General features: G+C 64.8%; 52 protein-coding genes, 1 tRNA gene and 1 pseudogene (2 of these 54 only partly in view). 21 read left to right on the top strand and 33 right to left on the bottom strand.

What is annotated here, in order from left to right; genetic code table 11:
- A protein-coding gene (locus FJ430_RS03435) for an IS110 family transposase (RefSeq protein ID WP_226892214.1) crosses the window boundary here: on the top strand, nt 1–683 show its 3' portion. Its footprint begins 244 nt before the window's first position; 683 of the gene's 927 nt are visible here — the last part of the coding sequence; its start codon lies beyond the left edge, outside the window; it ends in the stop codon at nt 681–683.
- 191 nt (nt 684–874) lie between these two features.
- Here FJ430_RS03435 and FJ430_RS03430 read toward each other — a convergent pair whose 3' ends face one another.
- Nucleotides 875–1582 carry a pyrimidine 5'-nucleotidase gene (locus FJ430_RS03430; RefSeq protein ID WP_140641931.1) on the bottom strand — a complete coding sequence of 236 codons (708 nt, stop codon included), beginning with the start codon at nt 1580–1582 and terminating at the stop codon, nt 875–877.
- Between the two features lie 150 nt (nt 1583–1732).
- Here FJ430_RS03430 and FJ430_RS03425 point away from each other — a divergent pair, with 150 nt between their 5' ends.
- The 3 genes from FJ430_RS03425 (at nt 1733) to FJ430_RS03415 (ending at nt 4257) form a co-directional block, all read left to right on the top strand.
- Entirely contained in the window at nt 1733–2494 is a 762-nt protein-coding gene (locus FJ430_RS03425; RefSeq protein WP_140641929.1) for a GGDEF domain-containing protein, read from the top strand.
- A gap of 168 nt (nt 2495–2662) precedes the next feature.
- Nucleotides 2663–2821 (top strand): hypothetical protein, encoded by a 159-nt coding sequence (locus FJ430_RS03420; RefSeq protein ID WP_181166880.1) that lies wholly within the window; start codon nt 2663–2665, stop codon nt 2819–2821.
- Complete coding sequence (locus tag FJ430_RS03415; RefSeq protein ID WP_140708608.1) at nt 2818–4257, top strand: GMC oxidoreductase; 1440 nt, start codon at nt 2818–2820, stop codon at nt 4255–4257. Before FJ430_RS03420 ends, FJ430_RS03415 begins: the two co-directional genes overlap by 4 nt.
- 93 nt (nt 4258–4350) lie before the next feature.
- Here FJ430_RS03415 and phhA read toward each other — a convergent pair whose 3' ends face one another.
- Nucleotides 4351–5187, bottom strand: coding sequence for a phenylalanine 4-monooxygenase (gene phhA / locus FJ430_RS03410; RefSeq protein WP_140708606.1), 837 nt, complete (start codon nt 5185–5187; stop codon nt 4351–4353).
- Between the two features lie 135 nt (nt 5188–5322).
- Here phhA and FJ430_RS03405 point away from each other — a divergent pair, with 135 nt between their 5' ends.
- Both FJ430_RS03405 and bchE read left to right on the top strand, forming a co-directional pair.
- Nucleotides 5323–5799 (top strand): Lrp/AsnC family transcriptional regulator, encoded by a 477-nt coding sequence (locus tag FJ430_RS03405; RefSeq protein ID WP_140708604.1) that lies wholly within the window; start codon nt 5323–5325, stop codon nt 5797–5799.
- A gap of 233 nt (nt 5800–6032) precedes the next feature.
- Nucleotides 6033–7592, top strand: coding sequence for a magnesium-protoporphyrin IX monomethyl ester anaerobic oxidative cyclase (gene bchE, locus FJ430_RS03400; protein WP_140708599.1), 1560 nt, complete (start codon nt 6033–6035; stop codon nt 7590–7592).
- Between the two features lie 52 nt (nt 7593–7644).
- On the opposite strand, the gene argB is transcribed toward bchE, so the two are convergent.
- Together argB and FJ430_RS03390 are read right to left on the bottom strand one after the other, a co-directional pair.
- Entirely contained in the window at nt 7645–8538 is an 894-nt protein-coding gene (argB, locus tag FJ430_RS03395) for an acetylglutamate kinase (protein ID WP_140708597.1), read from the bottom strand.
- Nucleotides 8539–8989: 451 nt separating this feature from the next.
- Nucleotides 8990–10504, bottom strand: a complete 1515-nt coding sequence (locus FJ430_RS03390; protein WP_140708595.1) for an amidase — start codon at nt 10502–10504, stop codon at nt 8990–8992.
- Nucleotides 10505–10647: 143 nt separating this feature from the next.
- Here FJ430_RS03390 and FJ430_RS03385 point away from each other — a divergent pair, with 143 nt between their 5' ends.
- The 4 genes from FJ430_RS03385 (at nt 10648) to msrB (ending at nt 13407) form a co-directional block, all read left to right on the top strand.
- Nucleotides 10648–11187, top strand: coding sequence for a sigma-70 family RNA polymerase sigma factor (locus FJ430_RS03385; RefSeq protein WP_140708593.1), 540 nt, complete (start codon nt 10648–10650; stop codon nt 11185–11187).
- Nucleotides 11184–11906, top strand: a complete 723-nt coding sequence (locus FJ430_RS03380) for an anti-sigma factor domain-containing protein (RefSeq protein WP_140708591.1) — start codon at nt 11184–11186, stop codon at nt 11904–11906. The genes FJ430_RS03385 and FJ430_RS03380 overlap by 4 nt, the downstream gene beginning before the upstream one ends.
- A gap of 205 nt (nt 11907–12111) precedes the next feature.
- Entirely contained in the window at nt 12112–12669 is a 558-nt protein-coding gene (locus tag FJ430_RS03375; RefSeq protein WP_140708589.1) for a fasciclin domain-containing protein, read from the top strand.
- Between the two features lie 234 nt (nt 12670–12903).
- A complete protein-coding gene (msrB, locus tag FJ430_RS03370) occupies nt 12904–13407 on the top strand; it encodes a peptide-methionine (R)-S-oxide reductase MsrB (RefSeq protein ID WP_140654515.1) in 504 nt (167 codons plus the stop codon).
- Between the two features lie 93 nt (nt 13408–13500).
- Here msrB and FJ430_RS03365 read toward each other — a convergent pair whose 3' ends face one another.
- Together FJ430_RS03365 and FJ430_RS03360 are read right to left on the bottom strand one after the other, a co-directional pair.
- Nucleotides 13501–15114 carry a DHA2 family efflux MFS transporter permease subunit gene (locus FJ430_RS03365; protein WP_140708587.1) on the bottom strand — a complete coding sequence of 538 codons (1614 nt, stop codon included), beginning with the start codon at nt 15112–15114 and terminating at the stop codon, nt 13501–13503.
- 118 nt (nt 15115–15232) lie between these two features.
- Entirely contained in the window at nt 15233–16426 is a 1194-nt protein-coding gene (locus tag FJ430_RS03360) for an HlyD family secretion protein (protein ID WP_140708585.1), read from the bottom strand.
- Nucleotides 16427–16558: 132 nt separating this feature from the next.
- Here FJ430_RS03360 and FJ430_RS03355 point away from each other — a divergent pair, with 132 nt between their 5' ends.
- Nucleotides 16559–17257, top strand: a complete 699-nt coding sequence (locus FJ430_RS03355) for a TetR/AcrR family transcriptional regulator (RefSeq protein ID WP_140641901.1) — start codon at nt 16559–16561, stop codon at nt 17255–17257.
- Between the two features lie 221 nt (nt 17258–17478).
- Complete coding sequence (locus FJ430_RS03350; RefSeq protein ID WP_140708583.1) at nt 17479–19953, top strand: DNA translocase FtsK; 2475 nt, start codon at nt 17479–17481, stop codon at nt 19951–19953.
- Between the two features lie 12 nt (nt 19954–19965).
- On the opposite strand, the gene yihA is transcribed toward FJ430_RS03350, so the two are convergent.
- From yihA to FJ430_RS03335, 3 genes are all read right to left on the bottom strand, one after another.
- Complete coding sequence (gene yihA, locus FJ430_RS03345; protein WP_413467858.1) at nt 19966–20547, bottom strand: ribosome biogenesis GTP-binding protein YihA/YsxC; 582 nt, start codon at nt 20545–20547, stop codon at nt 19966–19968.
- An 86-nt stretch (nt 20548–20633) separates the two neighbouring features.
- Nucleotides 20634–21272 carry a CatB-related O-acetyltransferase gene (locus FJ430_RS03340; protein ID WP_140708578.1) on the bottom strand — a complete coding sequence of 213 codons (639 nt, stop codon included), beginning with the start codon at nt 21270–21272 and terminating at the stop codon, nt 20634–20636.
- Nucleotides 21273–21357: 85 nt separating this feature from the next.
- Nucleotides 21358–21672 (bottom strand): hypothetical protein, encoded by a 315-nt coding sequence (locus FJ430_RS03335; protein WP_140708575.1) that lies wholly within the window; start codon nt 21670–21672, stop codon nt 21358–21360.
- Between the two features lie 166 nt (nt 21673–21838).
- Between FJ430_RS03335 and FJ430_RS03330 the strand changes: the two genes are divergently transcribed.
- Genes FJ430_RS03330 through FJ430_RS03320 form a run of 3 tightly spaced genes read left to right on the top strand, consistent with a single transcriptional unit; the run spans nt 21839 to nt 25126 of the window.
- Nucleotides 21839–22303, top strand: a complete 465-nt coding sequence (locus tag FJ430_RS03330; RefSeq protein ID WP_140708573.1) for a MarR family winged helix-turn-helix transcriptional regulator — start codon at nt 21839–21841, stop codon at nt 22301–22303.
- Entirely contained in the window at nt 22296–23585 is a 1290-nt protein-coding gene (locus FJ430_RS03325; protein ID WP_140708571.1) for an HlyD family secretion protein, read from the top strand. The genes FJ430_RS03330 and FJ430_RS03325 overlap by 8 nt, the downstream gene beginning before the upstream one ends.
- Complete coding sequence (locus tag FJ430_RS03320; RefSeq protein ID WP_140641887.1) at nt 23582–25126, top strand: DHA2 family efflux MFS transporter permease subunit; 1545 nt, start codon at nt 23582–23584, stop codon at nt 25124–25126. The genes FJ430_RS03325 and FJ430_RS03320 overlap by 4 nt, the downstream gene beginning before the upstream one ends.
- A gap of 353 nt (nt 25127–25479) precedes the next feature.
- Here the strand turns inward: FJ430_RS03320 and yidC are convergent, their stop codons facing one another.
- From yidC to rpmH, 3 genes are read right to left on the bottom strand one after another with little or no spacing between them, the layout of a single operon-like run.
- The gene (gene yidC / locus FJ430_RS03315; protein WP_140641885.1) at nt 25480–27300 is read right to left on the bottom strand and encodes a membrane protein insertase YidC; all 1821 of its coding nucleotides are present in this window, start codon (nt 27298–27300) and stop codon (nt 25480–25482) included.
- Between the two features lie 14 nt (nt 27301–27314).
- Nucleotides 27315–27668 (bottom strand): ribonuclease P protein component, encoded by a 354-nt coding sequence (rnpA, locus tag FJ430_RS03310; RefSeq protein WP_140708569.1) that lies wholly within the window; start codon nt 27666–27668, stop codon nt 27315–27317.
- A gap of 16 nt (nt 27669–27684) precedes the next feature.
- Nucleotides 27685–27819 carry a 50S ribosomal protein L34 gene (gene rpmH, locus FJ430_RS03305; RefSeq protein ID WP_008833937.1) on the bottom strand — a complete coding sequence of 45 codons (135 nt, stop codon included), beginning with the start codon at nt 27817–27819 and terminating at the stop codon, nt 27685–27687.
- A gap of 254 nt (nt 27820–28073) precedes the next feature.
- Between rpmH and FJ430_RS03300 the strand changes: the two genes are divergently transcribed.
- A complete protein-coding gene (locus FJ430_RS03300; RefSeq protein WP_140654506.1) occupies nt 28074–29564 on the top strand; it encodes a sensor histidine kinase in 1491 nt (496 codons plus the stop codon).
- 188 nt (nt 29565–29752) lie between these two features.
- Nucleotides 29753–29829: transfer RNA gene (locus FJ430_RS03295), tRNA-Arg, on the top strand.
- Nucleotides 29830–30076: 247 nt separating this feature from the next.
- Here FJ430_RS03295 and FJ430_RS03290 read toward each other — a convergent pair.
- Both FJ430_RS03290 and FJ430_RS03285 read right to left on the bottom strand, forming a co-directional pair.
- The gene (locus tag FJ430_RS03290; RefSeq protein WP_140708567.1) at nt 30077–30274 is read right to left on the bottom strand and encodes a hypothetical protein; all 198 of its coding nucleotides are present in this window, start codon (nt 30272–30274) and stop codon (nt 30077–30079) included.
- 164 nt (nt 30275–30438) lie between these two features.
- The gene (locus FJ430_RS03285; protein ID WP_140708564.1) at nt 30439–31332 is read right to left on the bottom strand and encodes a LysR family transcriptional regulator; all 894 of its coding nucleotides are present in this window, start codon (nt 31330–31332) and stop codon (nt 30439–30441) included.
- Between the two features lie 153 nt (nt 31333–31485).
- Here FJ430_RS03285 and FJ430_RS03280 point away from each other — a divergent pair, with 153 nt between their 5' ends.
- Nucleotides 31486–32130, top strand: coding sequence for a hydrolase (locus FJ430_RS03280; RefSeq protein ID WP_140708561.1), 645 nt, complete (start codon nt 31486–31488; stop codon nt 32128–32130).
- Nucleotides 32131–32676: 546 nt separating this feature from the next.
- On the opposite strand, the gene FJ430_RS03275 is transcribed toward FJ430_RS03280, so the two are convergent.
- Entirely contained in the window at nt 32677–33630 is a 954-nt protein-coding gene (locus FJ430_RS03275; RefSeq protein ID WP_140708559.1) for an aldo/keto reductase, read from the bottom strand.
- 172 nt (nt 33631–33802) lie between these two features.
- Here FJ430_RS03275 and FJ430_RS03270 point away from each other — a divergent pair, with 172 nt between their 5' ends.
- A complete protein-coding gene (locus FJ430_RS03270) occupies nt 33803–34702 on the top strand; it encodes an AraC family transcriptional regulator (RefSeq protein WP_140708556.1) in 900 nt (299 codons plus the stop codon).
- Nucleotides 34703–34840: 138 nt separating this feature from the next.
- Nucleotides 34841–35371 (top strand): dihydrofolate reductase family protein, encoded by a 531-nt coding sequence (locus tag FJ430_RS03265; protein WP_140654498.1) that lies wholly within the window; start codon nt 34841–34843, stop codon nt 35369–35371.
- A 47-nt stretch (nt 35372–35418) separates the two neighbouring features.
- Here FJ430_RS03265 and FJ430_RS03260 read toward each other — a convergent pair whose 3' ends face one another.
- The 15 genes and pseudogenes from FJ430_RS03260 to FJ430_RS03190 form a co-directional block, all read right to left on the bottom strand.
- Nucleotides 35419–36729, bottom strand: a complete 1311-nt coding sequence (locus FJ430_RS03260; RefSeq protein ID WP_226892057.1) for a CynX/NimT family MFS transporter — start codon at nt 36727–36729, stop codon at nt 35419–35421.
- Nucleotides 36730–36904: 175 nt separating this feature from the next.
- On the bottom strand, nt 36905–37441 hold the full coding sequence (locus tag FJ430_RS03255) for an NADH-quinone oxidoreductase subunit B family protein (protein ID WP_140708554.1): 537 nt from the start codon (nt 37439–37441) through the stop codon (nt 36905–36907).
- Nucleotides 37442–37462: 21 nt separating this feature from the next.
- Entirely contained in the window at nt 37463–38992 is a 1530-nt protein-coding gene (locus FJ430_RS03250) for an NADH-quinone oxidoreductase subunit C (protein WP_140708552.1), read from the bottom strand.
- A gap of 5 nt (nt 38993–38997) precedes the next feature.
- Nucleotides 38998–40449, bottom strand: coding sequence for a hydrogenase 4 subunit F (locus FJ430_RS03245; protein WP_140708550.1), 1452 nt, complete (start codon nt 40447–40449; stop codon nt 38998–39000).
- Complete coding sequence (locus FJ430_RS03240; RefSeq protein WP_112098328.1) at nt 40446–41108, bottom strand: hydrogenase-4 component E; 663 nt, start codon at nt 41106–41108, stop codon at nt 40446–40448. The genes FJ430_RS03245 and FJ430_RS03240 overlap by 4 nt, the downstream gene beginning before the upstream one ends.
- Nucleotides 41108–42064 carry a respiratory chain complex I subunit 1 family protein gene (locus FJ430_RS03235; protein WP_140708549.1) on the bottom strand — a complete coding sequence of 319 codons (957 nt, stop codon included), beginning with the start codon at nt 42062–42064 and terminating at the stop codon, nt 41108–41110. Before FJ430_RS03235 ends, FJ430_RS03240 begins: the two co-directional genes overlap by 1 nt.
- Entirely contained in the window at nt 42055–44070 is a 2016-nt protein-coding gene (gene hyfB, locus FJ430_RS03230; RefSeq protein ID WP_140708547.1) for a hydrogenase 4 subunit B, read from the bottom strand. Before hyfB ends, FJ430_RS03235 begins: the two co-directional genes overlap by 10 nt.
- A complete protein-coding gene (locus FJ430_RS03225; RefSeq protein ID WP_140708545.1) occupies nt 44067–44372 on the bottom strand; it encodes a helix-turn-helix domain-containing protein in 306 nt (101 codons plus the stop codon). Before FJ430_RS03225 ends, hyfB begins: the two co-directional genes overlap by 4 nt.
- A 182-nt stretch (nt 44373–44554) precedes the next feature.
- On the bottom strand, nt 44555–45451 hold the full coding sequence (locus FJ430_RS03220; protein ID WP_140708543.1) for an RNA polymerase sigma factor: 897 nt from the start codon (nt 45449–45451) through the stop codon (nt 44555–44557).
- Between the two features lie 40 nt (nt 45452–45491).
- A complete protein-coding gene (locus FJ430_RS03215) occupies nt 45492–45812 on the bottom strand; it encodes a hypothetical protein (protein ID WP_226892055.1) in 321 nt (106 codons plus the stop codon).
- A gap of 96 nt (nt 45813–45908) precedes the next feature.
- Nucleotides 45909–46874 carry a ketopantoate reductase family protein gene (locus tag FJ430_RS03210; protein ID WP_140708541.1) on the bottom strand — a complete coding sequence of 322 codons (966 nt, stop codon included), beginning with the start codon at nt 46872–46874 and terminating at the stop codon, nt 45909–45911.
- Nucleotides 46875–46970: 96 nt separating this feature from the next.
- The gene (locus FJ430_RS03205) at nt 46971–48626 is read right to left on the bottom strand and encodes an FAD-binding dehydrogenase (protein WP_140708539.1); all 1656 of its coding nucleotides are present in this window, start codon (nt 48624–48626) and stop codon (nt 46971–46973) included.
- Nucleotides 48627–48698: 72 nt separating this feature from the next.
- Complete coding sequence (locus FJ430_RS03200) at nt 48699–49685, bottom strand: Gfo/Idh/MocA family protein (RefSeq protein WP_140708538.1); 987 nt, start codon at nt 49683–49685, stop codon at nt 48699–48701.
- 269 nt (nt 49686–49954) lie between these two features.
- Nucleotides 49955–50245, bottom strand: a pseudogene (locus FJ430_RS03195) (YceI family protein); the annotation flags it as partial.
- Between the two features lie 169 nt (nt 50246–50414).
- The gene (locus tag FJ430_RS03190) at nt 50415–51305 is read right to left on the bottom strand and encodes a LysR family transcriptional regulator (protein WP_140708536.1); all 891 of its coding nucleotides are present in this window, start codon (nt 51303–51305) and stop codon (nt 50415–50417) included.
- Between the two features lie 96 nt (nt 51306–51401).
- On the opposite strand from FJ430_RS03190, the gene FJ430_RS03185 reads away from it, so the two are divergent.
- Nucleotides 51402–52397, top strand: a complete 996-nt coding sequence (locus FJ430_RS03185; RefSeq protein ID WP_140708533.1) for an aldo/keto reductase — start codon at nt 51402–51404, stop codon at nt 52395–52397.
- A gap of 239 nt (nt 52398–52636) precedes the next feature.
- Here FJ430_RS03185 and FJ430_RS03180 read toward each other — a convergent pair whose 3' ends face one another.
- The 3 genes in view from FJ430_RS03180 to FJ430_RS03170 are tightly spaced (at most 46 nt apart) and all read right to left on the bottom strand, a layout consistent with a single transcriptional unit that may run on beyond the window.
- Nucleotides 52637–53239, bottom strand: coding sequence for a nucleotidyltransferase family protein (locus FJ430_RS03180; RefSeq protein ID WP_140708531.1), 603 nt, complete (start codon nt 53237–53239; stop codon nt 52637–52639).
- Between the two features lie 46 nt (nt 53240–53285).
- Complete coding sequence (gene pheT / locus FJ430_RS03175) at nt 53286–55694, bottom strand: phenylalanine--tRNA ligase subunit beta (protein ID WP_140708529.1); 2409 nt, start codon at nt 55692–55694, stop codon at nt 53286–53288.
- A protein-coding gene (locus FJ430_RS03170; protein WP_140708527.1) for a GFA family protein crosses the window boundary here: on the bottom strand, nt 55691–55993 show its 3' portion. Its footprint extends 150 nt past the window's final position; the window shows 303 of its 453 coding nt (coding positions 151–453); its start codon lies off the right edge, out of view; the stop codon is at nt 55691–55693. Before FJ430_RS03170 ends, pheT begins: the two co-directional genes overlap by 4 nt.

Genomic DNA, 55993 nt, shown 5'->3' with positions numbered 1-55993 from the left:
ACCACTATGCGAAGTCGACGAGACGGCGGGCCAAGACCGATCCTCTCGACGCCAGGATGCTGAGCGACTACGGCCGTCGCTATAATCCTGAGGCCGAGCCGGCGCCGCGCGAAGAAGTCGAGCGGCTTCAATCGCTTGCCCGCTACCGCGATCAACTGGTCGAGATGCGGGCAACGGCGAAGAAGCACCTCGCCGAGGCCTTCAATGAGATCGTCATTGCCGATCTGGAAGAAACGATCGCCTACCTCGACACGCGCATCAAGGCGATCGAGAGCCAGATTGCCGAAGTCATTCGTCAAGCCGAGGACACCGCCCGCGATTACACGCTCATGGTCTCCGTGCCCGGTGTCTCCAAGGTCGGCGCATTCTCGCTGCTGGCGCTTCTGCCCGAGCTCGGCCAGCGCTCACCCAAGGCGATCGCGGCACTGGTCGGCCTGGCCCCGTTCGACAACAAAAGCGGCAAGCTCAACCGCAGGAGCCAGATCCAGGGCGGGCGATCACGCGTGCGCCGCGCTCTCTACATGGCAGCCCTCACCGCCATTCGAACCTGTGAGCGCTTCAAGACCTTCTACAGCGCACTTGCTGCCCGCTCCGGCTCCAAGAAGCTCGCCATCATCGCCGTCGCAAGGAAGCTCCTGGTCGTCCTCAACGCCATCATGCGCGACAAAACCGCATTCGCATGAACACAGTTGCCATTCCGTGACCCGGGCCGTGGAATGCAGCAGAGCAGAATTCTGCACCGCGGCAACGCTCGAAAGCCACGGAATGGATCCTCGGGTCTACGCGCGTCGCTTCGCTCCTTGCTCCGCCCGTGGATGACGATCGCGATGGGCGTTTCGGCCAACCTCCCAGGCTTGCCCTATGCAAACATCGTTCAGGCCACGACCTCGACGATCGCGGTCAGGAAGCTGGCGAGATCGTCGGTGACGAAATCGACGTCGTCCTCGTTTGCAGGGTCGCGTTCCCAGATCTCCGAAAAGGTCGGCTCGAAATTGCGCGGCACCACCAGCACGGTCGTCATGCCGAGCGTTTTCGGCACGGCCAGATTGCGCGCCAGATCCTCGAACATCACCGCATTATGTCCGGTCACCGAGTGCAATTCGGCAAAACGCTCATAGGTCTGGCGCTCCGGCTTGGGATTGAGCCCCGCCGCGACGATGTCGAAGATGGCGTCGAAATGTTCCAGTATGCCGAGCTGGCGCGCGGTGCGCTCGGCATGCCTGCGGTCGCCATTGGTGAAGATGAATTTGCGCCCGGGAAGCTGGCGGATCGCCGCGCCCAGCACCGGATCCGGCACCAGCCGCGAATAGTCGATGTCGTGCACCTTCTCGAGGAAATCGTCGGGATCGATGCCGTGCCGCTTCATCAGCCCGTTCAGCGTCGTGCCGTATTCCAGGTAGAGCTCCTTCTGCAGCTTGCGCGCCTCGTCGCGCGAAAGCGTCAGCAACTCGCCGACATAGGCGGTCATCTTGACGTCGATCTGCGCGAACAGGTTCGAGTGATGCGGATAGAGCGTGTTGTCGAGGTCGAACACCCAGTCCGTGACATGGGCAAAGCGGGCAGGATCGGGTGTCATCGTCATACGCTTCTTATGGCACGCCGGCGCGGAGGTTATCCACAACTTATGCGCGTCACGAAGTGTGAAAATGGCGTCTCACTTCAAATTTTAAAAGTCTCGGAAAGGTCGCCTTCAGCGCTTGCTGGCACAGAGGCTATCCGTTGGGAGCAAGTGATGAGTCGCATATTTTTGAGGGCCGCTGCCGTGGCGTTCGCTTCGGTCGCTGCCTCGCTGTTGTTGACGCTGATTGTGGTTCCGGCAATGGGCTTTCCGATGAGCCGCACCGTCTGGCTGGCGTCGACGGTTTGCCCGCTCGTGCTCGCCTGGGCCGCCAGCGCCAGCAGCTTCTGGCAGAGCGACCGGTTGCAGAACGCCCATCGCGAGCTTGCCCGCGCCCATGCGCAGCTTGCGGCGGCGCACAGGCGCCTGTCGGAAAAGGCAAGCCGCGACGACATGACCGGCATGCTCAACCGCGAAACCTTCTTTGCCGCGCTCGACGGGTCGCGGCGCAAGAGCGATCGCGGCGCGCTGCTCATCATCGACGCCGATCACTTCAAGAGGATCAATGACAGCTACGGTCATCTGACGGGAGACGAAGCGCTGCTTCTGATTGCCGGCGCCATCGAACGCGGCATTCGCAGCGGCGACATGCTCGGCCGCATCGGCGGCGAGGAATTCGCGGCTTTCCTGGTCGGCGCCAGCGAACCGGAAGCCAAGCATATCGCCGAGCGTATCCGCCGCGAGGTCGAGCTGATCCGCTTCCGCCCCGTCGACGAGCGGACCGTGCCGCTCACAGTCTCGATCGGCGGCATAAGCTGCGGCGAGAGCGCTACCGTTTCCGATCTGATGCGCGCCGCCGATCGCAGGCTTTACGAGGCGAAGAACCGCGGCCGCAATCTTTCGATCCTCGACCGCGAACTCCCCGAGGCGGCATGAAGCCGCGGGCGTTAGGAAAACCCTAACCATGTCCATATTCAACCGCGCTGAACGTCCGGATGTAACCCCGATTTCACCTAGGTTTGGCACGGAATTGGCCTCCTCTGCGGCATGCGTGCCGTTCAGGAACGGCATGCGTGGATCGACGCCCCTATCGAGAGACGTGTCATGAGCAGGTTCATAAGAAAAATGTCGCGCCGCGCGATCGTGCAGGCGCTGATCGCGCTGCCCGCGCTGTCGCTGTTCCGCAACCAGCCGGCCGTGGCCGACCCTGATGAAATCGTCGAGATCAATGGCTGGATCCTGCGGCGGAGCGATCTCGCATGATCTTCGACAGCTACGAAGCCTACAAGCAGGCCGGCTTCAAACCCAAGGCCTGCATCCTCGGCTCCGGTCCGGCCGGTACGACGATCGCCAGGAAGCTCGGCGCAGCCGGCATCCCGGTCGTCGTCCTGGAGGCGGGTTCGCGCGAATTCAGCGAAGAGTCGCAGGATTTCTATCGCGGCAGGACGGTCGGCGATTTCTATTTCGACCTCGACATCACCAGGCTGCGCTTCATGGGCGGCTCATCCAACCATTGGGCCGGCTGGTGCCGCGTGCTCGACAGCCAAGATTTCGAGCCCAAGGCCTGGGCGCCGGACACCGGCTGGCCGATCAGTCGCGCCGACATCGAACCCTATCTGCCGGAAGTCCACGACATCCTCGAGCTTCCCGACTTCCGCCCCGATGTGCCGGTTTCGGACGACATCCGCTGGGTGCAGTTGATCAAGAGCCCGGCAGTGCGCTTCGGTGAGAAGTTCGCCGACGAACTCGACAAGAGCAAGAACATCGCCGTCGTGCTCAACACCTACGCGACCGAGCTTACCGGCGACGGCAAGCGCGTCACCGGCGCGAAGCTCTGGTCGAACGGGCAGGACGCCGGCACCTTTGGCGCGGACTATTTCGTCACCTGCACCGGCGGGCTGGAAAACTCGCGGCTGCTGTTATGGTCGAATGAGCGCTCGAATGGCGGCGTGGTGCCGAACGCGACGGCGCTCGGCCGCTACTGGATGGAGCATCCGACCTTCGAGGGCGGCAATGCCATCCTCGCCAATTACTCAGAGTTCGAGGTCGACGCCTCGAACGAAGCCTTCTTCTCGCCGACGCTTGCCGCGATGGAGCGGCTGCAGATCATGAATTTCGGCATCCGGCTGATCGAGTCGCCTTATCCCAATGTCAAGAAGCTGATCGCCGATCTCGCCTGCACCGCGCCCAACATGGCGGAGTGGATGTCGTCCCAGCTGGACCAAAGGCTGCACTGCGCGGCCCAGCTTTACGTCGCCTGGGAACAGGCGCCGCTTGCCTCCAACCAGATCGAGCTGTCGAAGGTCGATGTCGACCACGCCGGCGTGCCGCGCATCGAATTGCATTGGAAGAAGTCGCCGCTCGAGCGCCGCACGCTGCTCGAAGGCCTGAAGCTTTTCGGCACGACCATGGCGCAGAAGAATCTCGGCCGCGTCCGCATCGACGACTGGATCAGCAATGGCGACGATTACCCGACCAATGAGGAAACGGCCGGCCACCACCACATGGGCGGCACCCGCATGGGCACCGATGTCTTGAAAAGCGTCGTCGACGCCAATTGCAAGGTGCACGGCATGGACAATCTCTATGTCGGCGGCTCCTCGGTGTTCTGCACCTCCGGCCAGTGCAACCCGACGACGACCATCACCGCGCTCGCTTGCCGCCTGGGCGAGCACCTCGGCAAGGTGATCGTCGTCTGATCTACCGAAAAGACCGGCTTGGCCGATGCAAAGCGGCCCAGCCGCCTGTCAGCGGCTGAACCGCCCTGAATGTCGGTTGGGCGAAAACCGACCTCAGACCGTGGCCGGGTCGAGCGCCGGCTGACCCTTGAACCGCGCCACGATGCCGGCGAGGTCGCCATGGGCGAAAGCATCGCGCAGCGCATCGAAGGACGGCAGCACGAAATAGGCGCGCTGGAACTTGTCGATCTCATAGCCGGTGCGCATCACCGTCGCGAGGTCGAACGGCACGTGGTGGGCATCCTTGCTCTCGACCGCGAATTGCAGCTCGGTGAAGGACGACATCAGCCCGGCGCCGAAGGCCTTCAGCGGCTGCCCGGCTTCCTGGATGAGGCCGTATTCGGCGCTGTACCAGTAGAGCCTTGTGATCATCTCGTCGCCGCCCAGCGCAATGACGTCCTCGGCCTTCTCGCCATACATCTGCATGAAATCGGCGAACACCGGCTGGGTCAGGATCGGCACATGGCCGAAGAAGTCGTGGAACATGTCCGGCTCGACGATATAGTCGAGCTCTTTCTTCGTCCGCAGCCAGTTGGTGACAGGGAAGCGGCGATTGGCGAGGTGATCGAAGAAAGGGCCGGCTGGGATCAGGCCGGGCACGGTGACGATTTCCCAGCCCGTCAGCCTGGTGAGCTTTTCGCTGACCTCGTCGAAATCCGGAATCCTGTCGAGCAGGCCGAGCGCGGCGACACCATCCAGATAGGAGTGGTGCGCGAGCTTCTGGGTCAGCTTCGTCTGGCGGTCGCACAGCGTGCGCCACACCGCCTGTTCCTCGGCTGAATAGTCGTAGCCCTGCGCCACGGTGAAATCGCTGCGGCAGACCGAATAGTCGCCGCGAAGGCCCTGTGCCGCGCATTCGGCGGCGTAATCGGCAACGCTGATCGTCATCATATCCTCCTCGAGGTCGTTATCCGCGGATCGTGGAGAGGAGTTTAGGAGCGAACGCTGAGGTAAATCCGCCTTGTTTGTGGCTCGTCAGCTGATTTCGAGGTAAAAGAACTCAGATAAACGTGAGATCGACAAAACATGCCTCAATTCGATGATTTCGAGATAAGGATGCTCGATATCCTGCAGCGCGACGGCCGCAAGCCCGTCTCGGAGCTGGCGCAGGAAATCGGGCTATCGACCACGCCCTGCGCTCGCCGCTTCGAGGCGCTGCAGGAAACCGGCATCATCAAGGGTTTTGCCGCCGTGCTCAGCCGCCGCGCCGTCGGGCTCACGGTCGAGGTGTTCATCCAGGTGCGGCTGGTCAGCCACAGCGACGGCTCGCCTGAAAGCTTCATCGCCGCCGTGCAGCGCATGGACGAAGTCTCGTCCTGCTGGACGATGACCGGCGACCACGATTTCCTGCTGCATGTCATGGTGCCGTCGGTGGACGAGCTCAATGCCTTCGTCATGCACCGGCTGATGCGCCTGCCCGGCGTGCGCGACGTGCACACGCAACTGGTGCTGCAGAACATCAAGGGCCCCGGCCACGTGCCGCTCAGTCACCTGCGGCGCTGACGCAATTCCAAGAAAAGTGCGACGTGGTTTTCCGTCCGGAATTGCGTCCACGCAAAAAGCAATTCCAGGAAAAGTGTGAGGCGTTTAGGCTCGGCAACTTCGCCGTAGCCCTCCGTCCGGAATTGCTTCAGAACAAAACTTCTCCCGAAAAGCTGCGTGGAAACTGCTGAACCGCGCCAAAGCGGCTTCGACATCGCCGACTAGCACAAGCGGACCAACGCAAGAGGTCCGCCATGAATATCGTGCTGATCAATCCGCCGCACACGGCCATCGGCAGCCGCGTGCCCGACGATCATTTGCCGCCGCTCGGGCTGCTGGCGATCGGCGGCCCGCTGATCGATTCCGGCCATCAGGTCCGGCTGGTCGATGCCGAGTTCGGTCCGATGCCGCTTGCCGTGCTGGTCGACGAGGCCCTGCGCGACGATCCGGATTTCGTCCTGATCGGCCATTCCGGCTCGACCTCGGCGCACCCGACCGCCTTGAAGATCGCCGAAACGATCAAGGGCCGCGCACCGGGCGTCATCGTCATCTATGGCGGCGTCTTCCCGACCTATCATTGGCGCGACATCCTGGCGGCGACGGACGTCTTCGATTTCATCGTGCGCGGCGAGGGCGAGGCGACCGCGACGGCGCTGGTCGAGGCGATCGAGATGCGCCAGCCGGTGGCGAGCGTCGCCGGCATCGCCTATCGCGACGACCTCGGCCTTCCCGTCGCGACCCAGGCGGCCATGACGATCGCCGATCTCGACGCCTGGCGCGTCGGCTGGGAGCTGATCGATCATCGCCGCTACTCCTATTGGGGCGGCAAGCGGGCCGTGGTCATGCAGTTCTCGCGCGGCTGCCCCCATCTGTGCAACTATTGCGGCCAACGCGGCTTCTGGACCCGCTGGCGCCACCGCGACTCCATCAAATTCGCCAGGGAGATCGCCTGGCTCCATCGTGAGCACGGCGTCGAACTGATCAACCTGGCGGACGAGAACCCGACCTCCTCGAAGAAGGCCTGGCGCGCCTTTCTCGACGCCATGATCGCCGAGAACGTCCCGGTGCTGATCGTCGGCTCGACCCGCGCCGACGACATCGTGCGCGATGCCGATATCCTGCACCTTTATCGCAGGGCTGGCGTCATCCGTTGGCTGCTGGGCATGGAGAACACCGACGAGGAGACGCTGTCGCTGATCCGCAAGGGTGGCAGCACCAAATCCGACCGCGAGGCGATCCGGCTGCTCAGGCGACACGGCATCCTGTCGATGGCGACCTGGGTCGCCGGCTTCGAGGACGAGACCTTGCGCGATCTCTGGCGCGGCTTCCGCCAGCTCATCGCTTACGATCCGGACCAGATCCAGGCGCTCTATGTCACGCCGCATCGCTGGACGCCGTTCTTCCGCATCGCCAGCGACCGCAAGGTGATCCAGAAGGACGTGCGCCTCTGGGACTACAAGCACCAGGTGTTGCACATGACCCGGCTGAAACCCTGGATGCTGTTCTTCGCGGTCAAGCTGATCGAAGTCGCGGTGCAGTCGCGGCCGAAGGCACTGGCGCGCATCCTCTTCCACCCCGATCCCGAGCAGCGCCATTCGATGCGCTGGTACACGAAGATGGGGCGTCGCGTCTGGTTCCGTGAGGTCTGGGGTTTTCTCGCCCGCGATGGCCGCGTCACGGACGGCCCAACGCTTGCTGAGTTCTGGGGCGCGCCACAGGACGCCGAGGAAGAATCGATGATCGTCAGGCGGCCGGTCCGCAGGCCGGCCTTGCCTGCTATCGAAGTCCGAGCCGAGGCGGTGAAAAAAGATTAGCCGGCTGATTATGCAAGTTCACCGTTTCATGAAAACGGTGAACTTGCCCTTGTTACGGAACAATCAGCGTGCCGGCGCCGTGCTCGGTGAAGAGCTCCAGCAGCACCGAATGCGGCGTCTTGCCGTTGAGGATGACGACGCCTTCGACCCCGCGCTCGATCGCCTCGATGCAGGTCTCGACCTTCGGGATCATACCGCCGGAAACCGTGCCGTCCTTGATCAGCGCCCTGGCTTCGGCGACCGTCAGCTCGTCGATCAGCTTCTTGTTCTTGTCGAGCACGCCGGGCACGTCGGTGAGGAAGAGCAGGCGCGAGGCGCGGCATGCGCCCGCGATGGCGCCCGCAAACGTGTCGGCATTGATGTTGTAGGTGTGGCCGTCGCGGCCCGGCGCGACCGGCGCCAGCACCGGGATCATTTCGGAGCGCGCCAGAAGATCGAGCAGCGTGCGGTCGACCTCGACCGGCTCGCCGACGAAGCCCAAATCCAGCACACGTTCGATGTTGGAATCCGGATCGATCATGGTCTTGCGCGCCTTTTCGGCGAACACCATGTTGCCGTCCTTGCCGCAGAGCCCGATCGCCCACTCGCCCTCGGCGTTGATCAGCGCCACGATCTCCTTGTTGATCGAGCCGGCCAGCACCATCTCGACGATCTCGACCGTCTTCTGGTCGGTAACGCGCAGGCCGCCCTCGAACTTGGATTCGATGCCCATCTTGCTGAGCATCGCGCCGATCTGCGGCCCGCCGCCATGCACGACGATCGGGTTGACGCCGGACTGTTTCAACAGCGCGATATCGCGGGCGAACGCCTTGCCGAGCTCGGTATCGCCCATGGCATGCCCGCCATATTTCACCACCACCGTCTTGTTCTCGTAGCGTTGCATATAGGGCAGCGCGCGCGAAAGCAGCGCGGCCTGCATTTCGGCGGTGGCGGCGATGTCCGTCATCGATTGGTTCCCGGCTTCTAGGAAAGGACGGCGGCGTCTTAGCGGGTATTGCGGCGTGTCGCAAACAGCTTTGCGGTCACAATGACGAAATCTGCTAGTTCCCCAGCACAGTGATTTTGACGCGCAGGCCGTATCTGTGTTGGTAGGTGGCATGCCTTGGAGATTGGCCGAAACGGCCCAACCTCGTCATCCACGGGCGGAGCAAGGAGCGAAGCGACGCGCGCAGACCCGAGGATCCATTCCGTGACGCATGAGCGCCGCAACGGTGCAGAATTCTGCTCTGCTGCAGTCTACGATCAAGGTCACGGCATGGTTCCAGGGTCTCCGCGATGCCGCATCGCGGCTGCTCCGCCCTGGAATGACGAGGTCGGAAGGCTTCGGCCAATTCGCAGCGTTTGCGCTGATCCCACCGAAATGACGATGACAATCTTACCGTGATAAGTGGCAGTTTTCAAAATCCCTGCGCAGAACCACCAGGCACTTTCAGCGGCGCCCGCCGCTTCAGCCAACCCGAAAGCTTCTCCATCTGCGCAGCGAAGGACAAAAGCGTCTCCTCGTCGCCGGGCCGGCCGGCTGCCTGGATGCCGAGCGGCAGGCCGTCCGCGGTGACATGCACCGGCAGCGCGATCGACGGCTGCCCGCTGACATTCTGGATCGCCGGCCAGTGGGTGAACCAAAGGCTCTTGTCCATCAGCTGGCCGAACAGCGCCTTGACCTTGAGCAGGCGGGTGAGATGCAATTTGTCGAGCAGGTTCTCGACGAATTCGTCGGCGCCTTTGGGGTCCATCGAACCGCAGGCCAAAGGCGGATGCGCGATGATCGGCATCAGCACGGCGTCGAAGCGCGCGGTCTCTTCGATCAGCCGCCGCGCCGTGGCGTTGAGCCGCTGCACGCCCTCATAGATTTCGCCGGCGGACAGCATTTCGCCGAGACGTGCGAGAACGCGGGTCGCACGCTCGACCTCGCCGGTCACCGGGCGGCCGACGCGCTGCGCCTCGCCCCGGATCGTGCCGGCAACGGCAGAAGCGACCGTCTTGCAGAAATCGGAAATGAAATCGCGGCCGATGAAAGGCAGGTCGATCTCTTCCACGGTGTGGCCGCCTTCGCGCGCCAGCGCCACCGCGGTGTCGAGCGCCTGGAGCGTTTCGGCCGAGATCGGCAGGCCGAGCGGCGACTTGCGGTAGACGGCGAGGGTGAGCTTGCCCGGGTCGCGCGCCGCGGCGACCGCGAAGAAACCCTGCGGCGCGCGCGCCGCGTAAGGCGAGAGCGGATCGGCGCCGTGGGTGAGGTCGAGCAGAAGCGCCGTATCGCGCACCGAGCGGCTGACGGCATGGTCGACCACCATGCCGTACCAGCTTTCGCTGACGAGCGGCGTCAGCGGCACGCGCCCGCGCGAGGTCTTCAAGCCGACCAGCCCGCTGCAGGCGGAGGGCACGCGGATCGAGCCGCCGCCGTCGGAAGCGTGCGCCGCCGGCACCACGCCCGCGGCGACGAGCGCCGCCGATCCGCCCGATGAGCCGCCGGTCGTGTGGCCGGTGTTCCAGGGATTGCGGGTGATGCCGAAGCGGACCGACTCCGTCATCAGCCTCAGCCCATGCTCGGGCGAGGTGCTGGTGGCGATCGGGATCAGGCCGGCTGCAAGATAACGCTCGACCATCACCGAACTGAAATCGGCCGTGAAGGGCGGGATGCGGCTGCCGCCGTGGATCGGTACGCCCTTGAGGCCGATGCCGAGGTCCTTGAGTGCGAACGGCACGCCGGCCAGTGGCAGCGTGCGGTCGATGGTCTTCGCCCGTGCCCGCGCTGCCTCGTAAAGCGGCGTGGCGATGGCGTTGATGTCGGGCCGTGTCGCCTCGGCGCGCGCGATCGCCGCGTCGACCAGGTCGGGCGGCGAGATTTCATTCCTGTGCACGAGGTCGGCGAGACCGGTCGCATCCCGCTCCCAAAGCACGTGTTCAATCGACATCGCCGCCCCTCTTTTGGCGAAGACTATCTCATGAGCCTGCAAATCGGTATCGGGATTCGACAAGCCAATGGCACGACAAACCTTGGGGTGACCAAGCTCTCGGCGCCCGTTGCAAATAAATCGCAACCTTCTAATTTGCCTGCATGGCGCCGCAGGACATCAGCAAGCTGATCGTCCGGACTTCGATGAAGGACCGGGCAGCGTTCGATCTGCTCTACAAGCAGACCAGCGCGAAACTTTTCGGTGTCTGCCTTCGTGTATTGCGGGACAGGGGAGATGCGGAAGAAGCGCTGCAGGAGGTCTTCGTCAAAATCTGGATGAAGGCGGATCGTTTCGCGGTTTCCGATCTGAGCCCGATTTCCTGGCTGGTGGCTGTTGCGCGCAACCATGCGATTGATCGCATCCGGGCGCGGCGCAGCCCTTCTGCCAACATCGATACGGCCTTCGAAGTCGCCGATCCGACGCCGGGACCTGAGGCCATGGCAGTGGCGGCCGGCGAGGCCGAACGCATCTACCATTGCCTTGACGAGCTGGAACAAGACCGGGCGGCGGCCGTCCGGGGCGCCTATTTGAGCGGCGAAAGCTATGCCGAGCTGGCGGAGCGCTTCAAGGTTCCGCTGAACACGATGCGGACTTGGCTGCGGCGAAGCCTGCTCAAACTTAGAGAATGCCTGGAAAGATGACGCTGGCGGAAGACAACGGACCGGAACATGGAGGCGACGAGCTGCTCGCCGCCGAATACGTTCTCGGCGTTTTGGCGGCCGACGAACGCCAGATCGCGTCCCGCCGCATCGACGCCGAGACGGCGTTCGCCCGCCTGGTCGATGCCTGGGAAGCCCACTTCACGCCGATGGCTGCCGCCTATGCCGCGGTCGAGCCGCCGGCTTCGATCAAGGCGGCGATCGACCGCCGCCTGTTCGCGTCGTCCGCATCCACGCCCACGGCGCCCAGCGCCGGCCTGTGGGCGAGCCTGGCCTTCTGGCGCGGCCTCGCCGCGGCGGCCATCGCCGCCTTGGCCGTCTATGTCGCCCTGCCTTATGTCAGCCCGCCGGTCCAGCCGCCCGAGACCAGGTTGGTCGCGTCACTCGCCGCCGACAACAGCAACGTCAAATACCTTGCCGTCTATGACGCCGCCCGCCACGAGGTCGGCCTGTCGCTGATCTCCGGCGATCGCGGCGCCGGCAAGGATTTCGAATTGTGGATGATCGAAGGCAAGAACGCGCCGGTCTCGATGGGCGTCATCCCCGCCGGCCCGACCGCACGCATGGCGGTCACGGCGGCCGTCCAGCAGAAGCTGGCGCAAGGCGCCGTGCTCGCCGTCAGTCTCGAGCCTTCGGGCGGTTCGCCGACCGGTCAGCCGACCGGTCCGGTCGTCGCCGCGGGTGACCTGAAGGGCATCTGATCTCAGGCGACATGGTCTCAAAGACTGATTAAAGTCTATCGCTTGCCTTCGGCAATCGGCGGAAGTTCGCTGTCGCCACAGGCGGTGTTAGAGAAACTAATCGAAAGAAAAAATCTCTCGACGCTCGTGAAACTAATTTTTTTCACATCCGTATCTCCTTTCGTTCCCACTGGCGGGAAGAAAACAACCCGAGGAGACTTATACCATGCGTAAATTCGCCATCCTTTTGCTTGCCTCCACGATCGGCCTTTCCGCGCTCGGCGCCGTTGCCTATGCCGCCAATCCGATGGTCGGCGGTGCGGCCATGTACGCCAAGAAGAACATCATCGAGAACGCCGTCAATTCGAAGGACCACACCACGCTGGTCGCTGCCGTCAAGGCTGCCGGCCTGGTCGATACGCTGCAGACCCCCGGTCCGTTCACCGTCTTCGCGCCGACCAACGAAGCCTTTGCGGCGCTTCCCGCGGGCACCGTCGAAACGCTGCTCAAGCCCGAAAACAAGGACAAGCTGACCAAGATACTCACCTGCCATGTCATCGCCGCCAAGGCGCTGGCCGCCGATGTCGCCAAGATGGCCAAGGCCGATGGCGGCGCGCACCAGGTCAAGACGGTCGGCGGCTGCGAGCTGACGCTGAAGTCGCAAAAGGGCAAGGTCACCGTCACCGACGAGAACGGCAATGTCGCCAACGTCACCATCGCCGATGTCCGCCAGTCGAACGGCGTCATCCACGTCATCGACAAGGTTCTCTTGCCGAAGATGTAACAAAGCGGACCTGGCCGGCGAAGACATGGCTGAGCGCCGGCCGCGACATCCAAGATCCGCGTCGCCGGCAAGGGTGTGCTCCGCGCTGTCCCGAAAGGGGGCGCGGAGCGGCAATTCCAGCAAGGCGCCACGCGGTTTCCGTCTGGAATTGCTCAACATGACGGATAGGGCGTCACCGGCTTTTGATTTCCGGGCGGCGCTCTATCTTGGCAAAATGCGTCAGGAGGAACGGCCATGAACCGTCGCGATTTTCTCTGGAGCGGGGCTGCCGCCACCGCTCTCATCGTCGGATCCGGGGCGATGCTGCGCGCCGGCGGACCGAAACCCGCTCTTGCCGCCGAAACCTTCGAGGTCACAAAGACCGATGCCGAGTGGCACGCCATCCTTTCGGACGAGGCCTTCGACGTGCTGCGCAAAGAGGGCACCGAATATCCCGGCACCAGCCCGCTGCTCAACGAGCATCGCAAGGGCATCTTCGCCTGCGCCGGCTGCGACCTGCCGGTCTATTCGTCGGAGACCAAATTCGATTCCGGCACCGGCTGGCCGAGCTTCTACCAGGAAATCGCCAACTCCATCGGCAAGACCGTGGACAATTCTCTCGGCATGACCCGCACCGAGGTCCACTGCCGCCGCTGCGGCGGCCATCTCGGCCATGTCTTCGACGATGGGCCGCCGCCCACAGGCCTGCGCCATTGCATCAACGGCGTGGCGCTGAGCTTCAAGCCGGCCGCCGCCTGAGCAAATCCAGTCCTGCCGAAAAGAATGACCCCGGAAATCGTCGCCGATTTCCGGGGTCACGCGTTGAGGAAGCCAGGCGGGGGTTCCGGCTCCTCAATGACCTCCACCGCCACCGCCGCCCTGCTGGGCCGGCTTGTTGATGAACAGCACGAAGAATCCGAGCGAGGCGAACAGCACCGTCAGCATCATGAACACGTCCATGAAGGACAAAAGCGCGGCCTGCTGCTGCACCATGCCGGACAGTTTCGAGATCGCGGCACTTGTGGCGTCGAGGCCGGCGGTCTGCTCGAAAGTCTGCGTCATGTTCTGCAGCTTGGCCTGCGCCGCCTGACTGCCCCACTGCACATGCTCGGAGAGCCGCGCATAGTGGAAGGCGTTGCGGTCGATCAGCACCGTGTTGATCACCGCGAGGCCGACGGCGCCGCCGAGGTTGCGGGTCAGGTTGAACAGGCCCGACGCATTCTTCAACCGTTCCGGCGGCAGCGTGCCGAGCGCGATGTTGTTGATCGGCACCATGCACAGCATCATCGAGCAGCCGCGCAGGATCTGCGGGATCAACAGCTCATAGAAATCCCAGTCGGCGGTGAGGTTCGTCATCCACCAGGTGCCGGTGGCGAAGCCGAGGAAGCCGATCATCATCATCAGCCTGAGATCGATCTTGTTCGACAGGATGCCGGCAACGGGCGCGGTGAAGAACATCGCCAGGCCGCTGACGAACAGCGCCTCGCCGATCATCATCGAATCGTAACCGCGGATACGGCCGAGGAACACCGGATAGAGATAGGTGAGCCCGTAAAGGCCGATACCGACGACGAAGGAGAACAGCGAGCCGAAGGCGAAGTTGACGTTGCTGAAGGCCCTGAGGTCGACAATCGGCTCCTCGGCGGTGAAGACGCGCCAGAAGAAGATGATGCCGCCGATGGTCATGATGATGGCGCAGGCAAACACCGCCGGCTCCTGCAGCCAATCATGGTTCGGGCCTTCCTCCAGCACATATTCCATGCAGCCGAGGAAGGCGGCCATGCCGGCGAGGCCCCACCAGTCGAACTTGGAGAACAGTTTCAGGTTGGGCTTGTCGAAATCGATCAGCGCCCAGGCCGCCGTCGCCACCAGGATGCCGGGCACGACATTGATCAGGAACAGCCAGTGCCAGGACATGGCATGGCTGATATAGCCGCCCACCGTCGGGCCGATCGTCGGCGCCAGCGTCGCCACCAGGCCGATCATCGGCGAGACGACGGCGCGCCTGGAGGGCGGGAAGATGGTGAAGGCGGCCGCGAACACGCTGGGGATCATGCCGCCGCCGATAAAACCCTGGATGGCGCGGTAGACGATCATCTGGTCGATATTGGTGGCGGTGGCGGCCAGCGCGCTGGCCGCGGTGAAACCGGCCGCCGCGGTGGTGAACAGCACCCGCGTCGACAGCATGCGGCTGAGGAAGCCCGACAGCGGGATCATCACCACCTCGGCGATCAGGTAGGCGGTCTGCACCCACGGGATCTCGTCGGAGCTGGCGCTCAGGCCCGCCTGGATTTCCGACAGCGAGGCCGAGACGATCTGGATGTCGAGGATTGCCATGAACATGCCGAACACCATCGCCAGGAAGGCGACGACGCGGCGCACAGGCATATGGTCCGCGGGCAGGGCCGGCGCGGCAGCGACCGGGCGTCCCGGTGCCGATCCTGCGGTGATGGTTGCGGTTGCCATGTCATGGCCTCCCTAGGCAATTCTCGAGGACAAGCGCGTGGCGGTCCCGAATTGCGTCGAAACGGATAAAGCAGGCTGGGCGGCTCGGCGCTCGAATGGCCGCCGAACCGCCCCCCAATTAGTTGGTCGTCGAGGCCGGCGCGGTGCGGCTGTCGACCGCGACGACGACGCTCAGGCCGGCGCGCAGCTTGCCGGTTTTCAAGACGTCGGCCGGGACGTCGATGCGGACGGGCACGCGCTGCACCACCTTGGTGAAGTTGCCGGTGGCGTTTTCCGGCGGCAGCAGCGAGAACACCGCGCCCGAAGCCGGGGCCAGTGAGGACACGGTGCCCTCGAAGGTCTGGCCGTCGATCGCGTCGACGGTGATGCGGACCTTCTCGCCGGGCACCATGCGGCCGAGCTGCGTCTCCTTGAAGTTGCCGACGATGTAGAGCTTGTCCATCGGCACGACGACGGCGAGCTTCTGGCCGGGGCTGACGAGGTCGCCCTGCTCGACCGAGCGGTTGCCGACGACGCCGTCATAAGGCGCCTTCAGCACGGTGAAGGACAGGTCGCGCTGCGCCTTGTCGCGGGTGAGCTGCAGCGAGGCGAGCGTCGAGGCCGATTCCGCGCGCTGCGCTTCCAGAACGCCGACATTGGCCTGCGCCGCGGCGATCTGCGCGTCGGCGCCGACAAGCGCCGCCTTGGCCTGGTCGAGCGCGGTCTGGGCGTCGTCGAGCTGGGCCTGCGTGCCGACATGGGTCTTGAGCAGCTGCGCGGCGCGCACCTGGGCGCGCGCCGCATTGTCGGCGGCGGCCTGGTCCGCGACCTTCTGCGCCTCGGCCTGCGACAGCGAGGCCTGGGCCGCCTTGGTCTGGGCGTCGATGCGGTCGAGCGTCTTGCTCAATGTGGCGATCTGCGCCTCGGCCTGGGCGACCGCGATCTTGTAGTCGCCATTGTCGATGACGAACAGCGGATCGCCGGCCTTGACCTGCTGGTTCTCGCTCACCAGCACCTTGTCGATGTAACCGGATATTTTCGGCGACACGAACGACATATCGGCCTGGACATAGGCGTCGTCGGTGGCGATCATGAACCGGCCGTCGGTCCAATAGTTGTATCCGTACCAGGATCCGGCGCCGAGGAGGGCAAGGCCGATGATAGGCAGAAGGAAAGAGCGCACCGAACGCTTCTTCTTGGCCGGCGCGTCGGCCGCGGGAGGCGCAATCGGGGTGACGGGCTGGACAGGCGCTTCCGGGGCTTCGGTCGAGGGCTGGACCTTGGCGTTGGGAAACGTGCGGACTTCGGCGGTGGCGGGCGCGTTCGAGGACATGGGATCTCTCTGGAATGTCAGTCAGACTGAACCGTTCGGTTCGAATTCCCCGTTGACATAGCGCGGAAAGAGGACCATATCAAGAGGAAATCGAACCGAGCGGTTCGAAATATTTTCTAGGGAATGACTTCCATGGTCGAAACGACAGCCGATAGCGATCTGCTCGACTTGCGCAAGGGCCGTCCGGCGGCCGGGCAGGATCCTGTAAAACGGGCCCAGATCATCGAGGGCGCCCGCCGCGTCTTCATAGACAAGGGATTCGAGGCCGCCTCGATGAACGACATCACGCGCGAGGCAGGCGTCTCCAAAGGCACGATCTACGTCTATTTCGAGAACAAGGAAGAGCTGTTCGAGGCTCTCATCGAGGAAGAGCGCGGCACCATCTTCAAGAATATGTATGAGGTGCTCGACCACTTCGACGACCTGCGCAAGACGCTGGTGAAGTTTGGCACCGTGCTTTCCGTCAAGATCACCTCGGCCAAGGTCATCCAGGCCCAGCGCACGGTGGTCGGCGCGTCCGACAGGATCCCGGAGCTCGGCGCGCGCTTCTACGAGCGCGGCCCGAAGCGCGGCCACGACAAGGTCATGGCTTTCCTTATTGAAGCCGTCGAACGCGGCCTGCTCAAGATCGACGATGTCGACCTTGCCGCCTATCAGTTCACCGAGCTCTGTCTCGCCGGCCTGTTCCGCCAGTGCATCTTCTCCTACCGCACCAAGGCGCCGAGCCAGGCGGAGATCGAACACATCGTGACCTCCGGTGTCGACGTCTTCCTCAAGGCCTACGCCACGGAAAAATTCTTCGCCGAGGAAAAGGCGTTGCAATCGGCCTGACTGCCCCGGGGCAGGTGGATCCCAAAGCGTGCGAAGCAAGGCTGAAGGGCCTCGCCGCGTCTTTGAGGGCGCGGGCAATGACGGCTGAAAGCGACGTCATCGAGATCGTCCGCCGACCCTCTCAAAATTTCGATCGGCATCGTCCGGCAGGCACTTTCGGAAGGACCTGTTAACCATCGCTTCCTATGTCTCGGGAGACGTTCAATCGGCGAGTCTCGAGAATGACATCCACGCGCTTTTCCCGTGCCAATCTTTCCGGCGCTTCCGCTTATAACGGCGAAGACGATCACGGCACGGACGGGCGCGGTGGCGGGGCCTCGCAGCCGCAGCCGCAATCGGGGCAGGTGGTCGCGTTGCGCGTTGCGCCGGCAGGCGAATCGGACGCGGCTCGCGCCGCATCCTCCGAATCGGCCGATGGCGGGGAGTTCAGCCGCCCGGCATGGCAGGACTATTTCTTCCTTGCGCCCAATGTACGGTTCACCCGCACGCCGGACACCGATCTCTCCAGGCGCGCCGCCCCGCAGGTGGAAGATGCCGCGCATGGCAAGGTATCCGAGCCCGTCCGGCCCGCGCCGCCGGCACCTGCCGCTCCGGCCCGCAAAAGCCCTACCGTCACAGCCGCTCCCGCCGCAGCGCCGATGCAAACCAGACCGGTCCGCGCGCCTTCCGCGATTGCCCCTGCCGCAATCCCTCCGGCTGCGGCGCTCTCCCAGGCGGCCGCCGCTCCGACGTCAAAACCGCGCCCAAGCGGACTGCGCTGGTCCTATCTTTCCGATCATGCCTTTTTCGAATTCGGCATGCCCTTCCTCGCCGAGCGCCTGGCACGGGCGCGTTTGAACGAAGCCGGTCAGGCGCCGGCCGTTCCGGCGCAACCGCCGGTCAAGCCGATGCCGGCGCATCGTCCGGCGGCCCAGTCGAGCCAAGCCCATGCCCCCTTCATGAGCGAGGCGACGTCGTTTTACCGGGTCATAGAATGGCGCTCCAACGTGTCGAATGCTGGCTCTGCCTCGATGTCCACGCCGGCCTTCGCGGCCGTCCAGCCGACGCCTGTCGAGCCCGTGCCGGTTTCCGCCCCGTCGAGTGCAAGGACGGCCAGGCGGACGCCTTCGCTACCCATGGCCGGCGAGGTTGTGCCGCTATCCGCGATGGCCGGTTACGAGCTTCCCTCCGAGGACCTTCTGCAGATGCCGCCGGAAGGTCAGGGCTTCTACATGTCGCAGGAGCGCATGGAGCAGAACGCCGACCTGCTCGAAAGCGTGCTGGAGGATTTCGGCGTCAAGGGCGAGATCATCCATGTCCGCCCCGGCCCGGTCGTCGCGCTCTACGAGTTCGAGCCGGCACCGGGCGTGAAATCCAGCCGCGTCATCGGCCTGGCCGACGATATTGCCCGCTCCATGTCGGCCGTCTCGGCCCGTGTCGCCGTGGTGCCGGGCCGCAATGTCATCGGCGTCGAGCTGCCCAACGAAACGCGCGAGACGGTCTATTTCCGCGAGCTGGTCGGATCGGCCGGTTTCCGCAACACCTCATGCAAGCTGGCGCTCGGACTCGGCAAGACGATCGGCGGCGAACCGGTCATCGCCGAACTCGCCAAGATGCCGCATCTGCTGGTGGCCGGCACCACCGGCTCCGGCAAGTCGGTCGCCATCAACACCATGATCCTGTCGCTGCTCTACAGGCTGACGCCGCAGGAATGCCGCCTCATCATGGTCGACCCCAAGATGCTCGAACTCTCGGTCTATGACGGCATCCCGCATCTGCTTACGCCGGTCGTCACCGATCCCAAGAAGGCGGTTACAGCGCTCAAATGGGCGGTGCGCGAGATGGAGGACCGCTACCGCAAGATGGCGCGCCTCGGCGTGCGCAACATCGACGGCTACAACCAGCGCGCCGCAAGCGCCCGCGACAAGGGCGAGGTCGTGACCATGCAGGTGCAGGCAGGCTTCGAGAAAGGCACCGGCGCGCCGCTGTTCGAGGAGCGCGCGATCGACCTCGCGCCCATGCCCTACATCGTCATCATCGTCGACGAGATGGCCGACCTGATGATGGTCGCCGGCAAGGAGATCGAAGGCGCCATCCAGCGGCTGGCGCAAATGGCGCGCGCCGCCGGCATCCATCTGATCATGGCCACGCAGCGCCCGTCCGTCGACGTCATCACCGGCACCATCAAGGCCAATTTCCCGACCCGCATCTCCTTCCAGGTGACGTCGAAGATCGACAGCCGCACGATCCTCGGCGAGCAGGGCGCCGAGCAGCTCCTCGGCCAGGGCGACATGCTGCACATGGCCGGCGGCGGGCGCATTTCGCGCGTGCACGGTCCCTTCGTGTCCGACCTGGAGGTCGAGCAGGTCGTGGCGCATCTGAAAGCGCAGGGACGTCCCGAATATCTCGACACCGTCACCGCCGACGAGGAGGAAGCCGAGGAAGCAGCCGACGCCGGTCCGGTCTTCGACAAAAGCGCGATCGCCGAGGAGGATGGCGACGCGCTCTATGAGGAAGCGGTCAAGGTGGTCAAGCGCGACAAGAAATGCTCGACCTCCTACATCCAGCGCCGCCTCGGCGTCGGCTACAACCGCGCCGCCTCGCTGGTCGAGCGCATGGAGAAGGAAGGGCTGGTCGGCGCCCCCAACCATGTCGGCAAGCGCGAGATACTCACCGGCCGGCGCGACCGCGAGCCTGAACGCGACGAGATGGATTGAGGTCCAACGAAATCAGCCGCCGTTCGCCACCAGGGCGATGGCGGCGCGCAGCTCGTCCAGCCCGGCGGCTTTTTCCGATGAGGTGGCCAGCACCACCGGGAACGCCGCCGGCCGCTTCTTGATCTTGGCCAGCGTCTCCTCGATCAGCCTCGGCACGCCGGCGGCCTTGATCTTGTCGGTCTTGGTCAGCACCACCTGGTAGGACACGGCCGCCTTGTCGAGCAGGGTCAGCACGTCCTCGTCCTTGGCCTTGATGCCGTGGCGTGCGTCGATCAGCACATAGACGCGCTTCAGCGTCACGCGGCCCTGCAGATACTCGTAGATGAGTTTCGTCCACTCATCGACCTTGTCCTTAGGCGCGCTGGCATAGCCGTAGCCCGGCATGTCGACCAGCGCCATCGGCGGCAGGTCGGCGCCTTCGCCGGAAAAGCCGTCGGGCACGAAATAGTTAAGCTCCTGCGTGCGCCCCGGCGTGTTCGACGTCCGCGCCAGGCCCTTGTGCCCGACCAGCGCGTTGATCAGCGACGATTTGCCGACATTGGAGCGGCCGGCGAAGGCGATCTCCGGTGGGCCTTCCGGCGGCAGGAACTTCATCGACGGCACGCCGCGGATGAAGACCCAGCCGCGGGTGAACAGCTCCGGGCTGATCGCCGTTTCGTTCGGGGTCTTATCGGGCGCGTTCAAACCGCTGCCTCCAGCTTGGAAATATCGGCGCCGCGGATGGCATCGAGGTTGCGGCTGATCTTGTCGACCGGCCAGTCCCACCATGCAGCCGTCAAAAGCCGCCGCACCGTGAATTCATCGAAGCGCATCTTCACCACCTTGGCCGCATTGCCGGCGACGATCGCATAAGGCGGCACGTCGTGCGTGACAACCGATTTCGCGGCGACGATGGCGCCGTGGCCGATCTTGACGCCCGGCATGACCACCGCATCCATGCCGATCCACACGTCATTGCCGATGACGGTGTCGCCGCGGATCTCGTTCGACCATGTCCGCGGGTCGAAACCCTCCTCCCAGCCATGGCCGAAGATGTTGAACGGATAGGTCGAGAAGCCAGACATGGCGTGGTTGGCTCCGTTCATGATGAAGCGCGCGCCCTCGGCGATGGCGCAGAACTTGCCGATCACCAGCCGGTCGCCGATGAAGTCGTAGTGATGCAGCACGCATTTCCCGGCGAATTTGTCGGGACCATCGGGGTCGTCGTAATAGGTGAAGTCGCCGATCTCGATATTCGGCGCGCTCACCAGCCCCTTCAGGAAGCCGACGCGCGGATGCATCGCAATCGGATGCTTGATGTTGGGGTTGGGTCCGGTCATCGCGGTCCCTCCATGGTCGCAGGCATGTTCCGGCGCGGTTCGCGCGCGATCAAACTAACGTGATCCGTTCCACAGCGCCAACCGTTCAATGGTTGCCGCGGCAGATCACGATCGGGTTGGAAAGGGCGCTGTCGAAACCGCTGCCCTGATAGACCTGGACGTTCGAGGCTCCGGGCGGCAGCGAGAAGCTGCCTTCGACGATTTTCTGCTCGCCGGTCGTCGTGTGCAGCGCCCAGCTGAAGGTGCAGAATTGCGGCGGCGCCTTGGGTTGCACGTGGCTGCAATTGAGCTGCGCGCCACCCAGCATCGCCGCTCCGCCGCAGCTCACCGCGTCCTTCGCGGCGGCCGGAAAAGCATATCCCGCCAGCAGCGCCAGCATGATGATCTTGAGCCGGTTCATCGTCTTGTCCTTGCCGCAAACCAGGCCGGCCCGGCCGGGTTTTGGCCTATGCGATATTTTTACCAAGCGCCTTAGTCGGTCTTGCGCTCCGCGTCCAGCAGGATTATGTGCATGATGATAATAAGCATGCTCACGAAAGTTTGTCCGCAGCCTCCGAAGTCCTCCCATGTCCACCTCGCCAAATATCAGCTTTGTGCTGCACGATGTCGCGCGCCTGCTCAGGAAGCGGTTCGAGCAGCGGTCGCGCGCCTTTGGCCTGACCCGCGCGCAGTGGCAGGTGCTGGCCTATCTTTCGCTGCGTGAGGGCATCCATCAGAACAAGCTGGCCGACCTCATCGAGATCATGCCGATCACGCTCGCAAGGCTGCTCGACAAGATGCAGGCGCGCGGCTTCATCGAGCGTCGGCCCAATCCGGCCGACCGCCGGGCGTGGCTTCTCTATCTGACCCCGAAGGCCCATCCGCTCATCGAAGTGATGCGCAGCAACGGCCAGAAGACGCGCGAGGAGGCCTTCACCGGCCTGTCCGCAGACGCGCAGCGGCAACTGCTGCAAACCCTTTGCCTGATCAAATCCAATCTGCTCGAGGCCTGCACCCAGCCGGCCCTCGACCGGGAGAAAGTCCATGTCTGAAGGAACCTCACCCAGAAAGCCCACCGACGAGGAAAATGTCGGCGAAAGAGCAAGCGACCAGGTCATCAGCCTGGACAGCCAGCGCGAACAGAGGCGCGCCAACCCGCCTGTCGTCGAAGACGATGAGCTGGAAGCGCCCGTGGCGCCGGAGCCGGTCGCCGAGGCTCCCTCGGCACAGCCGAAGCCGGCAGCAGTCACGGTGGCTCCGCCCGCTCCCGTAAAGCCGCGCCGCAGCCTGACGCGGCCGATCCTGTTTGCGCTGCTGCCCGTCGCGCTGGTGGCCGGCGGCTACTACTACGTCATCGGCGGCCAGATCATGACCACCGACAACGCCTATATCCAGGCGCAATCGCTCGGCGTCTCGACCGACGTCTCCGGCACCGTGCAGGAGATCGACGTGCACGACAACCAGGCGGTGAAGAAGGGCGATGTGCTGTTCCGGCTGCGGCCTGCCTCCTTCGAAACCGCGCTGGCGGGCGCCAAGGCGCAGCTCGGCACCGTGCGCAACCAGGTGCTGACGCTGCAGGCGAGCTACCAGCAGTCGCTCGCGTCGATCGACCAGGCGCAAGCGGACATTCCCTATTACGAGTCCGCCTTCCAGCGTCAGCAGGACCTGCTCAAGACCTCGACCGCCTCCAAGGCGACCTTCGACAGCGCCCAGCACGATCTCGTTGCGGCCCGCCAGAAGGTGACCGTCGCCAAGGCGCAGGCGCAGGCGATGCTTGCCCAGCTCGGCGGCGACGCCGGCCAGCCGGTCGAGCAGAACCCGTTCTATCTGCAGGCCCAGTCGGCGGTGGACGACGCGCAGCGCAACCTGAACGATTCCGTTGTCAAGGCGCCGTTCGACGGCATCGTCACCAATGTCGACGCGCTGCAGGTCGGCAAGTACCTGCCGGCCTCGCAGCCGGCCTTCAGCTTGGTGTCGTCGACCGACATCTGGATCGCGGCCGAGCCCAAGGAAACCGAGCTCACCTATGTACGCCCCGGCCAGACCGCGACGATCAGCATCGATGGCTATCCGGGCGATGTCTGGCACGGCACCGTCGGCTCGATCAGCCCTGCTTCCTCGTCCAGCTTCTCGCTGCTGCCGGCGCAGAACACCAGCGGCAACTGGGTCAAGGTCGTGCAGCGCATCCCGATGCGGGTGACGATCGACGATCCGGACGGCAAGCCGCCGCTGCGCGGCGGCATGAGCGCCGTCGTCAGCATCGACACCGGCCACGCCCGCGGCCTGCCTGACTTCATCACCAACCTCTTCAAGCAATCCGGACCAAAGTCATGACAACGGCTTCCGCGACAGGCGCGTCGGTGGTCGCCAATCGCGGCGCCATCACCGCTTGTGTGATCCTTGCGGTCATCATGCAGGCGCTGGACACCACCATCGCCAACGTCGCGCTGCCCTATATCCAGGGCAGCGTCTCGGCGAGCGCCGACCAGATCAACTGGGTGCTCACCTCGTATATCGTCGCCGCGGCCGTGATGACGCCGCCGTCCGGCTATCTCGCCAACCGCTTCGGCCGCAAGCGCATCCTTCTGGTGGCGATCACCGGCTTCGTGGTCGCCTCGGTGCTGTGCGGTTTCGCCCAGTCGCTGCCGCAGATCGTCGGCTTTCGCCTGCTGCAGGGCCTGTTCGGCGCGGCGCTCGTGCCGCTGTCGCAGTCGATCCTGCTCGACATCTACAGCGTTGAGGAGCGCGGCTCGGCCATGGCGCTGTTCGGCGTCTCGGTCATGGTCGGTCCGGTGCTTGGCCCGGTCATCGGCGGCTGGCTGACCGAGAACGTCTCCTGGCGCTGGGTCTTCTACATCAACGTGCCGATCGGCGCGCTGGCTTTTATCGGCGTCTCGATGTTCGTCCAGGAAACCAAGCTCGACTTGAAGGCCAGGCTCGACTGGCTGGGCTTCGGCATGCTCTCGATCGCCATCGCCTCGCTGCAGATGTTCCTCGACCGCGGCGAGCAGCTCAACTGGTTCTCCTCGGCCGAGATCATCGTCGAAGCCCTGGTTTGCGCCTCGGCCTTCTACATCTTCATCGTCCACACTTTCACCGCGCGCGACACCTTCGTGAACCCGCGGCTGTTCCTCGACCGCAACTTCGCCGTCGGCATGGTGTTCATCTTCATCATCGGCATCACCTATCTCGCCTCGCTGGCGCTGATGACGCCTTACCTGCAGACGCTGATGGGCTATCCGGTGGTGACGGCCGGCATCGTCATGGGGCCGCGCGGCCTCGGCACAATGGCCTGCATGTTCATCGTCGGCAGGCTGGTCGGCAAGGTCGACACACGCTGGCTGCTGTTCATCGGCCTCGCGATCACCGCCTGGGCGATGTACGACATGACCGGATGGACGCCGGACGTCTCGCAATGGACGATCATCAGCACCGGCTTCATCCAGGGCGCCGGCCTGGGCTTCCTGTTCGTGCCGCTCACCACCATCACCTTCGCCACGCTGGCGCCGGAGCGGCGCTCTGAGGGCACCGGCCTCTACAATCTGTCGCGCAACATCGGCTCCAGCGTCGGCATCTCGGTGGTCACGGCGTTGCTGACGCAGAACCAGCAGATCAACCACGCCAACATCGCCACCTATGTGACGCCGTACAACCCGGCCTTCAGCGATCCGGCGGTCTCGCAGGCGCTGAGCCCCTACACCGCCGCCGGCCGCGCCGCGCTCGACGGCCTGGTGACGCTGCAGGCGACGATTATCAGCTATGTTGACGACTTCAAGCTGATGATGATCCTGTCTTTGGCCGCCATCCCGCTGGTGCTTCTGCTGCGCAAGCCGGGCACGCCGGCCAAGGTCGACCACAGCGCGGTCATGGAGTGAGGCGTCCGCCCAGCTCGGCCATCCGGCCTCCGCGACGTCGTCATACTCGGGCTTGACCCGAGGATCCATTCCGTGACCTTTGCCGCAGAGTGTGACGGTGCAGAATTCTGTAACCGTTGCAACGCCTTAGCGTAACGGCATGGATTCCAGGGCCTGCGCGCGTCGCTCCGCTCCTTGCTCCGCCCTGGAATGACGACCGGGAAGAGGGACACGGCCAATCGCGAAGGTTGGCGCTGTCCCGTCGGCATCTCCAACAAAAAACCCCGACCAAGTGAACTGACCCCCGAAAGTTGGACACAACCTTCGGGGGTCAGTTCAAGGCCGGGGTTTTGATCTGTAACCCGTGGCGCCTTCTATTCCGCTGGCGATGGTTTCTTGCGGAACAGCGCCGCCAGATTGTCCCACAATTCGATCTTGGCGCCCTGGCGCTTCATGATCACGCCCTGCTGCAGGATCGACAGCGTGTTGTTCCAGGCCCAGTAGATGACGAGGCCGGCCGGGAACGAACCCATCATGAAGGTGAAGATCACCGGCATCCAGGTGAAGATCGCCGCCTGCGTCGGGTCCGGCGGCGCCGGGTTCATGCGCATCTGCAGGAACATGGTGATGCCCATGACCACCGCCCAGGCGCCCATATGCGGCAGGAAGGCGGGCGCCGCGAAGGGCAGCAGGCCGAACAGGTTGAAGATCGACGTCGGATCGGGCGCCGCAAGGTCGTGGATCCAGCCGAAGAACGGCGCGTGCCGCATCTCGATGGTGATGTAGAGCACCTTGTAGAGCGAGAAGAAGACCGGGATCTGCAGCGCCACCGGCCAGCAGCCGGCGAGCGGATTGATCTTCTCGGTCTTGTAGAGCTCCATCATCGCCTGCTGCTGCTTCATCTTGTCGTCCGCGTATTTCTCGCGGATCTCGACCATCTTCGGCTGCACCTTCTTCATGTTCGCCATCGAGGCGTAGGATTTGTTCGCCAGCGGGAAGAAGATGGCCTTGACGACGACGGTGGTGGCGAGGATCGCCAGGCCGAAATTGCCGAAGAATTTGTAGAGCGTGTCGATCAGCCAGAACATCGGCTTGGTGATGAAGTAGAACCAGCCCCAGTCGATCAACAAGTTGAACTGGCGAATATGACGGTCAGCCTCATAAGCATTGATCTTGGCGACTTCCTTGGCGCCGGCGAAAATCTCCGTCTCGACAGTTGCGGACTGGCCGGCACCGACATTGATCGCATCGGTGAGGAAGTCGGATTGATAGCGGTGGCGCCCGTCCTCGAAGTAGCCATAGCGCGGCTGGAAGGGCTGCTTTTCGGTGGGCACCAGGGTGACGGCCCAGTATTTGTCGGTGATGCCGAGCCAGCCGTCTGTCGACTTGCCCGGCTTGACTTCCTTGTCCTTTTCGATGGCCGCGTATTTGTATTCCGTCAGCCCTTCGGTGCCGGTGACGCCGATCAGGCCTTCATGCAGCACATAGGTGCTGGCCACGGCCGGCTTGTCGTAGCGCGTGACGCGGCCGTAGTTGAACAGGCTGACGGCTGCGCTTCCCGAATTCTGCACCGTGTCGGAAACGGTGAACATGTAGTTGTCGTCGACCGAGATGGTGCGCTTGAAGGTCAGGCCCTTGTCGTTGGTGTAGGTGAGCGTCACCGGCGTCGACGGGGTCAGCGTCGGATTGCCTTCGACGCTCCACACCGTGTCCGAGCTAGGCACCGCGCCTGTCTTGTCGGTGCCGACGAAACCGATCTCGGCGAAATAGCCGGTGGGCAGCGCCTGCGGGTTGAGAAGCTGGATCTCGGGCGAGTTTTTGTCGACCGTCTCGGTGTAGTGCTTGAGCTTCAGGTCGTCGAGGCGCGCGCCTGTCAGGTTGATCGAACCCTCGAGGCTGGGCGTGTCGATCTTGACGCGCTTGGTCGCGGCAACAGCCTGGTCGCGGCTGGCCGCCGTCACCGTATCGCCGCCGGGCGCGTTGGGGATCGCGCCAGCGGTGGGAGCCGGCGTTCCGGCCGCGCCGGAGTTGGCGCCGCCGCCCGCTTCCTTCTTCTGCGCCTCGACGCGCTGTTGCTCGACGCGGGTCTGCTCGCGCTGCTGCTCCATGCGAGGGTTCATGTAGAACACCTGCCAGAGGGTCAGGATCAGCACCGACAGCGCGATGGTGATGAAGAAATTGCGGTTGTTTTCCATCGAAAGCCTTTGGCCTATCGTGTTCCGCGCAGCCGGCGGGAAAGCTCGGCCTTCAACTGGCCGAACGGGATGGCAAGCACGTCTTCACGCCCGACGATGACATAATCATTGCCGGGCGCCATGTCATCGGCGGCATGGACGCGCACGGCTTCCCTCAGTCGCCGCCGGACGCGGTTGCGCACCACGGCGTTGCCGACCTTCTTGGTGACGGTGTAGCCGACGCGCGGCGCAAGGTCATCGCCGCGGTCGAGAACTTCAACGAGAAAAAGCCGCCCGCGGCGTTTCTCGCCGCCGCGCACAGCCAGGAATTCCGCGCGTTTCAGAAGCCGCCCGGGGGTTTTCCCCTTTGGCTTGCCGGTTGCGGGCAACGATCTCGTCTTTCGTTCAGGCGCTGAGCCGCTTGCGGCCGCGATTGCGGCGGGCGGCAACGACGCCACGGCCACCCTTGGTGGCCATGCGGGCACGGAAACCATGCCGGCGCTTACGGACGAGCTTGGACGGTTGGTAGGTACGCTTCATTTGTTTTAATACCGCGGGGTGCGGCCCTTCTTGATTCTGTCACTCTGTAACAGGAGCTTTGCCGGGCCGGCTTAGGCGCGATCGAAACCGCGCCGGGACGAATGGCCCGAGCGTGAGCGGGCTTATAGGAAGAAGGTTTTGGGAAGTCAATCCGGGGTGCCTCCGAGGCATTTTTGCTGGACCAAGGTTGAAATTGGCAAAAAAGCCGCAAATCGCATAATCTTGGCCGATCAAGCCTTTGTGAATGCGCGTCAATGACGAGTGAAACTCTGCCCACGAACGAGAAGGCAAGGCCGGCGGCGAATTCGACGCGCCGGGTGCCGCTGTCGCGCGGCCTGTCGACCAAGCTCCTCTTCCTCACCATCGCCTTCGTGCTTTTGGCTGAAATCCTGATCTTCCTGCCCTGGATCGCCAGCTATCGGGTCAATTGGCTGAAGGAGCGGTTGAGCACCGCCGCCGCCGTGTCGATCGTGCTCTTGCAGGGCGAGCCCAACGCGCTGTCGCATAACGCTCAGAACGACGTGCTGATGGCGATCGGCGCCAAGGCGATCGCCGTGCGCGACGGCGGCGTCTCGCGGCTGCTCGTCGTTTCCGACATGCCGCCCCAGGTCGACGAGCATATCGACATCGCCGATGTCGGCCTGGTCAACGGCATGACCGGCGCGCTCGACACGCTGTTCTTCGGCGGCAAGCGCATGCTGCGGGTCTTCGGCCCGGTCGGCGACAGCGATAAGGAATTCGAGCTGATCATGCCGGACTACAGGCTGCGCGATGCCATGCTTCGATATTCGCGCAACGTCGCCGTCGTCTCGCTGCTGATTTCGCTGTTCACCGCCATGCTGGTCTATGCGGCGATCGACCTGATCATGATCGGGCCGATCCGCACCATGACGCGCTCGATCCTGGCCTTCTCCGAGGCGCCCGACGATCCCGGCCGCGTCATCCGCCCCGCCGACCGCGCCGACGAGATCGGCGTGGCCGAGCGCGAGCTGTCGCAGATGCAGGACCGGCTGCAGAAGATGCTGTCGGAGCAGAAGCATCTCGCCGACCTCGGCCTGGCCGTCTCCAAGATCAACCACGACATGCGCAACATCCTGGCGTCCGCGCAGCTGATGTCGGACCGGCTGCGCCAGGTGAAGGACCCGACCGTGCAGGCCTTCGCGCCGAAGCTTCTGCGCGCCCTCGACCGCGCCGTCTCCTATTCCGAAGGCGTGCTTCACTACGGCCGCACCCAGGAGCCGGCGCCGTCGCGCCGGCGGCTCAGGCTGCGCCAGCTGGTCGACGACGTGCACGGCCTGCTCGACATCGAGGAGGGCATCGAGTTCATCAACGGCGTCGAGCTCGCCTTCGAGGTCGACGCCGATTCCGACCATCTCTTCCGCGTGCTCACCAATCTCTGCCGCAACTCCATTCAGGCGATGGCCGCCGACACCGAAAGCGCGGTGGTGCGCCGGCTGGCGGTCGCGGCCGAGCGCCATGGCAGCGTCAGCCGCATCACCGTCACCGACACCGGCCCCGGCCTGCCGCCCAAGGCGCGCGAGAACCTGTTCGCCGCCTTCCGCGGCTCGGCCCGCAGCGGCGGCACCGGCCTCGGCCTGGCGATCGCGCACGAGCTGACCCGCGCCCATGGCGGCACCGTCGAGCTCGTCGAATCGATCGGCGGCCGCACCGTCTTCGCCGTCACCATCCCCGACCAGCCTGTCCGGCTCGACCAGGCGCGCAACGGCCTGCGCCGCCCGGCTTGAGGTTGCCGCCTCCGGCTGAGCCGCCTGTCGGCAGCGGCGCGCCTCGATCAAAGCCGGCAAAACCGTCTGCGACAAAACTTTTGCCGGATCGGCTTGCTTTTCGCGAATTCAGTCGTTAGGGAACACTCCACATCGCGGCCGGCCGTCTCGACCGGAACGCGGGGCCTGTGTCATGCACGGCCTGTTGCGCGCCCGTAGCTCAGCTGGATAGAGCACCAGACTACGAATCTGGGGGTCAGGAGTTCGAATCTCTTCGGGCGCGCCAAATACCGCCAACTGCCCTCCATGCCGCCGAACTACGCCGGCGCGAAGAGCGGCAGACAGCCCAAGTACAAATATGAGTAGAAATGGCGACGTTAGGCGGTGAAGAAGTTCGAATCGCTTACGCTCGGATGAGCAATTTGGCCAAAGGCGGAGCTCACGCATTCGGCGTTGGATGATCGCTATGCGCCGCAAGACGGACGTCTTCAGGTCGTCTTCGACCGCCCGAGCCGTGTCCGGCGATCACCTTATCAGCGCCGGTCAGTCCGGAAGAGGAACATGCTCATCCCGGTCATCGACCGGCAGATCGAAGCGCCCCTTGCCCCAATTCTGCGCGCGCCAACCGGCTTGCCGCTTCGGCGCTGGCAGGGCGCGACGATGAGGGTCTCGATGGCGTCGATGCCCACCTCATCGGGGCAGCCGGGCTCGATGGCTGGGTTCCAACTCATGTGCGTCATCCTCCTGCGCTGCCAGAATGTCTAAACTGGCGCGCGACCGGCTGCCAGACTAGCAAACACCTAGATAAGTCAAGCTGTGTCGCAGCAAGTGGAACATTCGGGCCTATATCGCCGAAGGAATGCCGACGTCGAATGCAGATCCTTGGCTAAGCTTCTTAGCCGTCGAGACCCCAAAGCTTCGGGTTCCGTTTGAAATACTCAGTCAGCATTTCGGTGAGCACCCGCACTTTCCGCGCGGGATGCTGACCCGGCGGGCGTACGACATACGCGGCCCCCGGAGGTACCGGATAGCGTGTCATGATCGGAACCAATGCACCGGAGGCCACATATTCATATGTGATGCAATCGGGGAGCCAGGCGATGCCGAGGCCTGCCGCAGCAGCAGCGGCAAGTGCCGTGGCGCTGTCGGCTTTGAACTTGCCCTGCGGCTGGACCGTAACAATCTTGCTGCCATCCATGAACTGCCAGGCTTCCGTTCCCTGCATGAGGGCCTGATGGGTGACGAGTTCGTCCAGAGTCTCCGGTGACCCATGCGCTTTGATGTAATCCGGGCTTGCGACAAGCTTTCCATGGATCGGCCCGACGCGCTGCGCGATCAGGTTGGAGTCCTGAAGGTAGGCGCCCCGGATCGCGCAATCGAAACCCTCTGCGATGAGATCGACGAAGCGATCGCTGTAGGAGGTCTGGATGTGAAGCCGCGGGTGCTGCCGCGCCATTTCCGCAAGCACGGGGGCGAAGTGCGTCGGGCCGAAAGTAAGCGGCATGGCAACCCTCAGGCGGCCGCGAAGGTCGCCGGACGGCAGGATGGTTTCCCTGGCGGTATCGATCTCGGCGCTGGCTCTGGCCGCGTGGTCTCTGAACGTGATCCCCGCTTCCGTAAGCGCGGCCCCGCGGGTCGTTCGTGCAAGAAGCTGGACGCCGAGTTCTGCCTCGATCCGGAAAAGCCGCCGGCTCACGATTGACTTGGAGACGCCGAGCCGGCGTGCGGCGGCCGATACGCCCCCTGCATCGGCCACGGCGACGAATGTCTGGAGATCTTCGATGTTCATTCGTCGTTCCTTATTTCGCGACACAGCTTACCTGAGTACGGCACTACCTCATCACCCAAAGGAACAGCAAATTGCGTCCCGGCAACGTCGCCGGCTGGCGCATGTCGCCCGTGAACCCATCGCCGTCCATAGCGGCAGAGAAAGGATGTCTTGATGACCCCTCGTAACGGCCTCGATTCGCTTCTTCGTCCCGAAGATTCGGTCCTCGTTCTGATCGACCACCAGCCTTATCAACTCGCAAACCTGAACAGCCACGATCCGCACATGGTGGTCAACAACACGACCGCGCTGTCGAAGCTGGCAAAAGCCTTCAATGTTCCGACCATTCTCACCAGCGTGATCGCGGCGCGCGGCGGACGTCTCTTCAAGCAGATCACCGACGTATTTCCGGGCCAGGAAGTCATCGATCGCACCTGGGTGAACACTTGGCAGGACGAGAATGTGGTGAACGTCGTCAAGGCGACCGGCCGCAAGCAGCTGATCATCGCCGGCCTGTGGACCGAGGTCTGCGTCGCAATGCCTGTGATCCAGGCCGCCGGCGAAGGCTGGGACGTGACCGTGATCACCGACGCGTCGGGCGGGATTTCGAAGGAGTCTCACGAAGTTGCCATCCAGCGAATGATCGCGGCCGGCGCGAACGTAATGACCGTGATGGCGCTCGCTGGCGAATGGCAACGCGATTGGGCGCGCACCGAGCATGTCGAGGAGCTGACCGAGATTCTCATCCAGCACTTCGGCGGCAGCGGCATCGCGTATCTTTGGGAGCAGCAGCTTCTCAACACGCCAGTGGCTGGCTGATCCCGGCCGGGATGGCGAGCATTTCGATGAGGGTCGGAATCGATCCGTTTGCCGGCCCTCGCCATTCTCACCTCACGGGAAAGCCTTTGATGTCAGCGATAAATCCATGTGCGCGGATGCTGGCCCCGGCTGACCCGGCAGCGGTGAAGCCTTCCGCCGAAACGGCTCGATCTGGCCCGCCGCGCCTCTTTCTGGTCGTTGAGCAGGTGGCTGGCCGATCCCGAAAGCGTCATCTGGCGCGACTAGGCGCGGCGGCGACCCATGGCGCCAAAGGCAGAGGCTGGAAAGGTTCGATGCGCGGTGAGCTACGCGATCCAGGACACGCCCGACATGGTGCAGCAACGCTAAGAGCGGTTCCTACCGCAAGACAAGGCAACCATCGCAGCGCAGGTGATCCGGAACTTTGCGGAATGGCGCAACGCGTTCTGGAGCACTTGCACAATCAGGTGGAGGCAACCGGCAACCTGCTCGGTCACAGGCGATCATCACGCGGAGCTAAATGATCGCCTGCCGTGTCGCTCGGAGCGGCGGTCCGACGGCTTAGACTTACATCTCTTGTTCCCAGAAGCCGCGGGTGTTCACGTTAGCGGCGTCGGCAAGAGCTTCCAACTCCGCGATGTCGTCGCTGGTGAGCGTGATGCTGCTGGCTCGGGCCAGACCGTCGACATGATGGGGCTTGGTGACGCCGACGATCGGCGTCGTGCCCTTGGCTATCGCCCACGCTGTCGCGACATCGGGCGCTGCTGCACCCTGGCTCAGGCCGATCGAGGCGAGCTTGTCCGTCAGAGCCTTCAGCTGAGCCAGCATGCCGTTGTAGATCTCCGCCCGGCTGCTGCCTTCCGGCAGCGGATTCTCCGGGCTGTACCGGCCGGTCAAGGCGCCCTGTTCGAGCACCATATAGGCGAAGAACGGAATGCCTTGGTTGCGGCAGTAGTCCAGGATGCCAGCTTGCTCAGAGCTGCGGTAGAGGAGGCTATAGTGGTTCTGGACGGCTTCGACCCGGAACCCGGCTTCGCCCAGGATCTGGTCGGCGAGCTTGATTTCGCTCAGGTTGTGATTCGAGACGCCGACATGTTTGACCTTCCCGCTCTTCAGCAACGAAATGAGGTGCGGAGTCCACCGCGGCACATCGGCTGGATTGTGAATCCAGTAGAGGTCGATGTAGTCGGTGCCGAGGTTGGCCAGACTCTGCTGCAGCATGTCCGCCACCGGATCGTCGCTGGTTCCCGCGATCCGCGGGTTGAACTTCGTCGAGAGCTGGTAGCCGCTGCGGGCGTAGCGCTTCAGGACCTCCCCGAGTACGGTTTCGGAGCGGCCCATGCCGTACACCAGGGCGGTGTCCCACAGGGTGAACCCGGCCGCGTGCGCCTTGTCGGCGACCTCTTCCAGGCCAGCTTGAGTCAGGTGGCTGCCGAAGTAGCCGTTGCCAGTCTCGCCGCTGTCGCCCCAGGCCCACGTGCCCAGTGCGACCGTGGGGGTCTTCAGATTATCGGTTCTCATGTTTGCTCCATACTTGTTCCGTGGCCAGGTTTGCTGTGACCCAGGCGCCGCTGACACTTTGATGCGCGGCGACGTCGAACCGTTAGCCTGATGCGCCGGGATTGCTGCCCAATCCTCCAGAAGCTGCGGGTTCGCATTGCCGCCCTTCCGCGCGCGTGCGATGGTCCGATTCATGGAAACGCTGACCGAAATCGCGGCCGTGATTGCCCGGCACGTCGCGAAGGATGGCTTCCACGCCACCCCCATCGAACGTGTGACGCTTGTTCGATCCTCCACGGTGACGATGCCGATGCCGAATGTTTACCGGCCGCAACTGTGCCTCGTCGCGCAGGGGCGCAAGGAGGTCACGCTGGGCGACCGCGTGTTCCGATACGCGCCGGGGCGCTATGGGGTCGTGACCTACGACCTGCCGGTTATAGGCCATGTGGTCGAGGCGACGCCCGACAAGCCCTATCTCTGCCTGTACCTCGATTTCGACCCGGTCATGCTGGGGGACTTGGCGTTGCGCGTGCCACTGCCGCCGGGAGCGCCATCCCCGCCCATAGGCAAGACGGTGTCCGACGCCGGCGCCGGTCTGCTCGACGCGGCGCTGCGCCTGCTACGCCTGCTCGACGATCCGGCAGCGCTGCCCGTGCTCGGGCCGCTTGCCGAGCAGGAAATTCTCTATCGCCTGCTCGCCGGCCCGGATGGCGCCAGGATGCGGCACATCACCTCCGGCCAAGGTCGGGTGGCCCAGGTCGGCCGCGCCATCGCCTGGATCGGGAAGAACTTCCGGGGACGGTTCAGCATCGAGCGGCTTGCCGCGGAAGTAGGCATGAGTCCGTCGAGCCTGCACGAGCATTTTCGCGCCGTGACGGCGATGACGCCGCTGCAATTCCAGAAGCAGCTCAGGCTGCAGGACGCGCGCAGCCTGATGCTGGTCCAGGACATCGACGCCACGACTGCCGCCTTCCGCGTAGGTTACGAAAGCGCGTCGCAGTTCAGTCGCGAATATCGCCGCCACTTTGGAGAACCGCCGGCGCGCGACATAGCCCGCTTGCGCGCCTCGCCGGGCTTGGCAGTGGTAGCTTGAGTTCAGCCTGCCCGGCACCGGTTTCAAATTGGCGTTCATGCGCGCCAAAAACCAATTGCAAAATAAAATCGGTCGACCTAACCTGAACCGATTGCATAACGCAATCAGATTGCGTGAATGCCATTTGAGGAACAGGCAATGGCCAAGCTCGTGTTCGGAATGAACCAGTCGCTGGACGGCTACGTCGATCATACGGCGTTCGGGCCAAGCCCCACGCTCTTCCGCCACTTCATCGCGGAGGCCGAGCGGCAGTCGGGCAGCGTCTACGGTCGCCGCATGTACGAGATCATGCGCTATTGGGACGACGAGCATCCCGAGTGGGACGCCGAGCGGCTTGCCTACGCGGCGGCGTGGCGGCGCCAGCCGAAATGGGTCGTCTCGCGCTCATTGCAGTCTGTAGGTCCCAACGCCACGCTCGTCGAAGATGATCTTGAGGGCGCAATGCGGAAGCTGAAGGCCGAGCGCGACGGCGAGATCGAAGTCGCCGGCCCGGACTTGGCGCGAAGCCTCGCCGAACTGGGCTTGATCGACGAATATCGGATCTACCTGCACCCGGTCGTGCTTGGTCACGGCAAGCCCTATTTCGCCGGACCCCGACCACCGCTCCGCCTGATGGCGCATGATCGGATCGGCGAAGATGTGATCAGGTTGACCTACGCTCCGGCCTGATCTCGCGACGTCCGGCGCGCCACCGCCTGTCGAAAATTCGTAAGGTCTCAGCTCGCGCGCGGCGCCGTTCGGGCCTGCACGAGCAGCCAGCGTTCAAACCCCCACAAAAGCATCGGACAGGCCATAAGTGCCGCCGAGCCGAGGCCGAGGGCTGCGCCTGCGTGGCCAGTCCAAAGCGCCAGCCTGCCGCCGAGCCAGGGCGCGATCAGCATCGTGGCGTAGTAGACCGTGTAGAAGAGTCCCATTCCCAGCGCTCGCGTCGCCGGCGCCAGCACCCGCGCCGGCAGGCTCATGATTGATCCGGCTGGGAGCCCGCAGACGAGGCCGAGCGCAACCAATGTGGGCGGCACCGGCGAGCCCCGCCACAACAGCACAATCAGCGCAGCGAAAGCCAGGCAGCTTGCGGCAAGCAGCGTATTGCGGCTTCCCGCGCGGTCCGCGAGGTAGCCTCCAAGGGGAACGGATAGGGCCGCGAGCCACAGCACGATGCTGACGGCCGAGCCGGCGGCGGCCGTCGACCAGCCGCGCTCGACCAGCATCGACGGCGCGAAACTGAAGATCATGGCGAAGCCGACATTGTAGAAGGCCCATATCAAGCCTGCCAGCAGCACGGCCCAGACGGCCGGCAGCCCAAGTCGCGCGTCTTGCGCCGAAACCGGAGCGGCGGGCTGGCCTGGCGGCCGGTAGAAAAGCCCCACCAGCGCCAGGGCTGCGCCGATAAGCGCCATGACCGCGATCTGCGCGCCCGCAATTCCGAATTCAGCCTGGATCAGCGGCAGCGCGACGAGCGTGAGGGCAATGCCCAGCGGCCATGAGTTGATGAAGATCGCCATCGCCGTGGCGATCTGCCGGCCCGCGAACCAGTCGACCATCATCTTGGTCATGAGCACGTTCAACAGCACGCCGCCTATGCCCGCGATCAGCCGGCCGGCGATTTGCACGCTCCATGAAGTCGAGATGCAAAGCAGTGCCTCGCCCGCCAGCATCATGACCAATCCGGCAAGCACGGTCGCCTTGTCGCCAAAGCGACGTCCGATCGCACCGCCCGGCAGCGCCAGCGCGATGCCCGGCGCGAAATAGAGGCCTATGAGCACGCCTATATCGGCGAGATTGGCGTTCAGTGTCTTCCCCAGCTCCGGCGCGATGGCCGCGATACTCTGGAATTGCACCGCCATTGCGGCGCGAGCGGCAAAGAGGACTGCAAGGATCGTCCAGCGGCCGCGCATGACGATCAGGTCCGGCGCGGAGGGCATGCCTGCCGGCGCATCGGTTGGCTCGTGCAAAAAGACCTGCTTTCGCCCGGCCTGCGCCGCCCGGCGGTCCGGCACTGCGTGCAGGCCAACGCCAACCTTGGCCATACGGCCGAACTGCCCCCTCCCATCTTTTGCCCCACCAAATCTGCGGGCGGCCGCTACGGCCGGCCTGCTGCCTGCGCAATCGAGCTTCTCGAATTTTGCGGCCCGGATCTCTCTTCGAAATCCTAGCACGGCTCGGCTCGCACTGAAAATGCGATTGCCGGGCTCGTCGTCTCCGTCAGCTGCGGGCGCCCGCCTTGCCGTTGGCGCCGTCGAGCAGCGCGATCAATCCCTTGAGGATCTCGATCGGCGCCGGCGGGCAGCCTGGAATGTGCAGGTCGACGGGCACCACGTCCGCCACGCCGCCGACGACCGCGTAGCTGCCGGCGAAGCAGCCGCCGTCCCTGGCGCAGTCGCCGAGCGCGACCACCCATTTCGGGTTGGGGGTCGCGTCAAAAGTCCGCTTCAGCGCCTCGCGCATGTTTTTCGTGACGGGCCCGGTGACCAGAAGCACGTCGGCGTGGCGCGGCGAGGCGACGAAGCGGAAGCCGAAGCGCTCGATGTCGTAGAAGGCGTTGTTGAGCGCGTGCATTTCGAGCTCGCAGCCATTGCAGGAGCCGGCGTCCACGGCGCGGATCGACAGGCTCCGGCCGAGCCGCTTGCGGGCAAGCCCGTCGAGGGCGCGTGCCAGCTCGTCGACGGCCGCGTCGCTCGCTTGCGGCGGGCGCTCGGTCAAGGGCGGGCGGATCAGGCTTTCGAAGAGCAGTTTTCGCATGGCGGTGTGCCTTGGCCGGGCTTAGAGGTCGTGGCCGGAATAGGAGCAGTTGAACGATTTGTTGCAGAGAGGGAAGTCGGCGACGATGTTGCCTTCGATCGCCGCTTCCAGCAGCGGCCACTGGAACCATGAAGGGTCGCGCAGGTGGCAGCGCTCGATCGTGCCGTTCTCGCCGATGCGCAGCCAGGCCAGTATGTCGCCGCGGAAACCCTCGACCAGCGCCATGCCCTCGCGCGGCTCTCCCGGCGCGGCGATATCGACGCGGATCGGGCTGGCGGGCAGCCGCCCGAGAATCTGCTCGACCAGCGACAGGCTCTGCTCGACCTCGCGCACGCGGATCCAGACGCGCGCGTTGACGTCGCCCTCCCGCAGCACCGGCACATCGAAGGCGAGTTCGTCATAAGGCGCGTAGGCAAGATCGCGCCGCGCGTCGAAATCGCGGCCCGACGCCCGCCCGACGTAACCGCCGGCGGCATGTTGCCGGGCAAGCTCGACCTTCAGCCGGCCGGTCGCCACCGTGCGGTCCTGCAGCGATGCCGTGTTGTCGTAGAGTTCGACCAGATGCGGGAAGCGCTTCCTGATCTCCGCGACCAGCGACCGAATGGCGCTTGTCCCCGCCTCGTCCAGATCGCTCGCCGTGCCGCCGGGTACGATACGGTCGCGCATCAGGCGATGGCCGAAGGCAGCGTCGGCGGCGCGCAGCACGCGCTCGCGCAGCACGCCGCAATGCGCGTGCATGATCGCGAAGGCGGCGTCGTTGCAGATGGCGCCGATGTCGCCGAGATGATTGGCAAGGCGCTCCAGTTCGGCCATCAGCGCCCGCAGCCAGATTGCACGCGCGGGAACCTCGAGCCCGAGCGCGGTTTCGACGGCGCGGGCAAAGGCCAGCGAATAAGCGACCGTGCTGTCGCCCGACGTCCTGCCCGCGAGTTTTGCGGCCCGGTCGATCGGCGCGCCTGCCATCAGGCCTTCGATGCCCTTGTGCACATAGCCCAGCCGCTCTTCCAGCCGCACTACCGTTTCGCCGCCGGCCGTGAAGCGGAAATGCCCCGGCTCGATGATGCCGGCATGCACCGGCCCGACTGCGATCTGGTGGAGGCTTTCACCCTCGGCCGCGAGGAACCGGTAGGAGGCGGCGGTCGCCGGTCCGCCGGGCCGCACGGCCAGCGGATGCGAGACGTCCCATTGGCCATGGTCGAGCCAGCGGCGGGTGTCGGCCAGGCCCTGCGGCGCCAGCCCGAACAGGTCCGCGGCGGCGCGTTCCAGCCGCAAGGCGGGCGCGTGGTGCTGGCCGATCGACGGGTAGCGGCCGCCGCGGCAATCCAGGCTGATGACGCCGATGCTCTGCGCTTCGTCGAGAAGCGCCATATGCACCTTGTCCGGCTCCCCCCACAGGCCGAGCAGGCTCCAGCGACCATTGGCGAGTTGCTCGACCGCGAGGTTCCAGACCTTCGCGGTCACCACGGCGCGCGGCCAGGGAACGTGATGCTCGATCCGACGACGACCGGCTTCGATGACATCGGCGAGCACGGGCGTGTTTTTCCTCACCATGCGCATCACCCCAGAATCCCGGCGACGTGCTGGAACCACGCCACCAGCGGCGCCGGCAGATAGATGCCGGCGGCAAACACCAAGGCGAGGTGCGAGTACATCGGCACGTAGGACGCCTCGACCGGCGCCATGCCGCGGCGCGGCTCGCCGAAGGCAAGCCCCGTTAGCCGCAACAGCAGCGCGCCGAAGGCGATCAGCAGCCCGAACACCAGCGGGATCGCCAGCCACGGATGCCTGGCGAAGGTCGAGCTGACGACCAGGAACTCGCTCATGAAGATGCCGAGCGGCGGCAGGCCGGCGATCGCAACGACGCCGATGACGAGCGCCCAGCCGAGGCCGGGATGGCTTTCGGTCAGCCCACTGATCTCGGAGATCTTCTGCGTCCCCTTGACCTGCGCGATATGGCCGACGGCGAAGAAGATCGCCGATTTGGTCAGGCTGTGCATGACCATGTGCAGCAGGCCGGCGAAGTTGGCGAGCGGGCCGCCCATGCCGAACGCGAAGACGATGATGCCCATATGCTCGATCGAGGAATAGGCGAACAGGCGTTTGATGTCGCGGCGGCGGTAGAGCATGAAGGCCGCGAAGATCAGCGAGGTCAGCCCCATCGTGACCATCAGCGGTCCGGGGCCGATCGCCTGCGGGCTCGCCGCGAGCAAAAGCTTGAAGCGCAGCACGGCATAGAGCGCGACGTTGAGCAGCAGGCCCGACAGCACCGCCGAGATCGGCGTCGGGCCCTCGGCATGCGCGTCGGGCAGCCAGGCGTGCAGCGGCGCGAGACCGACCTTGGTGCCGTAGCCGAGCAGCAGGAAGATGAAGGCGACGCTGAGCAGCGCGGGGTCGAAATGCGCCGCCTTCTCGATCAGCACCGACCAGACCATGGCGTTGGTGCCTTCGCCGACGACCGGCTGCGCGGCCATGTAGACGAGGATGGTGCCGAACAGCGCCAGGGCGATGCCGACGCTGCCGAGGATGAAGTATTTCCAGGCCGCCTCCAGCGCCTCATGCGTGCGGTAGATGCCGACCATCAGCACGGTGGTCAGCGTGGCGAGCTCCACCGCGACCCACATCAGGCCGATATTGTTCGACACGAAGGCCAGGTTCATGCCGAACATCATGATCTGGTACATCGCGTGGTAGAACCTGAGGTTCGGCGCGGTCAGCCGGCCGGTCTCCAGCTCATGCGCGATATAGGAGGCGCTGAACATGCTGGTGGTGAAGCCGACGAATGTGTTGAGCACGATGAAGACGATGTTGAGATCGTCGACGATGAGATATTGCCCGGGCGCCGGCCGCTCGGTGACGAACAGCGACAGCGCGGCGAGCAAGGTGAGCAGGCTCGCTATCACGTTCACGATCGCCGTCATGCGGTAGTTCGGCAATGCCGCCTGGATGGCCGCGGCGGCGGCCGGAATGAAAAGGATCGCGGCGACGGCGTCGAAGGAGAACCCGCTCACCGGCGTTCTCCCCGGTAGTCGTCGAGCGCGCCAACATCGACCGAATCGAACCGTTCCCGGATGCGGAACAGGAAGACGCCGATGACGATGAAGGCGATCAGGATCGAGAAGGCGACGCTGATCTCGACCACCAGCGGCATGCCCTTGGCGCCGGTGGCGGCCAGCACCAGGCCATTCTCCAGCGACATGAAGCCGACGACCTGGCTGACGGCGTTGCGCCTTGTCACCATCACCAGCAGCCCCAGCAGGATGATCGACAGCGCGAAGGCGAGGTCCTCGCGGGCGAGCGGGTCGGCCTCGGGCGTCACCCGAAGCATCAGCACCATGGAAAGCGTCACCAGCCCGATGCCGGCGAGCATGGTCGGGCCGATGCCGACGGCGGTCTCGATGTCGCGGTGGATGCCGAGCCGCTGGATGATGCGATGCAGCCCGACGGGAATGACGATCGCCTTGAAGACCAAAGCGATGCCGGCGGTGATGTAGAGATGATGCGCGTCCTGAATGTAGGCCTGCCAGGCCACCGAGAGCGCCAGCACCACCGCATGCAGCGCAAAGACGTTGATCAGCGCGAACAGCCGGTCCTGGTAGAGCATCATGAAAGAGATCAGCACCAGGCTGCCGGCGAGCAGATGGGCGATGTCGAAGGTGAGACCGTTCATCACAGGCTCCGCGAGACGAACAGCAGGAGCGTGCCGAGCAATGCCAGCATCAGCGCTGCACCCAGGAAGTCTGGCACCCGGAAGACACGCATCTTGGCGACCGCCGTCTCGAACACGGCAAGCAGGATGGCAAGCACGGCGAGCTTGGCGAGATAGGCGGCGGCGCCGATGGCCAGCGATTGCGGCCCCGTCCCGGCGCTCGCCAGCCCCCAGGGCAGGAAGACGCAGGAGATCAGCGACATGTAGAGCAGCAGCTTGAGGAAGCTGGCGAGCTCGATCATCGCCAGATGGCGGCCGGAATATTCCAGGATCATCGCCTCATGCACCATGGTGAGCTCCAGATGCGTGGCGGGATTGTCGACCGGTATGCGCGCGTTCTCGGCGATGGCCACCATCACCAGCGCGATCAGCGACATGCCGAGCGACACCCGCAGCCCGACCTGCGGCGAACCCATGAAGGCGGCGACAGTCGAAAGCTGCGTGGCGCCGGCCACCAGTGCCAGGCTGAAGACGATGAGCAGCATCGCGGGTTCGGCCAGCGAAGCGATCATGACCTCGCGGCTGGCGCCGATGCCGCCGAAGCTGGTGCCGACGTCCATCCCCGCCAACGCAAGGAAGAAGCGCGCGCTGCCGAGCAGCGCCACGATGACGATGAGATCAGCCGCCCAGCTGAACTGGAGGCCGGAGGCAAAGGTCGGAACGAGCGCCGCCGCGACCCATGTGGCGGCGAAGATCAGGTAGGGCGTCACGCGAAACAGCCAGGACGCGTTGTCCGCCAGCACGATCTCCTTGCGCATCAGCCTGACGAGATCGCGATAGGGCTGGATCACCGAGGGTCCCTGCCGCCGCACCAGCCTCGCCTTCACCTTGCGCACGAAACCGATCAGAAGCGGCGCCAGCAACAGCACCGAAAACATCTGCGCGCCCTGCACGGCAAGCTCCAGGATCACGGCCATAGCGCAAGCACCAGAAGCAGGATGACGAGGTAGAGGAAGACCAGCGTCAGATAGCGGCGGATGGTCAGGAACTGCAGGTGGTTCAGGCGCTCGGTGGCGAAATCGATCGCGCCGGCGATCGGCTGGTAGAAGATATCCCAGGCCAAATCATGCATATCCACCTTGAGGTGCGCCGGTTCGAGGGAACCCGGCGCCGGCATGTCCACCGTCTCGCGGGCGCGGAACGCGAAGCTGCCGAAGACGCGGCGGATGGGCTGCGCGAAGCTGACGGCGGTGTATTGCGCGGCGGGCACCGGGTCGGCGAAGCCGCACCCCCATGCAATGCCCCTGCGCAGCGCATGCGAGGCGAAGCGGTGGATGAAGAAGGCCGCGAGCGACGCCGAAATGGCGATGAAGGCGAAGACCAGCAGGCCGTTATAGGAGCTGCGGCTCTCCGCGATCGGCACGATCGACAGCCAGGGCTCGGCCATCTGCACCGGCATGCGGTCGCCGATGAGCGAAAGCGTCACCGGCGACAGGCCGTCGATGACCAAGCCGGGCAGGATGCCGGCGAGCAGGCAGAAGGCGGCAAGCACGGCCATCGCCGCCAGCGACCAGCGGTCGACCTCATGCGCCCGTTCCACCGCCGCCGATCGCGCCTGGCCAAGGAAGGTGATGCCGAATGCCTTGACGAAGCAGGCCGCGGCCAGCGCCGCCGCCAGCGCCAGCATGCCGCCGACCGCGGGCACGATGACCTTCAGCCCCCATTGCGGCAGTTCGGGGCTGCGCAATATGGCCTGGAAGACCAGCCATTCGGAGGCGAAGCCGTTGAAGGGCGGCAGCGCCGAGATCGAGACGCAGCCGACGAGAAAGACGAAGCTGGTGACCGGCAGGCGGTGGATGAGGCCGCCGAGCTTTTCCATGTCGCGTTCGCCGGTCGACGTCAGCACCGCGCCGGCGCCGAAGAACAGCAGGCTCTTGAAGAAGGAATGGTTGAGCACATGGAAGAGCGCCGCGATGAGGGCCAGCGCCGCGGCCGAGGGCATGGCGTTCGCCTTGAAGGCCAAGGCAAGGCCAAGGCTGGCAAAGATGACGCCGATATTCTCGATGGTCGAATAGGCGAGCAGCCGCTTCAGGTCCTTTTCCATCAGCGCGTGAAGGATGCCCAGCACCGCCGTCACGCCGCCGATGAGGAGCACGGCGACGCCCGACCACCATGCCGGCGCGCCAAGCAGGTCGAACACCACGCGGATGAAGCCGTAGATGGCGACCTTGGTCATGACGCCGCTCATCAGCGCCGAGACGTGGCTGGGTGCCGCCGGATGGGCAAGCGGCAGCCAGGCATGCAGCGGCACCAGGCCGGCCTTGGAGCCGGCGCCGAGCAGCATGAGAACGAGCACCGCGCCTGCCGCGAACGGGCCCGGATGCGCCGTCCGCATCGCGTCGAACGCATAGGTTCCCGCCGGTCCCGCCAGCAGGCCGAAGGCAAGCAGCAGCGCCATCGTGCCGAAGCCCGCCATCACCAGGTATATGGTGCCGGCGCGTCGGTTGGCCTCGTCGCGGTGGTGCGCCATGACCAGCGCCCAGGAGGCGAGCGACATGAACTCCCAGGACAAGAGGAAGCTGAAGGCGTCGTTGGCCAGCACCACGAGGTTCATGCCGGCGAGGAACGCCGGATAGAACGGCAGCACGCGATGCGGCGCGGATTCGTGCCGGCCGTAGCCAAGGGCATAAAGGCTGGTGATGGCGCCGCCCAGATTGACGACGACGAGAAAGAACGCCGACAGGCCGTCGAGGCGGAACCGGGCACCGGTCCAGGGCAGGCCGAGCGGCAAGGTGGCGGACGCCTCGCCGGAATTGCCGGCGAGATGGCTGGCAACGATCACGATCAGTGCGGCTGAAATGGCAAACGCGGCGCCGTAGACCAGACGCGTCGCAAAGGTGTGCCGGCTGACGGCCGCGGCAAGGATGGCTGTTGCCAGAAGCGCGGCAGGACCGCACAGCACAAGAGCCACGGTCGAGATCACGGCAGGCTCCCGCCAGGCTCGACATCGCCGGCATCGGATGCCCTGGCCGGATCGAACCCGCTCTTCAGCCGCACGCCGCGACCGCCGCCCTGGCTGACCGCGCCTTCGCCGATCAGTTCGATGCCGGCCACCTCGAGCGCGGCGATCAGCTTCATCAGCGAATCGACATTGCCCCGGATGATCGAGCCGCTGGCTTCCATGCGCTGGATCGTCGGCACCGACAGGCCGGACAATTCGGCAAGCCGGCGTTGATCGATGCCGAGCAACGATCTTGCGGCGCGCAATTGCGGTGCGGTTATCACCGACGACTCTCTCGTTCAGTTCTGAGATATGAGGTGTCGGTGCTGCAGCCTACATTAAAATGTTCTATCGTCAAGGATTGATGTATGAAACATATATGTTGATGCCACCGCAGCCGCAGGTCGGCTATGGGCATTTGCCAGCGGAAGATCGATTTCGAAGTAGCAAACGCGGTCCGGAGCCGTCATGCCCGCTCGCCAGAGGTGAGGAGAATATCAGCCTCCGCGACGCAATAAGGCGCGTGGCGGAAATCGCGGATGCGGACGACTTCATCGCCGCGCCAGTCGATCAGCACGAAGCCGCGCACCGTATCGCCGGCTCGCGGGTTGCGGATCAGGATCGCCGGCCGGGCCTCGACGAAGCCGAGTGACAACGCCCAGTCGCTCATGCGGTCGTAATTGCCGAAATAGGTCGAGGCTTCCTTCTTGCCGTTGAGGCGGGCGCGGTTGACGACGTCGACCTGGATGTCCTCGGCGATCAGCATCCTCACCCCGTCGAAATCGCGCGCGTTGAACAGGTCGACATAGCGGCGCAGCCGACGCTCCTCATCCGGGTCGAGCTTCGGCATGGTCATGTCGTCCGGCAACGCGGCCAATACCTTCAACTCCGCCCGGCCGCGATGCAGCGCCGCCTTGACGGCGGCAAGCGTCGCGCCCGTCACCTCGCAGGTCTCATGCAGGCTGAGGCCGAGCACGTCGACCAGGATCACGGCGCTGCGCTGCGCCGGCGTCAGCCGCATGAAGCTGCGCAGGCTCATGGCAGTCGCGAGCCTCGTCTCGGCGCTGGCGGAGAGGTCCGCTATCGCGGTCATGTCGGCCTCGCTCATTCGCGAACGCTCCCGCTGGCGGCGGCGCAGATGATCCTGCGCCGCATTGTGGGCGATGCGGAACAGCCATTGCTCGGGACGCTCGACGCGCGCGCCGCCATCATGGGCGGCAAGCGCCTTCACCACCGCCTCCTGCACGATGTCCTCACCCTCGATCGCCGAGCCGGCCATGCGCGCCGCATAGCGGTGCAGTTTCGGCCGCAGGCCGACGAGCATGGCTTCAAGTTCCGCGCGGCCGAACCCTGCTGAGCTCATCGTCCTCTTTCTCGCCTCGCCGATCACAAGCCGGCCCTGGTCAGGCGGGCACGGCTTCATCGGCTTTGGCCAGCATACGATAGTTGCCGACGATCTTCGCCGGCGACCTCGCCAGCGGCGTCGAACGCCGCCCGGCATGATCGGCGCCGAACGCCTTGAACGCGTCCAGTTCGGTCAGCGCCGAACTGTCCTTGTCGTAACCGACGAAGTGGACGAGTTCGCCATTCTCCAGTTCGAGCACCAGATAGCGCACCGACTGCGGCTGGGTTTCATCCAGCGCCTCGAACACCTTTGCCACCAGCGCCCGGTTCTCGGCGGCGCTGGCGTCCTTCACGCCGTAGCGGATGAGATTGTAGGTCATGGTCGTCTCCTGTTTGCGGATCTGCGTGAGGAAGACGTTCCATGGGCTCGAAAGGATTCCCGGGTGGGTTGCTATCTTTCGATTCGTCTCCTGCGATCAGCCGCTTCCGCCGATCATGGAGACGATCGTGTCGTCGCCGGCCGATTGCGGTCGCATCCGGCCGCTGGCCAGCTCGACCGACAGTTTGCATAAGGCTGAGTTGACGGGCGTCGCCATGCCGTTGAGCCGCCCGAGAAGGACGATCTCGCCATTGAGGAAGTCCGTTTCGAGGGACCCGGTCCCGCGCACGATGCTTTGCAGCGTCGACGACCCGACGCGCACGCGGCCCGGGACAGTGCCGATTGTCAATTCTTCACGGGCCATGGCGTCGGCTTTGTCCCAGTCGATCCCGGCCGCGCTCAGCACGGCCTCGGCTTCGGCTCGTGCCTTCGCATACCATTTCCGCTGCAGCTCGGTATCCCCGAGCGCGGCGTCGATGATGTTTCGAAGGTTGGCCAGCAGCTTGCGATATTTGCTGCTCATCACATTGTCCCTGGGGTCGACGATGAAACCGGACGCGCTCAGAACCCCGCACAGTTTCTCGACTGTACCGTCTATTCCGGAAGGATAGCGGCCGATATCGAAGGCGCCGATCCTGGGCGCGAAGTAGGCCGCTACCTGGCCGGGCGTGTCATAATCGGCCGGCAGCATCACCGTCGCGCCATAGACATTGGCGAAGAAACGCAACGCCAGCGGCTCGTTGGCAACGCCGTTCTGGAAACAGAATACGGGTTGCGCCGTTACGCCGGCGGCGTTGAGCCGCTGCAGTGCGCCGAGTGTGTCGGGGGTCTTCATCGTCAGGAGCACGACATCGTCCGGCCTGAAGGAAATCTCCGTCGGGTCGGCATGGACGGGAAAGCGCGCGATCCTGGTGCCTTGCGGGGTGGAAAGCGACAGCCCCGCAGCGCGGATGGCATCGAGCTGCCTGCCGCGGGCGATGCCGATGACCGCATGGTCGGAAAAGCTGAGCTGGGCCGCGATGGCGCCGCCGACCGCGCCGATGCCATAGACGATGATGCGCATGCTGTTCCCGCTGTGATTGGAGTTGGGACTTCGGTCGAGTTGACCGAAAAAGCCTACAGTGTTGTCGCCGGGCCGGCGATCATCCGCGCCCTCTGTTCACGCAATCGTGGCTGCCGCGGCCCTTCCGGCGCTCCTGCCGGAAAAGATGCAGCCGCCGAGAAAAGTGCCTTCCAGCGCCGCATAGCCGTGCACGCCGCCGCCGCCGAAGCCGGCCACTTCGCCGACCGCATAGAGACCCGGCACCGGCTCGCCGGCGGCATCGAGCACGCGGCTGTCGAGATCGGTCTGCAAGCCGCCCAGCGTCTTGCGGGTCAGGATGTTGAGGCGCACCGCGATCAGCGGGCCGTTCGCCGGATCGAGCATGTTGTGCGGCCTGGCGGTGCGGATCAGCTTGTCGCCGAGATAGGCGCGCGCGCCGCGCAGCGCGGTGATCTGCGCGTCCTTGGAGAATGGATTGTCGAGTTGCATGTCGCGGGCGCGGATCTCGCGCTCGACCTGGGCGACCTCCAGCAGCGGCGCGCCGCCGGCCAGCGCGTTCATGCGCGCCACCAGCTTTGCAAGGTCAGCCTCGACGATGAAGTCCTCGCCCTTTTCCATGAACGCCTTCACCGGGCCGGGAATGCCGCTTGTTGCGCGGCCCAGCACCTGCCGCCAGCTTTTCCCCGTGAGGTCGGGGTTCTGCTCGGAGCCCGACAGCGCGAACTCCTTCTGGATGATTTTTTTGGTCAGGATGAACCAGGAATAGTCGAAGCCGGTGCTCATGATGTGGCTGAGCGTGCCGAGCGTATCGAAGCCCGGGTAGAGCGGCACCGGCAGCCTTTTGCCGCGTGCGTCGAGCCAGAGCGACGAGGGGCCGGGCAGGATGCGGATCGCGTGATCCGTCCAGATCGGCGCCCAGTTCTTGATGCCCTCGACATAGTGCCACATGCGGTCGCGGTTGATGATCGAGCCGCCGGCAGCCTCGGTGATCGCCAGCATGCGCCCGTCGACATGGTCGGGCACGCCGGTGATCATGCGCTTTGGCGGCGCGCCGAGGCGCTCAGGCCAGTTCCTGCGCACCAGCTCGTGGTTGCCGCCGATGCCGCCGGAAGCCACGATCACCGCTTGTGCATGGAGCTCGAAGTCTCCGGTCACGGCGCGCGGGCTTTTGTGGCCGCGCTCGACGCCGCTTTGCTCCAGCACGTCGCCGCGGACGCCGGTGACGGTGTCGCCAGTGCGGACGATCTCGTTGACCCGGTGGCGGAACCTGAACTCCACCAGCCCGCGCTTTTGCGCCTCGCGCACACGCAGCACGAAAGGTTCGAGCACGCCGGGCCCTGTGCCCCAGGTGATGTGGAAGCGCGGCACCGAATTGCCGTGGCCGGTCGCATTGCCGCCGCCGCGCTCGGCCCAGCCGACCACGGGGAAGAATTTCAGGCCGCGCTCGATCAGCCATGAGCGCTTCTCGCCGGCGGCGAAGCCGACATAGGCCTCGGCCCATCTGCGCGGCCAGAAATCCTCCGGACGGTCGAAGGCGGCCGTGCCCATCCAGTCCTCGAGCGCGAGGTCGTGGGAATCGCGGATGCGCATGCGCCGCTGCTCGGGCGAATCGACCAGGAACAAGCCGCCGAACGACCAGAAGGCCTGGCCGCCCAGCGACTGCTCCGGCTCCTGGTCGACGATGACGATCTTCTTGCCGGCGTCAGCCAGCTCGGCCGCGGCGACGAGGCCCGCCAGCCCCGCGCCGACAATGATCACGTCCGCGTCAGCCATTTTTCCTCCGTGGCCGGCAAAGCAATTCCAGGAAAGGCGGTTTTCCGTCCGGAATTGCGTCAAACAAAAGAGCTAGACGTTCTCCCAGCCGTCCTTTTCTCCGGCGCGGAAAATAGCGTCGATGACTTTCTGGTTGAGCACGGATTCCTCCAGCGTGAAGACGGGGTCCTTGCCACCCTGCGCGGCACGCACGAAGGCCTCGCATTCCAGCCGGTACTGCTGCGTGCCCGGGAAGCGGAACACCTGCGCTTCGGTGTGGTTCTGGTTGTGCAGCTCGATGCGGTGATGCTCGTAGAGCCCGGCATTGAACGGGCCAAAAACCTCGATGAAGCCGTTCTCGCCGTGGAACACCATAACCTGGCGGGCCGCCATCTGCGTCGACAGATAGAAGGACAGCTCGAAGTCGCCGAAATCGGCGCGGATCGAGGAATAGATGTCGGTGCCAAAGGTCTTGTCGCGCTCGATCGTCGCCTGCACGCGGATCGGCTCCTTGCCGGTCGAAAAGCGCGTCGACACCGTCGGATAAACGCCGATATCGGGCAGCGCGCCGCCGCCGAGATCGAGCTGGTTGCGCATGTTCTTGGGGTCGACATTGTAATAGGAAAACGCGCCCTGCACATGCCGCAGCCGGCCGATGGCGCCGCCGGCGATGAGGTCGCGCACCTTGATCCATTGCGGATGGTAGACGACCATGAAGGCCTCGCAGACCAGCACTTTCTTTTCGTCGCGCAGCTTGATCAGCGGCGGGATGTCCTTGGCGTCGAGCGCCAGAGGCTTCTCGACCAGCACATGCTTGCCCGCTTCGATCGCCTTCGCCGTCCATTCGACATGCTGCGATGTCGGCAGCGGGATATAGACGCCGTCGACGTCCTTGGAGGCGAGCAGCTCCTCGTATGAGCCGAAGGCATGGCGGGCGCCGAAACGCTCGCCCAACGCCTTGGCCTTCGACAGGTCGCGGCTGGCGATCGCCGACAGGACGCCGTTCTCCGAATCCACGATTGCCGGCAAAAGCTGCTCGCGGCCGATCTTTGCCGTCGACAGAACACCCCATCGGAACATCACGCTTCTCCATGTCGGTTTACAGGTAACGAGGTTTGCCCGAAATCGACGGAAAAGCCAATCGCAGACGCGGGCCACAAAACGCCTTCGTCATCCTCGGGCTTGACCCGAGGATCCATTCCGTAACCCTTGACGTAAAGTGCAGCGGCGCAGAAATCTGTAACCGTTGCAACGCTTTAGCGTCACGGAATGGATCCTAGGGTCTGCGCGCGTCGCTTCGCTCCTTGCTTCGCCCTAGGATGACGAACTCGAGGACGCGGGGCTTGGAACTACCCCCTTCTCCCCATCAGCGTCATGTCGCAGTCGACGATGTTGGAATAGAGCGGCGTGCCGACATCCATGCCGTAGCGCGACCTGAGCACCTTGCCGGTGACGTGGAACTTGATCGTCCCCCTCTTCAATCCGCCGAGCTCGGCCGTGAATTTTTCCGGAAACGTCTTGCCGCGCGCCGTCAGCCGGCCGGTGACAAGCGCCGTCGTGTCGCCGGTGCGGGTGACGCTGGTCGAGCGGAACCGGATCTCCGGATTGTTGGCCGCGTCGAACACCGCGTCGGAGCGCAAGCTTCCGCCGGTGGTTTCGCTAATCTCAGAAGTCGCAGGAAAGGCGCCGGCCTGGCGACCAGCCCCTTCTCCCCGTTCAACGGGGAGAAGATGCCGGCAGGCAGATGAGGGGCGGTGCCGACGGTTGAAAATTTGCTTATCAACCTTGAAGCGTGATCTTGCCGCACTCCTACCCGCTCACCTTGAAGAAATCCACGAACGCCCTCAGCGCCGGCCGCATCTGCCTGCGGCTCGGATAGTAGACGAAAAAGCCCTCGAAGGTCGGGCACCAATCCTCCAGCACGCGGATCAGCCGGCCGTCGGCGAGCGGCGCTCGCACATAGGGCTCGAAGACGAAGGCAAGCCCGGCGCCGTCGACCGCCGCCTGGGCGATCAGGTGATCCTCGTCGAGGATCAGCGGCCCCTCGACCGCGATCTCGATTTCCTCGCCGTCCTTCTCGAATTCCCAGCGGTAGAGGATACCGCTGGAGAAGCGGAAGCGGATGCAGCGGTGGTCGGCCAGCTCGCTCGGATGGCGCGGCTTCGGCATCACCGCGAAATAGGATGGCGCTGCGACCACCGCGCCGCGGATATTCGGCCCGATACGGACCGCGATCATGTCGCGCTGCAGGCTTTCGCCGAGCCGCACGCCGGCATCGAAACCGCCTTCGACCACGTCGGTGAAGCGATCCTCGATGACGATCTCCAGCACGATGTCGGGATAGGCGGCGGCGAAGTCGGCAAGCCGTGGCGTCAGCACCAGATGCGCGGCGGTGCGCGGCACGGTCAGCCGCAGATTGCCAGCCGGCCGGTCGCGCGCCTCGACCGCCGTTTCCAGCGCCAGGTCGATCTCCGACAGCGCCGGCCTTAGCCGTTCGAGCAATTGCGCGCCTTCCTCGGTCGGCGCGACGCTGCGCGTGCTGCGGGCCAGCAACCGCACGCCGAGTCGTGCTTCCAGGCTCGACACGGCATGACTGACCGCCGACGGCGCGATGCCGAGCTCGCGCGCCGCGCGGCGGAAGCTGGCGCATTGGGCGACGGTGGCGAGCACGGCGAGTTGGGAGAGGTTGGTCCGGTTCATTGTTCTATTTTATAGAGCAAGCCGTGCGAAAGAGAACCGATTATCGAACGGATCGCAAGACGTTATCTCCCTCCCACCGCAACAAGGAGATGCGTGATGAAAACCCGCAAGCTAGGAACTGAACTCGAAGTCTTCCCCGTCGGCCTCGGCTGCATGGGCATGAGCTTCGGCTATGGCGGCCAGCCGGAGGCGGAAGCCATCGCCACGCTGCGCCGCGCCGTCGAGATCGGCGTCACCTTCTTTGACACCGCCGAAGTCTATGGTCCGTTCGAGAACGAGATCCTGCTCGGCAAGGCGCTGAAGCCGGTGCGCGATCATGTGACGATTGCCACCAAATTCGGCTTCAAGATTTCCGAGCACGGCTCGGGCATGGACCGCATGATCGGCGTCGACAGTCGCCCCGAGCACGTCAAGGCAGTGGCCGAAGCCTCGCTCAAGCGGTTCAATACCGACGTGCTCGACCTCTACTATCAGCACCGCGTCGACCCCAACGTGCCGATCGAGGACACGGTCGGCGCCATGGCCGAGCTGGTGCGCGAGGGCAAGGTGCGGGCGCTCGGCCTGTCGGAGGTGAGCGGCGCGACGCTGCGCCGGGCGCATGCCGTGCATCCGATCGCTGCGGTGCAAAGCGAATATTCGCTGTGGAGCCGCGATCCCGAGGACGAGATATTTGCCGTCTGCCGCGAGCTCGGTATCGGTTTTGTCCCCTACAGCCCGCTCGGCCGCGGTCTGCTCACCGGCACGATCGGCAAGCCGGACGCGCTCGGCGCCGGCGACTGGCGCCGCACCCTGCCGCGCTTCCAGGCCGAAGCGATGGCAGCCAACAACGCCGTCATCGCGGTGCTGGAAAAGCTGGCGGCTGAAAAGGGCGTCACACCGGCGCAACTGGCGCTCGCCTGGGTGCTGCACCAGGGCGATTTCATCGTGCCGATCCCCGGCGCAAGGAAGATACGCCATCTGGAGCAAAACACGGCGGCAGCCGGCATCGAGCTGAGCGCGGCGGAAGTAGCGGCAATCGGCGATGCGCTGTCGCCCGACAAGGTGGTCGGCAAGCGCTACACGGAGGAATTGCTGGCGCTGGTGAATGGGTGAGAGTTGAAAGGGGCGCTTCGGCGCCCTTTTTGTTGACGGCTCGGCGCGAGGCCCCCTCTCTGTCCTGCCGGACATCTCCCCCTCGAGGGGGGAGATTGGCAGTTCAGACGCCTCGCTTCTCCTTGCAATGTTGGCGATTGGCGAAAGCCGGCGCGACATCTGATCTCCCCCCTTGAGGGGGAGATGTCCGGCAGGACAGAGAGGGGGGCCTCGCGCCGACCTATCTTATCTCTGTGCCCCTACCACGCCACCACACCAATCTCCGGCCAGTAGTCCCGCGCCCTTTTCCCCTTGGCTTCATGCGTCCGCTGATTGTCCAGCACCCTGTTCGGCGTAATCCGAAACGAAAAAATGTCGTCGAGCCCGAATGGCGCCACCAGCTCCAACGCACCGTCCCGTCCGAACCGCACCCCGACCGCATGCGTCTTCGAGGCAAAATAGCTCACCGGCTCGCTCGCGCTCGCATAGCGCGGGCACTCCTGCCCGAATTTCTGCGGATACCACAGATGCACCCGCGCCTGGTTGCGCACCTCGACCGGCAGAGCCAACCCCGCGAAATGCTTCGCCGCCCGGCGGATCACCGCATCCTCTGCCTCGTAGGACAAATCGGCGTCGTCGAAATAGAACAGGTCGACATCCTTGATGCCGTATCCAGGCGGCTTGCCGGTCAGATGGTTCCAGACGCTGTTGTAGAGCGCGCCGGAAACCACCAGCCAATCCGGCAGCGCAAGCTCACGAACCCGCGGCAGCGTGTCGCTGAGCACTGGATCGGCCGCGACGATGGCGAGGAAGGCCGCGCGCTGTTCTTCGAAGGAAAGGCCGGAATAGCGGAGATGGTCCATCGCCCTTTGGAGGGCGATTCGCCATCGCTCCGCAATTCTGAATTCTTTAGGTCCGCAGCACGCCGCCCGTCTGCTTGTTGACGTTCTCGACGATGCGCTTTGCCAGCGCCTCGAAATCCTCGTCGGTCAGCGTCTTTTCGACCGGCTGGATCGACACTTCGATGGCGATCGACTTCTTGGCCGCCCCCAGCGAGGCGCCTTCGAACACGTCGAACACCGAAACGCCGGTGACCAGCTTCTTGTCGGCGGCTAAAGCCGCACGCACCAGCGTGCCGGCCTCGACCGTCCGGTCGACGACAAAGGCGAAATCGCGCTTCACAGCCTGGAAGGGCGAGAGTTCCAGCTTCGGCTTGGTGCGCGTCGGCTTGGCCTTCGGCTCCGGCACGGCGTCGACGAAAACCTCGAAGCCGCAGAGCGGACCGGACACGTCCAGCCCGTCCAGCGTCTTCGGATGGAATTCGCCGAAGGTGCCGAGCACAGTCTTGGGGCCGAGCTTGATCGTACCCGAGCGCCCGGGATGATACCAGGCGGGACCACCCGGCTCGATCTGCAGCCGGTCGACCGGCGCGCCGCAGGCCTCGAGCGCCGCGATCGCGTCCGCCTTGGCATCGAACACCCCGACCGGCCCGGCATTGCCGGCCCAGCTGCGCCCCGAACCGTCGAGCTTGGCGGTGCCGCGCCGCACACCAGCGGCGACGCGCCGCTGCTGTTCGGGCGCATCGCCTTCATAGGTGCCGGAGACCTCGAACAGCGCCACGTCGCCGATGCCGCGGTCGGCATTGCGCTGCGCGGCCGCGATCAGGCCGGGCAGCAGCGACGGCCGCATGTCGGACATGTCGGCGGCGATCGGGTTGGCGAGCTTGAGCCCCGTCTGGCCGCCGCCGAACAGCTCGGCATGCTTTGCCGGGATGAACGACCAGGTGACGGCCTCCATCATGCCGCGCACGGCCAGCGCGCGCTTGGCCGCGCGGGTGCGCACCTGCAGCGTGGTCAGGATCCTGCCGTTGACGGCGTCATGCGAGGTCAGCGGCTGCGGCGCGATGTTGTCGACGCCATGGATGCGCATCACCTCCTCGACCAGGTCGGCCTTGCCGTCGACATCCGGGCGCCAGGACGGCACCTCCACTTTGACGACGTCGCTCAGTCCTTTCGGCTCGAAGCCGAGCCGGGTCAGGATGCCGAGGGCTTCCTCTCTCGGCACCTCGATGCCGGTCAGCCGTTTCACTTCCGACAGCGGGAACGAGACGATCTTCGGCTTGTGGCCGGCATAGCCGGCAACCTCGATTTCAGAAGGCGTGCCGCCGCAGAAATCGAGCACCAGCTTGATCGCCAGCTCCACGCCCGGCACCATGAATTCCGGGTCCACGCCGCGCTCGAAGCGGTAGCGCGCATCGCTGATGATGCCGAGCGCGCGACCGGTGCGGGCCGTGGTGATCGGATCCCAGAGCGCCGATTCGATCAGCACGTCGGTGGTGTTCTCGTCGCAGCCCGAATGCTCGCCGCCCATGATGCCGGCGATCGATTCCACGCCATTGTCGTCGGCGATCACGCACATCTCCGGCGTCAGCGTGTATTCGCGCCCGTCCAGCGCCAGCACCGTCTCGCCGTCCTTGGCGCGGCGCACCACGAGGTTGCCGGCGACCTTGGCGGCATCGAAGACATGCAGCGGCCGGCCGCGGTCGAAGGTGACGTAGTTGGTGATGTCGACAAGAGCGCTGATCGGGCGAAGCCCGATGGCGATCAGCCGCTGCTGCAGCCATTTCGGCGACGGGCCGTTCTTGACGCCCTTCACCAGCGTCAGCGCGAAGCCGGGGCAGAGCTCAGGCGCCTCGATCGTGACCTTGACCGGGCACAGGCCATCGCCGGCATGCGGCATGATCCCGCCACCGGTGAGCCGGCCAAGCCCGCTCGCCGCGAGGTCGCGCGCGATGCCGTAGACGCTGGTCGCGTCCGGCCGGTTCGGCGTCAGGTTGATCTCGATCACCGGATCGTCGAGATGCGCGTAGGCCGCGAAGCTGGTGCCGACCGGCGCGTCCTGCGGCAAATCGATGATGCCGTTATGCTCGTCGGAGATTTCCAGCTCGCGCTCCGAGCACATCATGCCGTGGCTTTCGACGCCGCGGATCTTGCCGACCGAGAGCGTCACGTCGATGCCGGGAACATAGGTGCCGGGCGCCGCGAAGGCGCCGATCAGGCCTGCGCGGGCGTTGGGCGCGCCGCACACGACCTGCACCGGCGGCTTGCCGTCGCCGGTGTCGACGGTCAGCACGCGCAACCGGTCGGCGTCGGGATGCTGCACCGCAGTCAGCACCTTGGCGATGACGAAGGGCTTCAGGCCGGCCTTGTCGTCGACATGCTCGACTTCGAGGCCGATCGCGGTCAACCGCTCGACGATTTCGGCCAGAGAGGCGTCGGTCTCGAGATGGTCCTTGAGCCAGGAGAGGGTGAATTTCATGGTTCTGTTCCGTTTGGTCCTTGCCCGTCCGACCCTTGTTGGTTGGGGCGGGGCACGCTGGTCTTCAGATGTCTGGGCAGATCGTCCGGCATGTGCAGGAAGGGCAGCTGCTCACGCACATAGGCATGCAGCGTCGGCTTGAAATAAGCCGGCATGTCCATGGCGCCGAGCATGAAATAGATCTGGTTGTCGAGCCGTTGGTCGATATAGGCGATCGGCGAGCCGCAGATGCCGCAGAACGAGCGCTCCACCGGACCGTTGCGGTAGCTTTTCAGCGATTTGCCGTTGAGCGCGACCTT

The organism is Mesorhizobium sp. B2-8-5, assembly GCF_006440675.2.
GTDB lineage: Bacteria > Pseudomonadota > Alphaproteobacteria > Rhizobiales > Rhizobiaceae > Mesorhizobium.
Note: the sequence above shows the minus strand (reverse complement) of the source record. Positions and strands in the feature narration are given on the sequence as shown.

Bases quoted from the DNA above. Each gene is read 5' to 3' on its own strand.
- FJ430_RS03185 (WP_140708533.1), top strand. From the start codon at position 51,402: ATGAAAACCCGCAAGCTAGGAACTGAACTCGAAGTCTTCCCCGTCGGC.
- FJ430_RS03260 (WP_226892057.1), bottom strand. From the start codon at position 36,729: ATGGCCAAGGTTGGCGTTGGCCTGCACGCAGTGCCGGACCGCCGGGCG.
- FJ430_RS03210 (WP_140708541.1), bottom strand. From the start codon at position 46,874: ATGCGCATCATCGTCTATGGCATCGGCGCGGTCGGCGGCGCCATCGCG.
- FJ430_RS03385 (WP_140708593.1), top strand. From the start codon at position 10,648: ATGGCGCCGCAGGACATCAGCAAGCTGATCGTCCGGACTTCGATGAAG.
- FJ430_RS03275 (WP_140708559.1), bottom strand. From the start codon at position 33,630: ATGAGAACCGATAATCTGAAGACCCCCACGGTCGCACTGGGCACGTGG.
- FJ430_RS03380 (WP_140708591.1), top strand. From the start codon at position 11,184: ATGACGCTGGCGGAAGACAACGGACCGGAACATGGAGGCGACGAGCTG.
- FJ430_RS03390 (WP_140708595.1), bottom strand. From the start codon at position 10,504: ATGTCGATTGAACACGTGCTTTGGGAGCGGGATGCGACCGGTCTCGCC.
- argB (WP_140708597.1), bottom strand. From the start codon at position 8,538: ATGACGGACATCGCCGCCACCGCCGAAATGCAGGCCGCGCTGCTTTCG.
- FJ430_RS03420 (WP_181166880.1), top strand. From the start codon at position 2,663: ATGAGCAGGTTCATAAGAAAAATGTCGCGCCGCGCGATCGTGCAGGCG.
- phhA (WP_140708606.1), bottom strand. From the start codon at position 5,187: ATGATGACGATCAGCGTTGCCGATTACGCCGCCGAATGCGCGGCACAG.
- FJ430_RS03365 (WP_140708587.1), bottom strand. From the start codon at position 15,114: ATGGCAACCGCAACCATCACCGCAGGATCGGCACCGGGACGCCCGGTC.
- FJ430_RS03205 (WP_140708539.1), bottom strand. From the start codon at position 48,626: ATGGCTGACGCGGACGTGATCATTGTCGGCGCGGGGCTGGCGGGCCTC.
- bchE (WP_140708599.1), top strand. From the start codon at position 6,033: ATGAATATCGTGCTGATCAATCCGCCGCACACGGCCATCGGCAGCCGC.
- FJ430_RS03325 (WP_140708571.1), top strand. From the start codon at position 22,296: ATGTCTGAAGGAACCTCACCCAGAAAGCCCACCGACGAGGAAAATGTC.
- FJ430_RS03425 (WP_140641929.1), top strand. From the start codon at position 1,733: ATGAGTCGCATATTTTTGAGGGCCGCTGCCGTGGCGTTCGCTTCGGTC.
- FJ430_RS03290 (WP_140708567.1), bottom strand. From the start codon at position 30,274: ATGAGTTGGAACCCAGCCATCGAGCCCGGCTGCCCCGATGAGGTGGGC.
- FJ430_RS03350 (WP_140708583.1), top strand. From the start codon at position 17,479: ATGACATCCACGCGCTTTTCCCGTGCCAATCTTTCCGGCGCTTCCGCT.
- FJ430_RS03220 (WP_140708543.1), bottom strand. From the start codon at position 45,451: ATGAGCTCAGCAGGGTTCGGCCGCGCGGAACTTGAAGCCATGCTCGTC.
- rpmH (WP_008833937.1), bottom strand. From the start codon at position 27,819: ATGAAGCGTACCTACCAACCGTCCAAGCTCGTCCGTAAGCGCCGGCAT.
- msrB (WP_140654515.1), top strand. From the start codon at position 12,904: ATGAACCGTCGCGATTTTCTCTGGAGCGGGGCTGCCGCCACCGCTCTC.
- FJ430_RS03320 (WP_140641887.1), top strand. From the start codon at position 23,582: ATGACAACGGCTTCCGCGACAGGCGCGTCGGTGGTCGCCAATCGCGGC.
- FJ430_RS03340 (WP_140708578.1), bottom strand. From the start codon at position 21,272: ATGACCGGACCCAACCCCAACATCAAGCATCCGATTGCGATGCATCCG.
- FJ430_RS03180 (WP_140708531.1), bottom strand. From the start codon at position 53,239: ATGGACCATCTCCGCTATTCCGGCCTTTCCTTCGAAGAACAGCGCGCG.
- yihA (WP_413467858.1), bottom strand. From the start codon at position 20,547: ATGAAGTTCCTGCCGCCGGAAGGCCCACCGGAGATCGCCTTCGCCGGC.
- FJ430_RS03300 (WP_140654506.1), top strand. From the start codon at position 28,074: ATGACGAGTGAAACTCTGCCCACGAACGAGAAGGCAAGGCCGGCGGCG.
- FJ430_RS03405 (WP_140708604.1), top strand. From the start codon at position 5,323: ATGCCTCAATTCGATGATTTCGAGATAAGGATGCTCGATATCCTGCAG.
- FJ430_RS03270 (WP_140708556.1), top strand. From the start codon at position 33,803: ATGGAAACGCTGACCGAAATCGCGGCCGTGATTGCCCGGCACGTCGCG.
- FJ430_RS03215 (WP_226892055.1), bottom strand. From the start codon at position 45,812: ATGACCTACAATCTCATCCGCTACGGCGTGAAGGACGCCAGCGCCGCC.
- FJ430_RS03235 (WP_140708549.1), bottom strand. From the start codon at position 42,064: ATGGCCGTGATCCTGGAGCTTGCCGTGCAGGGCGCGCAGATGTTTTCG.
- FJ430_RS03240 (WP_112098328.1), bottom strand. From the start codon at position 41,108: ATGAACGGTCTCACCTTCGACATCGCCCATCTGCTCGCCGGCAGCCTG.
- FJ430_RS03375 (WP_140708589.1), top strand. From the start codon at position 12,112: ATGCGTAAATTCGCCATCCTTTTGCTTGCCTCCACGATCGGCCTTTCC.
- FJ430_RS03430 (WP_140641931.1), bottom strand. From the start codon at position 1,582: ATGACGATGACACCCGATCCTGCCCGCTTTGCCCATGTCACGGACTGG.
- yidC (WP_140641885.1), bottom strand. From the start codon at position 27,300: ATGGAAAACAACCGCAATTTCTTCATCACCATCGCGCTGTCGGTGCTG.
- FJ430_RS03335 (WP_140708575.1), bottom strand. From the start codon at position 21,672: ATGAACCGGCTCAAGATCATCATGCTGGCGCTGCTGGCGGGATATGCT.
- FJ430_RS03355 (WP_140641901.1), top strand. From the start codon at position 16,559: ATGGTCGAAACGACAGCCGATAGCGATCTGCTCGACTTGCGCAAGGGC.
- FJ430_RS03190 (WP_140708536.1), bottom strand. From the start codon at position 51,305: ATGAACCGGACCAACCTCTCCCAACTCGCCGTGCTCGCCACCGTCGCC.
- pheT (WP_140708529.1), bottom strand. From the start codon at position 55,694: ATGAAATTCACCCTCTCCTGGCTCAAGGACCATCTCGAGACCGACGCC.
- FJ430_RS03280 (WP_140708561.1), top strand. From the start codon at position 31,486: ATGACCCCTCGTAACGGCCTCGATTCGCTTCTTCGTCCCGAAGATTCG.
- FJ430_RS03265 (WP_140654498.1), top strand. From the start codon at position 34,841: ATGGCCAAGCTCGTGTTCGGAATGAACCAGTCGCTGGACGGCTACGTC.
- FJ430_RS03415 (WP_140708608.1), top strand. From the start codon at position 2,818: ATGATCTTCGACAGCTACGAAGCCTACAAGCAGGCCGGCTTCAAACCC.
- FJ430_RS03330 (WP_140708573.1), top strand. From the start codon at position 21,839: ATGTCCACCTCGCCAAATATCAGCTTTGTGCTGCACGATGTCGCGCGC.
- FJ430_RS03360 (WP_140708585.1), bottom strand. From the start codon at position 16,426: ATGTCCTCGAACGCGCCCGCCACCGCCGAAGTCCGCACGTTTCCCAAC.
- FJ430_RS03255 (WP_140708554.1), bottom strand. From the start codon at position 37,441: ATGCGAAAACTGCTCTTCGAAAGCCTGATCCGCCCGCCCTTGACCGAG.
- FJ430_RS03250 (WP_140708552.1), bottom strand. From the start codon at position 38,992: ATGGTGAGGAAAAACACGCCCGTGCTCGCCGATGTCATCGAAGCCGGT.
- FJ430_RS03285 (WP_140708564.1), bottom strand. From the start codon at position 31,332: ATGAACATCGAAGATCTCCAGACATTCGTCGCCGTGGCCGATGCAGGG.
- FJ430_RS03200 (WP_140708538.1), bottom strand. From the start codon at position 49,685: ATGTTCCGATGGGGTGTTCTGTCGACGGCAAAGATCGGCCGCGAGCAG.